This window comes from Rhizobium lentis, assembly GCF_014200175.1.
GTDB lineage: Bacteria > Pseudomonadota > Alphaproteobacteria > Rhizobiales > Rhizobiaceae > Rhizobium > Rhizobium mulingense.
Genome location: NZ_JACHBD010000003.1, coordinates 282560 through 338942 on the forward strand (window position 1 = coordinate 282560; position 56383 = coordinate 338942).

The 56383-nt window shown below is 61.4% G+C and carries 57 protein-coding genes and 1 tRNA gene (1 of these 58 only partly in view); 33 read left to right on the plus strand and 25 right to left on the minus strand.

Translation table 11 applies throughout. The features are described from left to right. Window positions 1-103 precede the first annotated feature (103 nt). Window positions 104-1600 carry a replicative DNA helicase gene (locus GGI60_RS09500; RefSeq protein ID WP_064692681.1) on the plus strand — a complete coding sequence of 499 codons (1497 nt, stop codon included), beginning with the start codon at window positions 104-106 and terminating at the stop codon, window positions 1598-1600. 119 nt (window positions 1601-1719) lie between these two features. Beyond that, window positions 1720-2880 (plus strand): alanine racemase, encoded by a 1161-nt coding sequence (alr, locus tag GGI60_RS09505; protein ID WP_183915083.1) that lies wholly within the window; start codon window positions 1720-1722, stop codon window positions 2878-2880. Window positions 2881-2890: 10 nt separating this feature from the next. Here alr and GGI60_RS09510 read toward each other — a convergent pair whose 3' ends face one another. Continuing rightward, window positions 2891-3526, minus strand: a complete 636-nt coding sequence (locus GGI60_RS09510) for a LysE family translocator (protein WP_183915085.1) — start codon at window positions 3524-3526, stop codon at window positions 2891-2893. Between the two features lie 166 nt (window positions 3527-3692). Here GGI60_RS09510 and radA point away from each other — a divergent pair, with 166 nt between their 5' ends. The 4 genes from radA (at window position 3693) to GGI60_RS09530 (ending at window position 8333) form a co-directional block, all read left to right on the plus strand. Further along, entirely contained in the window at window positions 3693-5093 is a 1401-nt protein-coding gene (gene radA, locus GGI60_RS09515; RefSeq protein WP_183915087.1) for a DNA repair protein RadA, read from the plus strand. Window positions 5094-5183: 90 nt separating this feature from the next. Continuing rightward, window positions 5184-5798 carry a CvpA family protein gene (locus GGI60_RS09520; protein WP_183915089.1) on the plus strand — a complete coding sequence of 205 codons (615 nt, stop codon included), beginning with the start codon at window positions 5184-5186 and terminating at the stop codon, window positions 5796-5798. A gap of 223 nt (window positions 5799-6021) precedes the next feature. Next, a complete protein-coding gene (gene purF, locus GGI60_RS09525; protein WP_183915091.1) occupies window positions 6022-7512 on the plus strand; it encodes an amidophosphoribosyltransferase in 1491 nt (496 codons plus the stop codon). An 80-nt stretch (window positions 7513-7592) separates the two neighbouring features. After that, window positions 7593-8333, plus strand: coding sequence for an SDR family NAD(P)-dependent oxidoreductase (locus tag GGI60_RS09530; protein ID WP_183915093.1), 741 nt, complete (start codon window positions 7593-7595; stop codon window positions 8331-8333). 9 nt (window positions 8334-8342) lie between these two features. Here GGI60_RS09530 and GGI60_RS09535 read toward each other — a convergent pair whose 3' ends face one another. Further along, the gene (locus tag GGI60_RS09535) at window positions 8343-9092 is read right to left on the minus strand and encodes a GH25 family lysozyme (RefSeq protein WP_183915095.1); all 750 of its coding nucleotides are present in this window, start codon (window positions 9090-9092) and stop codon (window positions 8343-8345) included. A 287-nt stretch (window positions 9093-9379) separates the two neighbouring features. Here GGI60_RS09535 and cysS point away from each other — a divergent pair, with 287 nt between their 5' ends. The 7 genes from cysS to rarD all read left to right on the plus strand — a co-directional run bounded on the left by cysS (window position 9380) and on the right by rarD (window position 16140). Next, a complete protein-coding gene (cysS, locus tag GGI60_RS09540; protein ID WP_183915097.1) occupies window positions 9380-10771 on the plus strand; it encodes a cysteine--tRNA ligase in 1392 nt (463 codons plus the stop codon). A gap of 172 nt (window positions 10772-10943) precedes the next feature. Continuing rightward, complete coding sequence (locus GGI60_RS09545; protein ID WP_183915099.1) at window positions 10944-11420, plus strand: GFA family protein; 477 nt, start codon at window positions 10944-10946, stop codon at window positions 11418-11420. Continuing rightward, window positions 11417-11905, plus strand: coding sequence for a GFA family protein (locus GGI60_RS09550; protein WP_183915101.1), 489 nt, complete (start codon window positions 11417-11419; stop codon window positions 11903-11905). Before GGI60_RS09545 ends, GGI60_RS09550 begins: the two co-directional genes overlap by 4 nt. Then, entirely contained in the window at window positions 11902-12378 is a 477-nt protein-coding gene (locus GGI60_RS09555; RefSeq protein WP_183915102.1) for a GFA family protein, read from the plus strand. The genes GGI60_RS09550 and GGI60_RS09555 overlap by 4 nt, the downstream gene beginning before the upstream one ends. Beyond that, window positions 12375-13337, plus strand: a complete 963-nt coding sequence (pip, locus tag GGI60_RS09560) for a prolyl aminopeptidase (protein ID WP_183915104.1) — start codon at window positions 12375-12377, stop codon at window positions 13335-13337. Before GGI60_RS09555 ends, pip begins: the two co-directional genes overlap by 4 nt. 111 nt (window positions 13338-13448) lie before the next feature. Then, complete coding sequence (cimA, locus tag GGI60_RS09565) at window positions 13449-15065, plus strand: citramalate synthase (protein ID WP_183915106.1); 1617 nt, start codon at window positions 13449-13451, stop codon at window positions 15063-15065. Window positions 15066-15225: 160 nt separating this feature from the next. Continuing rightward, on the plus strand, window positions 15226-16140 hold the full coding sequence (rarD, locus tag GGI60_RS09570; RefSeq protein WP_183915108.1) for an EamA family transporter RarD: 915 nt from the start codon (window positions 15226-15228) through the stop codon (window positions 16138-16140). Between the two features lie 19 nt (window positions 16141-16159). Here the strand turns inward: rarD and GGI60_RS09575 are convergent, their stop codons facing one another. Continuing rightward, window positions 16160-16783 (minus strand): TIGR00730 family Rossman fold protein, encoded by a 624-nt coding sequence (locus GGI60_RS09575; protein ID WP_183915110.1) that lies wholly within the window; start codon window positions 16781-16783, stop codon window positions 16160-16162. A 155-nt stretch (window positions 16784-16938) separates the two neighbouring features. Between GGI60_RS09575 and GGI60_RS09580 the strand changes: the two genes are divergently transcribed. The 5 genes from GGI60_RS09580 (at window position 16939) to GGI60_RS09600 (ending at window position 23286) form a co-directional block, all read left to right on the plus strand. Then, window positions 16939-18966: a LysM peptidoglycan-binding domain-containing protein gene (locus GGI60_RS09580; protein ID WP_183915112.1), complete on the plus strand. Its 2028-nt coding sequence runs from the start codon at window positions 16939-16941 to the stop codon at window positions 18964-18966. Between the two features lie 297 nt (window positions 18967-19263). Then, window positions 19264-21141 carry an ABC transporter ATP-binding protein/permease gene (locus GGI60_RS09585; RefSeq protein ID WP_183915115.1) on the plus strand — a complete coding sequence of 626 codons (1878 nt, stop codon included), beginning with the start codon at window positions 19264-19266 and terminating at the stop codon, window positions 21139-21141. Window positions 21142-21278: 137 nt separating this feature from the next. Further along, window positions 21279-21977 (plus strand): phosphatidylserine decarboxylase, encoded by a 699-nt coding sequence (locus tag GGI60_RS09590; protein ID WP_183915117.1) that lies wholly within the window; start codon window positions 21279-21281, stop codon window positions 21975-21977. 13 nt (window positions 21978-21990) lie between these two features. Continuing rightward, window positions 21991-22836: a CDP-diacylglycerol--serine O-phosphatidyltransferase gene (gene pssA, locus GGI60_RS09595; RefSeq protein WP_183915119.1), complete on the plus strand. Its 846-nt coding sequence runs from the start codon at window positions 21991-21993 to the stop codon at window positions 22834-22836. A gap of 303 nt (window positions 22837-23139) precedes the next feature. Beyond that, on the plus strand, window positions 23140-23286 hold the full coding sequence (locus GGI60_RS09600; protein ID WP_183915121.1) for a hypothetical protein: 147 nt from the start codon (window positions 23140-23142) through the stop codon (window positions 23284-23286). Window positions 23287-23474: 188 nt separating this feature from the next. Here GGI60_RS09600 and GGI60_RS09605 read toward each other — a convergent pair whose 3' ends face one another. Both GGI60_RS09605 and GGI60_RS09610 read right to left on the minus strand, forming a co-directional pair. Next, window positions 23475-24239, minus strand: coding sequence for an SOS response-associated peptidase (locus GGI60_RS09605; RefSeq protein ID WP_183915123.1), 765 nt, complete (start codon window positions 24237-24239; stop codon window positions 23475-23477). Window positions 24240-24341: 102 nt separating this feature from the next. After that, complete coding sequence (locus GGI60_RS09610; protein WP_183915124.1) at window positions 24342-24662, minus strand: YnfA family protein; 321 nt, start codon at window positions 24660-24662, stop codon at window positions 24342-24344. Window positions 24663-24846: 184 nt separating this feature from the next. Here GGI60_RS09610 and GGI60_RS09615 point away from each other — a divergent pair, with 184 nt between their 5' ends. The 8 genes from GGI60_RS09615 to GGI60_RS09650 all read left to right on the plus strand — a co-directional run bounded on the left by GGI60_RS09615 (window position 24847) and on the right by GGI60_RS09650 (window position 30026). After that, a complete protein-coding gene (locus tag GGI60_RS09615; RefSeq protein ID WP_183915126.1) occupies window positions 24847-25281 on the plus strand; it encodes an NUDIX hydrolase in 435 nt (144 codons plus the stop codon). Between the two features lie 123 nt (window positions 25282-25404). Then, window positions 25405-25848: a TIGR02301 family protein gene (locus tag GGI60_RS09620; RefSeq protein WP_183915128.1), complete on the plus strand. Its 444-nt coding sequence runs from the start codon at window positions 25405-25407 to the stop codon at window positions 25846-25848. 103 nt (window positions 25849-25951) lie between these two features. Continuing rightward, complete coding sequence (locus GGI60_RS09625) at window positions 25952-26209, plus strand: hypothetical protein (RefSeq protein ID WP_004675135.1); 258 nt, start codon at window positions 25952-25954, stop codon at window positions 26207-26209. Window positions 26210-26227: 18 nt separating this feature from the next. After that, a complete protein-coding gene (locus GGI60_RS09630; protein WP_183915131.1) occupies window positions 26228-26980 on the plus strand; it encodes a hypothetical protein in 753 nt (250 codons plus the stop codon). An 83-nt stretch (window positions 26981-27063) separates the two neighbouring features. After that, window positions 27064-27954 (plus strand): YgfZ/GcvT domain-containing protein, encoded by an 891-nt coding sequence (locus tag GGI60_RS09635; protein WP_183915133.1) that lies wholly within the window; start codon window positions 27064-27066, stop codon window positions 27952-27954. 29 nt (window positions 27955-27983) lie between these two features. Beyond that, window positions 27984-28556, plus strand: coding sequence for an HD family hydrolase (locus GGI60_RS09640; protein WP_183915478.1), 573 nt, complete (start codon window positions 27984-27986; stop codon window positions 28554-28556). Next, the gene (locus tag GGI60_RS09645; RefSeq protein WP_183915135.1) at window positions 28553-29083 is read left to right on the plus strand and encodes a tyrosine phosphatase family protein; all 531 of its coding nucleotides are present in this window, start codon (window positions 28553-28555) and stop codon (window positions 29081-29083) included. Before GGI60_RS09640 ends, GGI60_RS09645 begins: the two co-directional genes overlap by 4 nt. A gap of 58 nt (window positions 29084-29141) precedes the next feature. Continuing rightward, the gene (locus GGI60_RS09650) at window positions 29142-30026 is read left to right on the plus strand and encodes a mechanosensitive ion channel family protein (protein WP_183915137.1); all 885 of its coding nucleotides are present in this window, start codon (window positions 29142-29144) and stop codon (window positions 30024-30026) included. A gap of 28 nt (window positions 30027-30054) precedes the next feature. On the opposite strand, the gene GGI60_RS09655 is transcribed toward GGI60_RS09650, so the two are convergent. Together GGI60_RS09655 and GGI60_RS09660 are read right to left on the minus strand one after the other, a co-directional pair. Further along, entirely contained in the window at window positions 30055-30570 is a 516-nt protein-coding gene (locus GGI60_RS09655; protein ID WP_183915139.1) for a superoxide dismutase family protein, read from the minus strand. A 124-nt stretch (window positions 30571-30694) separates the two neighbouring features. After that, window positions 30695-31036: a hypothetical protein gene (locus tag GGI60_RS09660; protein WP_246720351.1), complete on the minus strand. Its 342-nt coding sequence runs from the start codon at window positions 31034-31036 to the stop codon at window positions 30695-30697. Window positions 31037-31460: 424 nt separating this feature from the next. On the opposite strand from GGI60_RS09660, the gene GGI60_RS09665 reads away from it, so the two are divergent. Further along, a complete protein-coding gene (locus tag GGI60_RS09665) occupies window positions 31461-32105 on the plus strand; it encodes an HD domain-containing protein (RefSeq protein WP_183915143.1) in 645 nt (214 codons plus the stop codon). Between the two features lie 9 nt (window positions 32106-32114). Continuing rightward, a complete protein-coding gene (locus tag GGI60_RS09670) occupies window positions 32115-32972 on the plus strand; it encodes an MOSC domain-containing protein (RefSeq protein WP_183915145.1) in 858 nt (285 codons plus the stop codon). 113 nt (window positions 32973-33085) lie between these two features. On the opposite strand, the gene GGI60_RS09675 is transcribed toward GGI60_RS09670, so the two are convergent. From GGI60_RS09675 to rpoZ, 12 genes are all read right to left on the minus strand, one after another. Further along, window positions 33086-34081 carry an aldo/keto reductase gene (locus GGI60_RS09675; RefSeq protein ID WP_183915147.1) on the minus strand — a complete coding sequence of 332 codons (996 nt, stop codon included), beginning with the start codon at window positions 34079-34081 and terminating at the stop codon, window positions 33086-33088. A gap of 101 nt (window positions 34082-34182) precedes the next feature. After that, window positions 34183-34953 carry a DNA repair protein RecO gene (gene recO / locus GGI60_RS09680; protein WP_183915149.1) on the minus strand — a complete coding sequence of 257 codons (771 nt, stop codon included), beginning with the start codon at window positions 34951-34953 and terminating at the stop codon, window positions 34183-34185. A gap of 119 nt (window positions 34954-35072) precedes the next feature. Next, on the minus strand, window positions 35073-35558 hold the full coding sequence (locus GGI60_RS09685; protein WP_183915151.1) for a hypothetical protein: 486 nt from the start codon (window positions 35556-35558) through the stop codon (window positions 35073-35075). Between the two features lie 239 nt (window positions 35559-35797). Beyond that, window positions 35798-36550 carry a Crp/Fnr family transcriptional regulator gene (locus GGI60_RS09690; protein WP_183915153.1) on the minus strand — a complete coding sequence of 251 codons (753 nt, stop codon included), beginning with the start codon at window positions 36548-36550 and terminating at the stop codon, window positions 35798-35800. Between the two features lie 149 nt (window positions 36551-36699). Then, complete coding sequence (gene era, locus GGI60_RS09695) at window positions 36700-37641, minus strand: GTPase Era (RefSeq protein ID WP_183915155.1); 942 nt, start codon at window positions 37639-37641, stop codon at window positions 36700-36702. A gap of 7 nt (window positions 37642-37648) precedes the next feature. Further along, complete coding sequence (gene rnc, locus GGI60_RS09700; protein WP_183915157.1) at window positions 37649-38368, minus strand: ribonuclease III; 720 nt, start codon at window positions 38366-38368, stop codon at window positions 37649-37651. Then, on the minus strand, window positions 38365-39108 hold the full coding sequence (lepB, locus tag GGI60_RS09705; RefSeq protein WP_183915159.1) for a signal peptidase I: 744 nt from the start codon (window positions 39106-39108) through the stop codon (window positions 38365-38367). The genes rnc and lepB overlap by 4 nt, the downstream gene beginning before the upstream one ends. A 114-nt stretch (window positions 39109-39222) precedes the next feature. After that, on the minus strand, window positions 39223-39627 hold the full coding sequence (gene acpS, locus GGI60_RS09710; protein WP_010028627.1) for a holo-ACP synthase: 405 nt from the start codon (window positions 39625-39627) through the stop codon (window positions 39223-39225). A 38-nt stretch (window positions 39628-39665) separates the two neighbouring features. Beyond that, window positions 39666-40256: a DUF2062 domain-containing protein gene (locus GGI60_RS09715; protein ID WP_183915161.1), complete on the minus strand. Its 591-nt coding sequence runs from the start codon at window positions 40254-40256 to the stop codon at window positions 39666-39668. Between the two features lie 153 nt (window positions 40257-40409). Continuing rightward, a complete protein-coding gene (locus GGI60_RS09720) occupies window positions 40410-40559 on the minus strand; it encodes a DUF3563 family protein (protein WP_004675049.1) in 150 nt (49 codons plus the stop codon). A 197-nt stretch (window positions 40560-40756) separates the two neighbouring features. After that, window positions 40757-42991, minus strand: a complete 2235-nt coding sequence (locus GGI60_RS09725) for a bifunctional (p)ppGpp synthetase/guanosine-3',5'-bis(diphosphate) 3'-pyrophosphohydrolase (protein ID WP_183915163.1) — start codon at window positions 42989-42991, stop codon at window positions 40757-40759. 142 nt (window positions 42992-43133) lie between these two features. Further along, entirely contained in the window at window positions 43134-43538 is a 405-nt protein-coding gene (gene rpoZ, locus GGI60_RS09730; protein ID WP_003558080.1) for a DNA-directed RNA polymerase subunit omega, read from the minus strand. A 300-nt stretch (window positions 43539-43838) separates the two neighbouring features. On the opposite strand from rpoZ, the gene GGI60_RS09735 reads away from it, so the two are divergent. Next, the gene (locus GGI60_RS09735; protein WP_003546927.1) at window positions 43839-44420 is read left to right on the plus strand and encodes an NYN domain-containing protein; all 582 of its coding nucleotides are present in this window, start codon (window positions 43839-43841) and stop codon (window positions 44418-44420) included. Between the two features lie 39 nt (window positions 44421-44459). On the opposite strand, the gene smpB is transcribed toward GGI60_RS09735, so the two are convergent. Together smpB and dapA are read right to left on the minus strand one after the other, a co-directional pair. Next, entirely contained in the window at window positions 44460-44939 is a 480-nt protein-coding gene (smpB, locus tag GGI60_RS09740; protein ID WP_126830577.1) for an SsrA-binding protein SmpB, read from the minus strand. Between the two features lie 96 nt (window positions 44940-45035). Continuing rightward, entirely contained in the window at window positions 45036-45920 is an 885-nt protein-coding gene (gene dapA, locus GGI60_RS09745; RefSeq protein WP_183915165.1) for a 4-hydroxy-tetrahydrodipicolinate synthase, read from the minus strand. A 215-nt stretch (window positions 45921-46135) separates the two neighbouring features. On the opposite strand from dapA, the gene GGI60_RS09750 reads away from it, so the two are divergent. Both GGI60_RS09750 and GGI60_RS09755 read left to right on the plus strand, forming a co-directional pair. Then, window positions 46136-48211, plus strand: a complete 2076-nt coding sequence (locus GGI60_RS09750) for a lytic transglycosylase domain-containing protein (protein ID WP_183915167.1) — start codon at window positions 46136-46138, stop codon at window positions 48209-48211. A 64-nt stretch (window positions 48212-48275) separates the two neighbouring features. Beyond that, window positions 48276-49172, plus strand: coding sequence for an alpha/beta fold hydrolase (locus tag GGI60_RS09755; RefSeq protein WP_183915169.1), 897 nt, complete (start codon window positions 48276-48278; stop codon window positions 49170-49172). 190 nt (window positions 49173-49362) lie between these two features. Here the strand turns inward: GGI60_RS09755 and GGI60_RS09760 are convergent, their stop codons facing one another. The 4 genes from GGI60_RS09760 to GGI60_RS09775 form a co-directional block, all read right to left on the minus strand. Continuing rightward, entirely contained in the window at window positions 49363-50385 is a 1023-nt protein-coding gene (locus tag GGI60_RS09760) for a porin (RefSeq protein WP_183915171.1), read from the minus strand. A 561-nt stretch (window positions 50386-50946) separates the two neighbouring features. Beyond that, window positions 50947-51037, minus strand: a tRNA-Ser gene (locus GGI60_RS09765). Window positions 51038-51383: 346 nt separating this feature from the next. After that, complete coding sequence (locus tag GGI60_RS09770; RefSeq protein WP_183915173.1) at window positions 51384-52601, minus strand: NAD(P)/FAD-dependent oxidoreductase; 1218 nt, start codon at window positions 52599-52601, stop codon at window positions 51384-51386. A gap of 87 nt (window positions 52602-52688) precedes the next feature. Continuing rightward, complete coding sequence (locus GGI60_RS09775) at window positions 52689-53804, minus strand: Gfo/Idh/MocA family protein (RefSeq protein WP_183915175.1); 1116 nt, start codon at window positions 53802-53804, stop codon at window positions 52689-52691. A 207-nt stretch (window positions 53805-54011) separates the two neighbouring features. On the opposite strand from GGI60_RS09775, the gene GGI60_RS09780 reads away from it, so the two are divergent. Further along, a complete protein-coding gene (locus GGI60_RS09780) occupies window positions 54012-54887 on the plus strand; it encodes a MurR/RpiR family transcriptional regulator (protein WP_097606347.1) in 876 nt (291 codons plus the stop codon). Between the two features lie 91 nt (window positions 54888-54978). Next, window positions 54979-56383, plus strand: the 5' portion of a protein-coding gene (iolC, locus tag GGI60_RS09785; RefSeq protein WP_183915177.1) for a bifunctional 5-dehydro-2-deoxygluconokinase/5-dehydro-2-deoxyphosphogluconate aldolase. The gene runs 530 nt beyond the window's last position; the window shows 1405 of its 1935 coding nt (coding positions 1-1405); the start codon lies at window positions 54979-54981; the stop codon falls past the right edge of the window.

Here is a 56383-nt window from a genome sequence, read left to right on the forward strand (position 1 = left end):
GTTCGAGATTAAGGCGATGCGGGCCTCCGCTCCTTTGCAGCCCCTTGATTTTCTCCATCCGGAATTGCAAATCCGGAGTTGGAACAAGACAGAACGGATGATGATGAACGACGCCGCAAGAAAGATTGCAGCCGTTGCTCCCTCGGAGCAGCATTATCGCGAAGCACCCAACAACATCGAAGCCGAGCAGGCGCTTCTGGGTGCCATCCTGATGAACAACGACGCCTATTACCGGGTGTCGGATTTCCTCAAGCCGATCCATCTCTATGAACCGCTGCACCGGAAGATATTCGAGGTCGCCGGCGACATCATCCGCATGGGCAAGATCGCCAACCCGGTGACGATCAAGACCTTCCTCAAGGCCGACGAGAAGGTCGGCGACATGACGGTTTCGCAATATCTTGCAAGCCTGGTCAGCAATGCGGTCACCGTCATCAACGCCGAGGATTACGGAAGGGCGATCTATGATCTGGCGCTGCGCCGGGCGCTGATCACCATCGGCGAGGACGTCGTCAACATCGCCTATGACGCGCCGCTCGACATGCCACCGCAGTCGCAAATCGAGGATACCGAACGCCGGCTGTTCGAGCTCGCCGAAAATGGCCGTTATGATGGCGGCTTCCAGTCGTTCAACGATGCGGTGGCGCTCGCCATTGACATGGCGGCCGTCGCCAAGGAACGCGACGGTGGCCTTTCCGGCATTTCCACCGGCATCCATTCGCTTGATGCCAAGATGGGCGGCCTGCAGCGTTCGGACTTGATCATCCTCGCCGGACGCCCCGGCATGGGCAAGACCTCGCTTGCCACCAACATCGCCTACAATATCGCCGCCGCCTACGAGGGAGAAGTGCAGTCGGACGGCAGCATGAAGGCCAAGAATGGCGGCGTCGTCGGCTTCTACTCGCTCGAAATGTCGTCAGAACAGCTCGCAACCCGTATCATCTCCGAACAGACGGAAGTCTCCTCCTCGAAGATCCGCCGCGGCGACATCAACGATGCCGATTTCGAAAAGCTCGTCGCCTGCTCGATGATGATGCAGAAGGTGCCGCTCTATATCGACCAGACCGGCGGCATCTCGATCGCCCAACTTTCGGCGCGCGCGCGCCGTCTCAAGCGTCAACGCGGCCTCGACGTGCTCGTGGTCGACTACGTGCAGCTGATGACCGGTTCGGGCAAGTCAAGCGACAACCGCGTCCAGGAAATCACCCAGATCACCACCGGCCTGAAGGCGCTCGGCAAGGAGCTCAACGTTCCGATCATTGCGCTGTCGCAGCTGTCGCGTCAGGTTGAAAGCCGCGACGACAAGCGGCCGCAGCTTTCCGACCTTCGTGAATCCGGTTCGATCGAGCAGGACGCCGACGTCGTGCTCTTCGTGTTCCGCGAGGAATATTACGTCAAGAACCAGGAGCCGCGCGATCCCCACGATCCGAAATATCCGGAATGGGAAGCGCTGTTCGACAAGGTGAAGGGCACGGCCGACGTCATCATAGCCAAGCAGCGTCACGGGCCGACGGGCACGGTGAAGCTCGCCTTCCAGGCGGAATTCACGCGTTTTGCCGATCTCGCCGATCCCTCCTTCATACAATATGAAGAGCATTGATCACGATGAAGAGCATTGATCACGGTGCGGCTGTCATCCGGCCTCGGCCTTTCCCTCGACAGGGTTGAGCTTTAGACTGGCCGGAGAATCCTTCTCCGGCCTCTTTTTCGACGGGGATCATGAGCGAATTTCTGGACGCCTCAGACGACGACAATTTTGCCTCGGCGGGTCTGCGGCTGACCGTCGACCTCAGCGCGCTGACGGAAAACTGGCGCGACATGGCGCGCCGCTCGGGCGCCGCGCGCGCCGCAGCCGTTGTCAAGGCCGATGCCTACGGCCTTGGCATCGAGGATGCCGGCGAAGCGCTCTACACGGCAGGCGCACGGGATTTCTTCGTCGCGACCGTCGATGAGGGCGTGACACTTCGCCTCTATGCGCCGGATGCGCGCATCTTCGTGCTGGCAGGCATATGGCCGGGCACGGAACGGCGCTTCTTCGACAATGACCTGGTGCCGGTGATTTCCTCCGACGAGCAGTTCGCCTTCTGGATGGCGGTGCTTGCCGATTATGGCGATTACCCTTGCGCGCTGCATGTCGACACCGGCTTCAACCGGCTGGGGCTGCGTATCGACGATGCGATCGCGCTTGCTGACGACGTCTCACGGCCGGCAAGCTTCGCACCGGTGCTTGTCATGAGCCACCTCGCCTGCGGAGACGATCCCACCCACGTCATGAACCGGCAACAGCTCGAATCATTCCGCAGGGTTACCGCCGCCTATGAAGGAATCGATTCAAGCCTTGCCGCCTCGGCGGGCATCTTTCTCGGCGAGGACTATCACTTCAACCTGACCCGCCCCGGCATCGCGCTCTATGGCGGCGAAGCTGTCTTCGGCATGGCGAACCCGATGCGCCCGGTCGCCACCGCTGAGGCGCGCGTCATCCAGGTGCGCAGCGTCGAAGCCGGTGAGAGCGTCAGCTACGGGCGGGCGCTGCAGTTGCGCCGCGACAGCCGGCTGGCGATCGTCTCGGCCGGTTATGCCGACGGCTATATGCGCAGCCAGTCGAGCGGCGGCGTGCCGCTGCGCCAGGCTGTGCCGCAGGGCGGACATGGCTTCATCGCCGGACACAAGGTTCCGGTCGCCGGCCGGATCACCATGGATCTGACGATCTTCGACGTCACCGATCTGCCTGAAAACGCGGTGCGAGCCGGGGACTATGTCGAGCTGTTCGGAAAGAATATGGCTCTGGACGAGGTGGCACGCGCGGCAGGAACGATCGGATATGAGATTCTGACCAGTATGGGGCTTCGCCACGAACGGCGCTATGTAGCCGAAGAGTAGTGTTTGTCCGTCAGTGGCTGATGAGCGCGAGACGCACGCCGAGCGCTACGAAAAGCGCGCCGAGGCCGCGATCGAGCCACCGCTCGATTTTGCGATTATTTTTAAGGATGTCTGCGAGGCGCCCGCCGAGAAGGACGAGCGGCGGCTCGATGAATGCAGCGACGCCTATGATTAACCCGCCGTGGAGCATCAATTGAGCCCAGGTCGGCCCTGCGCCTTCGACCACGAATTGCGGCAGGAAGGCCAGGAAGAATATCGCGACTTTCGGATTGAGGAGCGACACCAGGACACCCTGCCGGTAGATTTTTCCGACCGGCATTTGTTCGCGCGCTGCCTTCATAAGGCCGTCACCGCCCCCGGCGCGCAAAGCCTGAATGCCTAACCAGACGAGGTAGGCCGCACCAACCCATTTGACGGCGGAAAAGGCGACGGCCGAGGCCGCCAGCACGGCCGAAAGACCCAGTGCCGCCATCAGAACGTGCAAGCAGGCACCCGACCAGACGCCGAACAGCGCCGAAAAACCGGCGCGTTTCCCGCCTCTCATCGTGTGGCCGAGGATAAAGGCGATGTCGGGGCCTGGCGAGAGGTTGAGCAAAACCGCCGCCGACAAAAATGCAAGCCAGTGCGCAAGCGAATAATCGAACATCTTCTACCGTTCCGGATGAGCAGGAACGAAAAGCATAGGCACGGCAAACGCTGATGGGGAAATCATTACTTTTGATCCGTCGCGATAGCCATTATCTCAAGCACGACAATGATTCGATGAAGCACGCGTCGGCTTCATCTGGGCAACTCGACCGAAAGAGCGATTGATGGCGAAGGCCAGGACACAGTTCATCTGCCAGAATTGCGGCGCGGTGCACAACCGCTGGGCCGGCAAATGCGACAGTTGCGGAGAGTGGAATACCATTGTCGAAGAAGATCCGATGGGCGGCATCGGTTCCGGCCCCGGCAAGACGCCGAAGAAGGGCCGTCCTGTAACGCTGACGGCGCTTTCGGGCGAGATCGAGGAAGCGCCCCGAATCCACACCGCCATGTCGGAGCTCGACCGGGCGCTCGGCGGCGGTTTTGTGCGCGGCTCGGCGGTGCTGATCGGCGGCGATCCCGGCATCGGCAAATCGACGCTGCTGATGCAGGCGGCCGCGGCCCTTGCGCGGCGCGGCCACAAGATCATCTACGTCTCCGGCGAGGAGGCGGTGGCGCAGGTTCGCCTGAGGGCGCAGCGTCTTGCGGCAGCCGATACCGACGTGATGCTGGCGGCCGAAACCAATGTCGAGGATATTCTGGCGACGCTCGCCGAAGGCAAACGTCCTGATCTCGTCATTATCGATTCCATCCAGACGCTCTGGAGCGAGCTTGCCGAATCCGCGCCGGGGACGGTGACGCAGGTGCGCACCGGCGTGCAGTCGATGATCCGGTTCGCCAAGCAGACGGGTGCGGCCATGGTGCTCGTCGGGCATGTGACCAAGGACGGGCAGATCGCCGGGCCGCGCGTCGTCGAGCACATGGTCGATGCGGTGCTCTATTTCGAAGGCGATCGCGGCCATCACTACCGAATCCTGCGCACAGTCAAGAACCGCTTCGGCCCGACCGACGAGATCGGCGTGTTCGAAATGTCCGACAGAGGTTTACGCGAAGTCGCCAATCCGTCCGAACTCTTTCTTGGCGAGCGCAACGAAAAATCACCGGGTGCGGCCGTCTTCGCCGGCATGGAAGGCACGCGGCCCGTGCTCGTCGAGGTGCAGGCGCTTGTGGCGCCGACCTCACTCGGCACGCCGCGGCGCGCCGTGGTCGGCTGGGATTCGGCCCGGCTTTCGATGATCCTGGCGGTGCTGGAGGCCCATTGCGGCGTCAGGCTCGGCCAGCACGACGTCTATCTCAACGTCGCCGGCGGCTACCGCATCTCAGAACCGGCGGCCGATCTCGCCGTCGCCTCGGCGCTTGTTTCCTCGTTGGCCGGTATTGCCCTTCCCGCCGATTGCGTCTATTTCGGCGAAGTCAGCCTGTCGGGCGCTATCCGACCGGTTGCGCACACCGCCCAGCGCCTCAAGGAAGCCGAGAAGCTGGGCTTTTCGACAGCGCTGCTTCCTTCCGCCTCCGCCGAGTTGCCGAAGGGTTCAGGCGGGCGATGGAACGAGGTCGAAAGCCTGCCGGATCTGGTCGCGCGCATCGCCGGATCGAAGGGAGCGCTGCGTGTGGAAGACGAGGTTTGATCCTTTCATTGCCGGGAACGGTGATGATATAGGAAGCACACGATAAGGCACGACACGGCCGCCAAGCGGCAGTCCTGGAGTTGAATTTACATGCCCATTACGATTTTTGACGGTATTGTCATCGGCGTCGTGCTCTTCTCCGCCGTACTGGCGATGGTCCGCGGCTTCTCCCGCGAGATCCTTTCGATCGCAAGCTGGGGCGGCTCGGCCGCCGCCGCCTACTACCTTTATCCGTACCTGCTGCCTTATGCCAAGAAATACACCGATGACGACCGCATCGCGATCGCCGGTTCGGCCGCGGTCGTCTTCCTGATCGCACTCATCGTCATCTCCTTCATCACCATGAAGATCGCCGATTTCATCATCGACAGCCGCATTGGCGCGCTCGACCGCACGCTCGGCTTCCTGTTCGGCGCGGCGCGCGGCCTGCTGCTGATGGTCGTCGCCGTCGCTTTCTGGAACTGGCTCGTCGATGTCGACCACCGCCCGGCCTGGGTCAATGACGCCAAGTCGAAACCCTTCCTGGACTCGATGGTCGTGAAGCTGAAGGCCGTCCTGCCGGAGCAATTTGCCCAGATGATCGAGGCAAGCTTCCGTGATAAGATGCAGTCGCCGGCACAGGGCGGCGAAGGCACCACACCGGCTACCGATCAGGCTCCGGCGGAAGACGCGCCTGCAGGCGGCACACAGCAGCGGACGAATTGATACAGTGTTCAAGACCTTGACCCGCCGTTCGGCAATTGCCATTTGAGCGGGACGTGAAATAAGGGTCCGGCCGGGCATTCAGCTCCGCCGGACCTCAGCCGTTTCAGAGCCGGCGAGCGGGCTTTGAAAGCGGATGTCGTTCAGCATGACGTTATCGGATCAGTTTCCGATATATGATACTGGAAATGCCGATCCATTCTTGTGAGAGCAGAGGCCCGCAGAAATGAACCAGTCCCATTCCTTCCCGACCGACGATCCGCTCGACGGAGATACACTGCATGAGGAATGCGGCGTTTTCGGAATTCTGGGACATCCCGATGCCGCCGCACTCACGGCTCTCGGCCTGCATGCCCTGCAGCATCGCGGACAAGAAGCGGCCGGCATCGTCTCCTTCGACGGCAAGCGCTTCTACCAGGAGCGCCATATGGGTCTCGTCGGCGATCACTATACCAATCCGATGACGCTCGCCCGCCTGCCCGGCAGCATATCGATCGGCCATACCCGTTACTCCACAACAGGCGAAGTGGCGATGCGCAACGTGCAGCCGCTCTTTGCCGAACTGGAAGAAGGCGGTATCGCCGTTGCCCATAACGGCAATTTCACCAATGGCCTGACGCTGCGCCGCCAGATCATCGCCACCGGCGCCATCTGTCAGTCGACCTCCGATACGGAAGTCGTGCTGCATCTCATCGCCCGCTCCCGTCACGCGTCCACCTCCGACCGTTTCATCGATGCGATCCGCCAGATGGAAGGCGGCTATTCCATGCTCGCCATGACGCGCACCAAGCTGATCGCCGCGCGCGATCCGACCGGCATCCGCCCGCTTGTCATGGGCGAACTTGACGGCAAGCCAATCTTCTGCTCGGAAACCTGCGCGCTCGATATTATCGGCGCGAAGTTCATCCGCGATGTCGAAAACGGCGAAGTCATCATCTGTGAAATCCAGCCCGACGGCTCGATCAGCATCGATGCCCGCAAGCCCGGCAAGCCGCAGCCGGAGCGCCTCTGCCTGTTCGAATATGTCTATTTCGCCCGGCCGGATTCGGTCGTCGGCGGCCGCAACGTCTATACGACACGCAAGAACATGGGCATGAACCTTGCCAAGGAAGCGCCGGTCGAGGCCGAGGTGGTCGTTCCGGTGCCGGACGGCGGCACACCTGCGGCGCTCGGTTATGCGCAGGAAAGCGGCATTCCCTTCGAGTACGGCATCATCCGCAACCATTATGTCGGCCGCACCTTCATCGAGCCGACGCAGCAGATTCGCGCCTTCGGCGTGAAGCTGAAGCATTCCGCCAACCGGGCGATGATCGAAGGCAAGCGTGTCGTGCTGGTCGATGACTCCATCGTGCGCGGCACAACGTCGCTGAAGATCGTGCAGATGATCCGCGAAGCCGGCGCGCGCGAAGTTCATCTCCGCGTCGCAAGCCCGATGATCTTCTTCCCGGATTTCTACGGCATCGACACGCCCGATGCCGACAAGCTGCTCGCCAACCAATATGCCGATGTCGAAGCCATGGCCAAGTATATCGGCGCGGATTCGCTCGCCTTCCTGTCGATCGACGGACTTTATCGCGCCGTCGGCGGCGAGGACCGCAATCCGGCCCGCCCGCAATTCACCGACCACTACTTCACCGGTGACTACCCGACCCGTCTGCTCGACAAGAACGGCGAGTCCATGGGCAACAAGCTTTCGATGCTTGCCAGCAACGGCTGAGCCGCTTGCCACTTTGACTTTCGCTTCCGAGGGGCCTCATTGCGCCCCTCACCTTCGCAAGCCAATCCGGAACCGGACAGATGAACATCAATCTTGAGGGCAAGATCGCACTCGTCACCGGTGCGTCGCGCGGCATCGGCTATTTCACTGCGCTGGAACTTGCCAAAGCCGGCGCCCATGTCATTGCCTGCGCCCGCACGGTCGGCGGGCTCGAGGATCTCGACGATGCGATCAAGGCGGTCGGCGGTAGCGCGACCCTGGTGCCCTTCGATCTCGCCGATATGAACGCGATCGATGCGCTCGGCGGCTCGATCTTCGAGCGCTGGGGCAGGCTCGACATCCTCGTCGCCAATGCCGGCGTGCTCGGCGTCATCTCGCCGATCGGCCACATCGAGGCGAAGGTGTTCGAAAAGGTGATGACCATCAACGTGACGGCGACATGGCGGCTGATCCGCTCGGTCGATCCGCTGCTCGCCCGCTCGGATGCCGGCCGCGCCGTCATCCTGTCGTCGGGGGCCGCGCACAAATGCCGCCCCTTCTGGAGCGCCTACTCCGCATCAAAAGCTGCTGTGGAGGCGCTCACCCGCACCTGGGCCGGCGAGACACAGTCGACGCCGCTGCGCATCACCAGCGTCGATCCGGGCGCGACCCGCACCGCCATGCGGGCGCAGGCCGTGCCGGGCGAAGATCCGCAGACGCTGCCGCACCCTTCCGAGGTCGCCAAGGCGATCCTGCCGCTTCTGGGCCCCGGCGTGACCGAAACGGGCAAGCTGTTCATCGTGCGGGAAAACAAGCTCGCCGATTATCGGCTGCCGGAATAGATCGACGCCTCAGTTCGATGCAACGGCCGGAAACAGGTGAGCGAAGCCGGTTTCCGACGGGCAGAGCGCATTCAGATCCACCGCCCCCTGAATGCCGTTTACCGTGCCGTTGTCGGCAAATTGCCAGATCGACCAGCGGCCACAGCCTTCCTGCGTCGGCTCCTTGAATATGCTTCGCAGCCAGAGGTAATGCTCGGGGAAGCGGGCCTCATTGCCTTTCAAATAGTGATCGAAGAATTCCTGGGTGACGTAAAAGATCGGCCTTTCCGGAAAGGTGGCTTTCAGCTCGGTGAAGAAGGCATTCACCTCCGTCGCCATTTCCTCGAGCGTCGGGACCTTGTTGCAATTGCCGACAAACTCCAGATCGACCGCGATCGGCAATGTTCCCGGCGTCTTCGGCACGGTCGCCAGGACATTCTGCGCCTGATCCTTGCCCGGGCGGCAGAAAGTGAAGAAATGATAGGCGCCCCTGACCACTCCGGCATCGCCGGCACGCTGCCAGTTCTCCGCGAACCTCGAATCCCGGTGGTCGCCGCCTTCGGTCGCCTTCATGATCGCAAAGCGTATGTTCGGCTGCTCCGCCACCGTCTTCCAATCGATGTCGCCCTGGTGATGGCTGACATCGATGCCCTGGATCGGATACCGCGATAGGGATGGATTGTTGAAGCGAAGCATGCCGAAATCGTACGCTAAATATGCAGCGGATGCGACCACCAGAATTGCGGCCGCTCCGACACTCCACCGAACCACGCTCCCCACTCATTCCTCCCCTATTTTCAGCAGCCTCTCGACCGGCTACAAGCGATATGTGCCGGGAAAATGGCGGACGCGCCGAGCCGCCGGATCGTTCCTCGCCCCTCTTGACCAAACGTCATTCCCGCGCCATAAAACGCGGCATGAAAACGGTTATCTGCATTATCTGCGGAAAGATTATTCGCTAGCGCACGCGCTGGCCCGGCCGTTTTCGTCTCCCCAATAGTCAAGATGCGAAACGCCCTGGCCTGCGGGTCGCAATATTTTTCTGATCGTGCATTTGGGAGAGTGAAATGGGCCGCACGCCGGAACTGAAGCTGTACAACACGCTGACACGGGAAAAGTCGGTCTTTGCGCCGATCGACCCGGACAATGTCCGCATGTATGTCTGCGGCCCGACGGTCTATGATTTCGCCCATATCGGCAATGCCCGGCCGGCTATCGTCTTCGACGTGCTGTTCCGGCTGCTGCGCCATGTCTATGGCGAAGATCACGTCACCTATGCCCGCAACATCACCGATGTCGACGACAAGATCAATGCGCGAGCGTTGCGCGATCATCCTGGCTTGCCGCTCAACGAAGCAATCCGAGCGGTGACCGAAACGACCGAGACGCAATATCACTCCGATGTCGCCGAACTCGGCTGCCTGGTGCCGAATGTCGAGCCACGCGCCACCGACAATATCGCGGAGATGATCGAGATCATCGTGAGGCTGATTGGCAACGGGCATGCCTATGCAGCGGCAGGCGAAGTGCTGTTCGACACGAGGTCCATGGCGGATTACGGCCAGCTGTCGAAACGTCCGCTCGACGAGCAGCAGGCCGGCGCCCGCGTCGCGGTCGAGGCGCACAAGAAGAACCCCGGTGATTTCGTGCTGTGGAAACTGTCGAGCCATAACGAGCCCGGCTGGGAGAGCCCCTGGGGCCGCGGCCGGCCCGGCTGGCACATCGAGTGCTCGGCGATGAGCAAGCGCTATCTCGGCGATGTCTTCGACATCCATGGCGGCGGGCTGGATCTGATCTTCCCGCATCATGAAAACGAGATCGCCCAGTCGCGCTGCGCCCACGGCACCGAGGTGATGGCGAATGTCTGGATGCATAACGGCTTCGTGCAGGTCGAAGGCCGCAAGATGTCGAAATCCGAGGGCAATTTCGTCACCATCCACGATCTGCTGCACACGGAGGTCTTCGGCGGCCGTCAATGGCCGGGCGAGGTGCTGCGGCTTGCCATGCTGATGACGCATTACCGCGAGCCGATCGATTTCTCGATCAAGCGGCTGGAAGAGGCCGAACGGCTGCTCGCCAAATGGCCGGCGGCGGAAGCCGGCGACGCCAAGCCGGACGAGGCTGTGCTGAACGCGCTGGCGGACGACCTCAATACCGTCGCAGCGGTGCAGGCCCTGCATGCGCTGGCGCAGGCCGCCCATACCGATGCTGCCGCCGGCGCCCGGTTTGCCGCAACGGCTGCCCTCCTCGGGGTGCTGCCGAAGAAGACCGAAATTGACGAAGCCGTCGCCGCCGCGGTCGATGCGCTGGTCGCCATGCGTCTCGAAATGCTGAAGGCGAAGAATTTTGCCGAGGGCGACAAGATCCGCGACGAGCTGACGGCGAAGGGCATTCAGCTGAAGGACGGCAAGGACCCGGTGACGGGCGAGCGGGTGACGACGTGGGAGGTGAAGCGGTGAGAGTGGTGCCTGGTCGTAAGACCCCTCCCCAATCCCTCCCCACAAGGGGGAGGGGCTACGCCGGCACACCAGACGGAAACGAAGACGACGCCACGAGAGAGCCCTCCCCCTTGAAGGGAGGGTTGGGAGGGGTTTTCTTTTTCTCCTCGATGTCGCTGCGGGAGAACCTGCCATGACCATCTATACCGGCGGCTGCCAGTGCGGAGCGATCCGCTTCCGTGTCAGCGGCGAACTCAAGGATTCGTCGATCTGTCATTGCCGCATGTGCCAGAAAGCGTTCGGGGCTTATTATGCGCCGCTCGTCTCGGTGCGCGGCGCTGAGTTCGAGTGGACACGGGGGAAGCGGAAAAAGTTCCGCTCTTCCAATGTCGTCGAGCGCGGCTTCTGTGGGGACTGCGGCACGCCGCTGACCTATGAAGCGCCAGACGGAATGGCGATTGCGGCGGGCGCCTTCGACGATCCGTCGTCCGTGCCGCCGACCATTCAATGGGGCGTGGAAGGCAAGATCGGCTTCGTCGATCACCTGCACGAACTGCCGGGAGAGCGGACCGAGGCTGATCTGACGGCAGGCTCCTTCCTGCACGAACTCGTTTCCTATCAACATCCCGACCATGACACGCAGGTCTGGCCACCGGAGGATCGCGCTTGAGCGAAACTAAGAAGCAGACCGGCGGATGCCAATGTGGCGCGGTTCGTTATCGCGCCCGTGGCGAACTCGGCTATCCCCATATCTGCCACTGCCGCATGTGCCAGAAGGCGGCCGGCAACTATTTCCTGCCGCTTGCGGCAGCCATGCGGGAGGATTTCGAGCTGACGCGCGGCGCGCCGAAATGGTTCCGGTCCTCGGATCTGGTGCGGCGCGGCTTCTGCGGCGACTGCGGCACGCCGCTGTTTTACGACATCCCGGGCGCTGACTTCATCAACATCACGCTCGGCTCGCTTGATGAGCCCGATGCGGTCAAGCCGGTGATGCAATCGAGCACCGGCCGCAAGATGTCCTGGTTTCACGCGATCGACAATCTGCCGGTGGAGCCGCAGCCTGAAACGCCCGACCGCGAGAACGCGATCGCTGCAAGCAATCATCAGCACCCGGATCACGACACGGAAAGCTGGCCACTCGGAGAACGCCCATGACGGACAGGATAAGAACAGGCGGATGCCAGTGCGGCGCCGTGCGCTTCCGCATCTCAGGCAAGCTGGGGCGACCCTCGATCTGCCATTGCCGCATGTGCCAGAAGCAGTTCGGCGGCTTCTTTTCCGCGCTGGTCACGGCACCCGAAGAAGGAATGGAGTGGACGCGCGGCGAGCCGAGCTACTTTCAGTCCTCCGTTAATATCGCCCGCGGCTTCTGCAGCAATTGCGGCACGCCGATGACCTATCGTCATCCTGGTGGCCTGGAGCTTGCGATCGGCACGTTCGACGACCGCGGTGATCTCGCGCCGCAGATCCAGGTCAATTACGACGCCCGCCTGCCCTGGGTCGAGACGATCTTCGAGGCGCCGGTGCTGAAAGACCCGGATTTCTATGCCCGACAGGAGGCGATCATCTCCTTTCAGCATCCCGATCACGACACCCAGGTCTGGCCCGGAAAAGGCGTGAAGATATGACCGAAATCCTGCGCACTCTCTATCCCGAAATCGAAGCCTATGAATCCGGCCATCTCGATGTCGGCGACGGCCATGTCATCTATTGGGAGCGGTCGGGAACACCCGGCGCCAAGCCCGCCGTCTTCCTGCATGGCGGCCCGGGCGGGGGCTTCTCGCCGGCCCACCGCCGGCTGTTCGATCCGGCTCTCTACGACGTCACGCTGTTCGACCAGCGCGGCTGCGGCCGGTCGACGCCGCATGCCGAGCTGAATGCCAACACGACCTGGGACCTCGTCGCCGATATCGAGCGGCTGCGAGAGATGGCCGGCGTCGAGACCTGGCAGGTATTCGGCGGCTCCTGGGGATCGACGCTGGCGCTCGCCTATGCCGAAAAGCATCCGGAGCACGTCTCCGAGCTCATCCTGCGCGGCATCTATACGCTGACCAAAGCCGAACTCGACTGGTACTATCAGTTCGGCGTCTCGGAGATGTTCCCGGAAAAATGGGAGCGCTTCATCGCTCCGATCCCGCCGGAAGAGCGGCATGAGATGATGCATGCCTACCATCGCCGCCTGACGCATGCGGACAGAAACGTGCGCCTTTCGGCCGCGCAGGCCTGGAGCATCTGGGAAGGCGAAACGATCACGCTGCTGCCGGAACCTTCGACAAGCGGCAAATTCGAGGAGCCGGAATTCGCCTATGCCTTCGCCCGCATCGAGAACCACTTCTTCGTCAATGCCGGCTGGATGAACGAGGGACAGCTGATCCGCGACGCCGACAGGCTCAAAGATATTCCCGGCGTCATCGTGCATGGCCGCTACGACATGCCCTGCCCGGCCAAATATGCCTGGCTGCTGCACAAGGCCTGGCCGAAGGCGGAGTTCCACCTGATCGAAGGTGCCGGCCATGCCTATTCGGAACCCGGAATTCTCGATCGGCTGATCCGGGCGACTGACAAGTTCGCCGGGAAGTTGGATTGATGCGACACGCCGTGGCAATCCCCCTCTGCCCTGCCGGGCATCTTTCTCCTTATGGGCAGGGCCGAGGGGAAAGCCCGGCATAAAAACAGTCAATGCCTGGGAGGCATTTTGGTGACCAAGGAAAAAATCTACCTCTTCGACACGACGCTCCGGGACGGGCAGCAGACGCCCGGCATCGATTTTTCCGTCGAGGACAAGATTGCGATCGCCGCCATGCTGGATGAGTTCGGCCTCGATTATATCGAGGGCGGTTATCCCGGCGCCAATCCGACCGACACCGCCTTTTTCGGCGAGAAGCGCACCAGCCAGGCGACCTTCGTCGCCTTCGGCATGACGAAGCGGGCGGGCGTTTCGGTCTCCAACGATCCGGGCCTTGCCGGGCTGCTGCAGGCAAAATCCGACGCCATCTGTTTCGTCGCCAAGAGCTGGGATTACCATGTCGCGGTGGCGCTCGGGTGCACCAACGAGGAAAATCTCGAATGCATCGCCGAAAGCGTCAAGGCAGCGGTCGGCGCCGGCAAGGAGGCGATCGTCGATTGCGAGCACTTCTTCGATGGCTTCAAGGCCAACCCGGCTTATGCGATCGCCTGCGCCAAGACCGCCTTTGATAGCGGCGCCCGCTGGGTCGTGCTCTGCGACACCAATGGCGGCACGCAGCCGCCGGAGATCCGCGCCATCGTCGAGGCGGTGATCGCTTCAGGCGTGCCCGGCCGCTGTCTCGGCATCCATGCCCATAACGACACCGGCCAGGCTGTCGCCAATTCATTGGCTGCGGTCGAAGCCGGCGTCCGGCAGATCCAGGGCACGCTGAATGGCATCGGCGAACGCTGCGGCAATGCCAATTTGGTGACGCTGATCCCGACGCTGGCGCTGAAGAGCGCTTATAACACACGGTTCGAAACGGCGATCGACGAGGAGCGGCTGCTCAACCTCACCCGACTCTCGCATGCCTTCGACGAGCTGCTCAACCGCTCGCCCGACCACCAGATGCCCTATGTCGGCGCTTCCGCCTTCGCCACCAAGGCCGGTATCCACGCATCGGCGCTGCTGAAGGACCCGAAGACCTATGAACATGTGCCGCCGGAAAGCGTCGGCAATTTCCGAAAGGTCATGGTCTCCGACCAGGGCGGCAAGGCGAACTTCATCAATGCGCTGAAGCGGCGCGGCATCACCGTTGCCAAGGACGATCCGAAGCTCGACCTCTTGATCTCGATCGTCAAGGAACGTGAATCCATCGGCTATGCCTATGAGGGCGCCGATGCGAGCTTCGAGCTCCTGGCGCATCGCACACTCGGCACCATCCCGGAATTCTTCACCATCGAAGGCTTCCGGGTGATGATCGAGCGCCGCTTCGACAGTCTCGGCCGCGTGAAAATCGTCTCGGAAGCGGTGGTCAAGATCACTATCGACGGCCAGACGCTGATGTCGGTTGCCGATGCCGAAGGCCCGGTCAACGCGCTCGACCTGGCGCTGCGCAAGGATTTCGGCAAATACCAGCACGAGATCGACGATCTGGTGCTCGCCGATTTCAAGGTGCGCATCCTCAATGGCGGCACGGAGGCGATCACCCGCGTGCTGATCGAATCCACCGATAGCGACGGCGTGCGCTGGTGGACGGTCGGCGTCTCCGAGAACATTATCGACGCCTCGTTCCAGGCGCTGATGGATTCCGTGATCTACAAGCTGATGAAGAACCGGCAACTGGCGGGCAAGATCGCGGCGGAATGAACCTGTTCCGCCGGTTCTGCAAGGCGGCGGATGCCGTCATCTTCCGCGCATGCGTTTCCGCTTCAAATCCTCTCACTCTTCATTCAACGAAATGAATTGGCCTATTCACGGCGCTTAAGCTAGGCCGGATCAGAAGAAGAACAAAGATGGAAACACGCCGATGTCGACCGATATATCCGTTCCGCTGGCCAAGAACGAAGACAGTCCGCGCGGTTTTGCCTTCGCGCTGACGGCCTATCTGCTCTGGGGCTTCCTGCCGTTCTACATGAAGGCGCTGGCGCATATCCCGCCGGCCGAAGTCATCGCCCACCGCATCGTCTGGTCGCTGCCGCTGGCCGGCATAGTGTTGATTTTGCTCGGGCGCACCGGAGATATCAGCGCAGCACTGCGTTCACCGCGCATGCTCGCCATGGGGGCGCTGACTGCGTCGCTGATCACCGTCAACTGGGGCACCTATGTCTGGGCGATTGGGGCCGGCCACTCGCTCGATGCAGCACTTGGCTATTTCATCAATCCGCTGTTCAGCATCTTTCTCGGCGCAGTGCTCCTCAAGGAGAAGCTGCAGCCGCTGCAGATCGCGGCGATCGCGCTTGCCGCAATTGCCGTCGCCATTCTCGCCTTCGACAGCGGCGGTATTCCGTGGGTGGCGCTGACTTTGGCCGTCAGCTGGGGTTTCTATGCCCTGCTCCGCAAGACACTGCCGCTCGGACCCAATCAGGGTTTCTTCCTGGAGGTTCTGATCCTCAGCGGGCCGGCCCTCATCTACATCCTCTATCTCGAATTCAGCAGCGGCCTCGGCCATTTCTACCGCACCGGCCTTGCCGATACGACCATGCTGCTCGGCTGCGGCGTCGTCACTGCCGTGCCGCTGATGGTCTATGCCAACGGCGCAAAGCTGCTGAAACTTTCGACGATCGGCATCATGCAGTATATCGCGCCGACGATGATCTTCCTGATCGCCGTCTTCGCCTTTCGCGAGCCGCTGAGCACGGCGCGCATGATCGCCTTTCCGCTGATCTGGGCCGGGCTGTTCTTCTATAGCTGGTCGATGCTGAAGGGAAGCCGCGGGCGCTGAGGCGCCGGCCTGTGCCCCCTTACATCTTCGAAATTACCGCGTCCTCGCCGTCGCGATCGGCGGCAAGCTGGGCTGCCTGGGCCATGATCGCCGGAATGATGCCGGACACGTCATCGACGATGAGCGGCTGCACCCGGTGGGCGGTGTGCAGGAAACCTTCTTCGGTCATATGGCGCAGCAGTTCCATCATCGGATCCCAGAAACCGTTGATGTTGGCAAAGACCATCGGCTTCTCGTGACGGCCGAGCTGCGCCCAGGTCATGATCTCGACGATCTCCTCCAGCGTGCCGATGCCGCCGGGCAGCGCGACGAAGGCATCGGAGCGCTCGAACATCGTATGTTTGCGCGCATGCATGTCAGGGGTTACAATGAGTTCGTTGAGCTGACCGAGCGAATGGCGAGTCGCTTCCATATCGATCAGGAACTCCGGGATGATGCCCGTGACCTGACCGCCGCCTGAAAGCACCCCGCTTGCAACCGCGCCCATGATGCCTTTGGTACCCCCGCCATAGACGAGGCGCAGGCCGTATTCGGCGATCTCTCTTCCGAGAGCGCGCCCGGCCGCCATGTGGGAAGGATCGCGTCCGGGCCTTGAGCCACAGTAAACGCAGATGGATCGAATCGATACAGATTGTTCGGTCATGGAGGCGAAACAACTATTTCATTTCAATGCAGTCAAGAAAATTGACTGAAAAGCACCGAGCCTAGCTTGCCTAATTGCTTTGAATGCTTGTGAAAAGCAACGGGAATCGCTAGCAATTTTGGATACTACGGCAAATTGCCGTCTTGGGAGACATAATGATGAAGAACCGTGCCGGCTTGCTGGCCCTTGCAGTGCTCGTATCCGCAATCCTACTGATGGTGCTCTTTGTCATGCCGCGCATCAGCGGCGATGCAAGCAAGGTCGGCGACGCCATCAATCAGGCTAGCACGGACCTCAAGAACACGGTTAATGAAGCGGCAAAGACATCACGCTCCCCGGCTGCGGTAGCTGATCAGCTGGGCCGCCTTACGGCCGATGCCGGCGTGGCGCTCGGCGAGCTCAAGGCGCTGTTTGCCGACGGCAAAGGCCCGGCCGTCGAAGTCTTCACCGCCGCCAAGACCAAGACGATCAATGCGCTCACCGCACTTGCCGGCTTCACCATTCCCGAGGGCGTCGATCCCGCAACGCAAGCCGCTGCCACGAAGGCCAAGGAAGGTGGCGCCAAGGCGCTCGCCATCGTGCAGTCGCTGCCTGAAAACATCACCGATGCGCTTGCCGCAATCGCCAGGGCCGAGGCTGCGCTGACCGGCGCGCCCCAGCCCGCCGCTGCGGCGGCGAATGCCGGGCCGAAACTTCCCGCCTTCGACGTCCTGCGCGTCGAGCCTGACGGTTCGACCGTCATCGCCGGTTCCGCCGAGCCGAACGGCAAGCTCGAAGTGCTCGACGGTGAAAAGGTGGTGACGACTGCCGATGTCGGTCCGAGCGGCGATTTCGCCGCCGTCCTCGACAATCCGCTTCCGGCGGGCGACCACCAGCTCGTGCTGAAGGTGACAGACAAGGATGGTAATACCACGCTTTCCGAAGAGGTCGCGACCGTTTCGGTGCCAAAGGACGGCAATGGCGCCAATCTGCTCGCCATGGTCTCCAAGCCCGGCACCGCAAGCCGCATCATCACGGCGCCGACGGGCGGAACCGAAGTCGCCGACGCCTCCAATCCGGCGCTGCCTGCGGACAAGCCGGCAGCGGGCGATGCTCCTGCCGGAACCGCTGCCCCGACCGGTGAGCTGGCGTTGCAGACGCCGGGCTTGGCCGATGCCTCCGCAGGCGGCGCGGACACAGCCGCGGCCGTTTCCGGCGCGGCACAAGCCGACAAGGCCACGGCGCCTGATGTGATGGTCAACGCCGTCGAGATCGAGGGCAACAAGATCTTCATCGCCGGCACGGCGCGCGCCAACGCCAAGGTCCTCGGTTATGCCGACGACAACCTCGTCGGCCAGGACACGGCCGGTGCCGACGGACATTTCATTATCGACGGCGTGATGGCCCTCTCGGTCGGCGACCATAAGATCCGCGTCGACGTCGTCGATCCCACGGGCAAGGTGATTGTTCGCGCCGCGGTGAACTTCAATCGCCCGGCGGGCGATCAGGTGAGGGTTGCCGCTCAAGTCGGCCCCGCCGATCGAAATGGCGCTTCCTCGATGGTGCCGCTCGACGAAGGCGAACTCGGCAAGCTCAAGGCCGAAGCGGGCAAGGCGTTCGGCCTACTGAAGGGACTGTTTGCCGATGGCAAGCTGCCTAGCGCCGAACAGCTTGCGGCGGCGCGCTCGGCGACGGAATTCGCGCTGCGCTCGCTCGTCGACTTCCGCCCGGCCGCCGATGCCTCCGACCCCCTCAAGCAAGCCTCCGGCGCTGCCTCTGAGACCGCTTCCAATGCGTTGAAAATCCTGCAGGGGCTGCCTCAGGACGCGAAGTCGGTCGGCGCCGCGCTCGACCGGCTCGGCGCGCTGATCGCCGAACTCACCGCAGCACCAGCGCCGGCCGCACCCGCATCCACGGCACCGGCTGCCAACGAGGCTGCCGGCAACCAGCCGAAGACGATCGAACAGGCGCCGCTGACAGCCGACAACGCCGCGGTCATCATTCGCCGCGGCGACACGCTGTGGCAGATCTCGCGCCGGACCTATGGCCTCGGCGTGCGCTACACGACGATCTACATCGCCAACGAGGACAAGATCATCGATCCCGACCGCATCCGCCCTGGCCAGATTTTCGGCCTGCCAAAGGATGCCTTGCCGAATGCCGAGGAACTGCACCGCAAACGTCTTTCCAACCGGCATCTCTAAACAGGCAGAACAACATGATCGGGCCGGGCGGGATAACCGCCCGGCCTAATGCATGTCCCCCGGAAGTGTGCAGCGGTTCCGGGACAACGACATGCATAAAAACAAAGGGCTCAAGCGCGTCGCATGAATCAAATTGATGCGACGCGCTTTAGCTTTTCCTGAACCCCGCATTTGTTGTATTCATCCGCCCGGCACCCTATCTGGCGGTGATTGGGAAGCGCTCGAGCACGTCCCGTTCGCACTTTGCCGGCATTGACAGACACGACCGCGGCAATCCCGACCGGGCTGGAGACACGCATGGCAAACGGCAAGACTGTCTCGGAATCCCACCTGCTGCGCACGCTTCTCAACCTCTGGCCCTATATGTGGCCGGCCGGCCGGCCCGACCTTAGGATGCGCGTCGTCTGGGCCTCGGTCTATCTGGTGATCTCCAAATTCGTCCTGCTGCTCGTCCCCTATTTCTTCAAATGGTCGACCGATGCACTAAACGGCAGGATGGATCTGGCCGGCACGGTGCCGCCGCTGCTTGCCGGCGCCATCGCGCTTGTCATCGCCTATAACGTCACCCGGCTGATCCAGCTTGGCCTCAACCAGCTGCGCGACGCGCTGTTTGCCAGCGTCGGGCAGCATGCGGTGCGCCAGCTCGCCTACAGGACCTTCGTGCACATGCACGAGCTGTCTCTACGCTTCCATTTGGAACGCAAGACCGGCGGTCTCTCGCGCATCATCGAGCGCGGCACCAAGGGCATCGAGACGATCGTGCGCTTCACGATCCTCAATTCGGTCCCGACCGTCATCGAATTCCTGCTGACGGCCGCGATCTTCTGGTGGGGTTACGGATTTTCCTATCTCGCCGTCACCGCCTTTACGGTCTGGGCCTATATCTGGTTCACGATCCGTGCATCCGATTGGCGCATTGCCATCCGCCGGTCGATGAACGACAGCGATACCGACGCCAACACCAAGGCGATCGACTCTCTCCTCAACTTCGAGACCGTCAAATATTTCGGCAACGAGGAGATGGAAGCCAAGCGCTTCGATAAATCGATGGAACGCTACGAGAAGGCGGCGACCGATGTCTGGACCTCGCTCGGCTGGCTGAACTTCGGCCAGGGCGTCATTTTCGGCATCGGCACGACGATCATGCTGGTGCTGTCGGCGCTGGCCGTCCAGCGCGGCGAGCAGACGGTCGGCGATTTCGTCTTCGTCAATTCGATGCTGCTGCAGCTTTCCGCGCCGCTCAACTTCATCGGCTTCGTCTACCGCGAAATCCGCCAGGGGCTGACCGATATCGAGCAGATGTTCGATCTCCTGGAGGTGAAGGCCGAGGTCAACGACGCGCCCGATGCGACAGAACTTAGGATCGGCCAGGGCGCCATTTCCTTCAAGGATGTGCACTTCGCCTACGACCCGGCCCGTCCGATCCTCAAGGGGATTTCCTTCGAAGTGCCGGCCGGCAAGACGGTCGCCGTCGTCGGTCCGTCGGGTGCGGGCAAATCGACGCTGTCGCGGCTGCTCTATCGTTTCTACGATATCCAGAGCGGCACGATCACGGTCGACGGTCAGGATATCCGCACGGTGACGCAGAAGAGCCTGCGCTCTCTTATCGGCATGGTGCCTCAGGATACCGTGCTCTTCAACGACACCGTTGCCTACAACATCCGCTACGGCCGCACGTCGGCCAGCGACGGCGAGGTCTTTGCCGCGGCCGAGGTGGCGCAGATCGCCCATTTCATCGAGACGCTGCCCGAGGGATTCGAAACCAAGGTCGGCGAGCGCGGGCTCAAGCTTTCGGGCGGCGAGAAGCAGCGGGTGGCGATCGCCCGCACCATCCTGAAAGCGCCGCCGATCCTGATCCTCGACGAAGCGACATCAGCGCTCGACACGACGACGGAGCGGGAAATCCAGACGGCGCTCGACGTGGTTTCGAAGAACCGGACGACGCTGGTCATCGCCCACCGGCTGTCCACCGTCATCAGCGCCGACGAGATCATCGTGCTGAAAAGCGGCGAGATCGCCGAGCGCGGAACGCATGCCGCCTTGCTTGATAAGAACGGTCTCTATGCCTCGATGTGGAACCGCCAGCGCGAGGCCACACAGGCCGAGGAGCACTTGAAACAGGTGCGCGAAAGCGACGATATGGGCGTGATCACGCGGCTTGCGCCGGCAAACTGATTTGGGAACCAGACGCCGGTCCTGGCTTTTGTTGTTCAGAACCCCGGCCGGCGAACCGGGGCCGAGGCCGCAGCATTGCCCCGGAGGCGGTTTTTCGCTAACCAGCAAAAAACGACAACGCAAGGAGACCGGCAGCCATGAGCCTGTTCAACACGGTTCGCAACACGATCGTCCCCGTGCACAAGGAGGGTTATCCCTTCGTGGCCGCCTTCTTCGTCGCCTCGCTGATCCTCGGATGGATCTTCAAGCCGCTCTTCTGGATCGGCATGATCTTCACACTGTGGTGCGCCTATTTCTTCCGCGATCCCGAGCGCGTGACCCCGCAGGACGACGATCTGGTGATTTCTCCCGCCGACGGCAGGGTCTCCGCCATCCAGATGGTGACCCCGCCGGCCGAGCTCGACCTCGGCTCCGAGCCGATGCTGCGCATCTCGGTGTTCATGAACGTCTTCAACTGCCATGTGAACCGCGCGCCGGTGCGCGGGCGCATCGTGAGCATCAACTACCGCTCCGGCAGCTTCGTTAACGCCGAGCTCGACAAGGCCAGCGAAGACAATGAGCGCAACGGCCTGGTGATCGAAACCCGCCACGGCCAGATCGGCGTCGTCCAGATCGCCGGCCTGGTGGCGCGGCGTATCCTCTGCTGGGTAAACCCCAACGAGCCAGTGGATGCCGGCGAGCGCTTCGGGCTGATCCGTTTCGGTTCCAGGCTGGACGTCTTCCTGCCCGCCGGTGCGGCGCCACGTGTCTCGCTCGGCCAGACGGCGATCGCCGGAGAAACCGTCATTGCCGAATTCGCCTCGGCCAAGGGTCCCGTCATCAGCCGCCGCAGCTAGATTGGAACACGATATGGAAACGCCTTTTCCGCCTTTCGAGCCCAATGGTCCGGATGATTCCGCCCGTGGCCCGCGTCTGCGCGAAATCCCGCTCCGTCTCGTCTTTCCGAACCTCATCACCATTCTGGCGATCTGCGCCGGGCTGACCGGCATCCGGTTGGCTTTCGAGAATCGCTACGAGCTCGCCGTCTCCATGGTGCTCGTCGCCGCTTTCCTCGACGGGATCGACGGACGAGTGGCGCGTCTGATGAAGGCGACCTCGAAGTTCGGCGCACAGATGGATTCGCTTGCCGACATCGTCAATTTCGGCGTCGCACCCGCCCTCGTCGTCTATGTCTTCGCGCTCGACCAGGCCCGCTCGCTCGGCTGGATCGCGGCGCTGATCTATGCGATCGCCGCCGGACTGCGCCTTGCCCGTTTCAACGTCATGGCCGAACGCGAGAACAAGGCGAGCTGGCAGTCGGAATATTTCGTCGGCGTGCCGGCGCCGGCCGGCGCCATGCTCGTGCTGCTGCCGGTCTATCTCGGCTTCCTTGGGATCGCGACCGACCGCTCCTTCGCCTTCGTCTCGTCGATCTACACCGTGTTCATCGCCTTCCTATTGATCAGCCGGCTGCCGGTCTGGTCGGGCAAATCGGAGGGCAACCGGCTGCGGCGCGATCTCGTGCTGCCGATGATGCTCGGCGTCGTACTCTATGTGGCTCTGCTGATGAGCTACACCTGGGAGGTGATGGTGTTTACCGTTGCCGCCTACCTCGTATCGCTTCCCTTCGGCGCGCGGAAATGGCGGCGGAAATATGGGACGCTGACGATCGAGGAGCCCGGCATCGGCGACGACGATATCGGTCGTCACATCTGACCTTCCAGCATTTCCTGGTCTCTCTCCCCCGGAAATGCGTCTCCCCTCGTTCTCGCACATTCCCGGAAAAAGTGCGCTTCTTCCGGGGAAAGCCATGAGCTTTCCCCGTGGAAAACGGCGGCGCATTTCTTTTGGAACCGCTTCCTTCAGTAAGTATTAACCAACGTAGGCTTCAGTTAAGCCTCGCGAATTATGGTGGGCGTTTACAATTCCTGATAACCGACGCCGCCGATTTGTCGCAATTTTCTGGCGAAACTGCAAAAATAAAATAATCAGGGAAGAACCACGTAAAGGAGAGTATCCGTGACTTCGAAGAAGAGCAGTACCGGCGAACAGCAGACGGCCAAGCCGGACCTCGCCGCCAACTATCGCCCCGTCGGCCTGAAGGCCGTCGCCGCGGCATCGCTGATGGCAAAGAACAAGCCGGATGGTGTCAAGAAATCCGCTTGAAGCGCCTAGCTTCGAACTGCCCGTCACCTGCGCTTCACCTTCCAGTTTCTGGCATGCTGTTGCCCCAAGACTGCTGCATGCTCTCACGCATGTCGTCGCGGCAAAACCGCTAGACAGTTTTGCGCGACATGCACCTGAAATCGCTGTGACCCAAATAGGCCGCCGCGCCACAAGCGTCCGACAGCGTTTCAGAAGAAGCTGAGCTGGCCGTTGTCCTGCCTTTGCTTCTCGGGTGACTTGAGCGGCCGTTCGATTACGACCGGCTCCTGCAGATCAGGCCCCATATTGGCAACCTTGTTGACCTTGTCGGAGACCGGTACGGCCTCGAAGAAATCGTCCTGAACGGGCTGCGTCAGATCGGCCACCTCACGCGGTTCCTGCGTCCTACAATCGAGCCAACGCGAGAAGTCCTCCGGCTTGATGACGACAGGCATGCGATCATGGATCGCCGAGATGCCCGCATTGGCCGACGTCGTCAGGATCGCGCCGGTATCGACCTCCGAGCCATCGGCCGAGGACCAGGTTTCCATCAGTCCGGCAAAGGCGACGATCCCGCCGTTGCGCGGCCTGATCCAATAGGCCTGCGGCTTGCCGCCGCTTTCCTTCGGCGGACGATGCCATTCATAAAAACCCGAGGCCGGAATGAGCACGCGACGGTGACGCATCGCCGCCCGAAACGAGGCTTTGCCGATCGCGGTCTCGGCGCGCGCATTGATAAGCAACGGAAATTCCTTCGGGTCCTTGACCCAGGCCGGGGTAAAACCCCAGCGCACCAGCACCGCGCGCCGGTCGGCAAGGTTGCTGCCTCGCTCCCTGCCCTCACCTGCTGTGACGACGAGGATCGGCTGCGTCGGGGCTATGTTGTAGCGCGCCGGAAAATCGTCGAGATCTACACCGGAGAGGAAATTGCGCAGGTCTGCGCTGGAACTTGTCAGGGCGAAACGTCCACACATCGGCCTGTCTTTGCACCCGGTCCGAGTCCGGTCAAGGTACACTGAGCGTGCCGCGCAAGACTGTACAGGGGTTTAAGGACAAGAACATGCCGCGACCATGCTTCAGCCCCTCGGCCCAAAAAGAATGACGCTCGCCCCGGCAAGGCAGATCAATCCGCCGCCGATATCATAACGATCGGGCACGCGGCCCTCGACCAGCCACAGCCAGAAGAGCGACGCGAGAATGTAAATGCCGCCATAGGCTGCGAACGCTCGGCCGGCGGCTTCGCTCGGCACCAGCGTCAGAAGCCAGGCGAAAAGCGCGAGTGAGATCATGCCCGGCGCCAGCCACCAGACGGGCTTTTCAAGCTTCAGCCACGCCCAGAAAGCGAAGCAGCCGGCAATCTCGAAAACGGCGGCAAAGGCGTAGATGATATAGGTCACGCAAAGCCCTTTCGAAAATCTGGAATCTTTGTTGCATACATGTCGCCATCTCGGGAACCGCTGCGCCGCCTTTCGGGCCTTGTCTTCCGAGCCGACCCGCATCAAAATTGCGGAAGCCGGGCAGCGGCGGCATGCAACAATCGCTCCATGCGATAGAATCGATCGTCACAGCGAGAGCAGTCTTATGATTTCCACCGCCAAAGCCGCCTCCTCCGCCATTCTCGAACGCGACGGGCGATTCCTGCTGGTGTTGCGACGCAACCCGCCTTCCGCCGACATGTATGCCTTTCCAGGTGGGCGCGCTGAGCCGGGCGAAACGCCGGAGCAGACGGCGCTGCGGGAATTCCGCGAAGAAACCGGCATCTCGGCACATAATCCGCGGCTGTTTTCGACCTATGACCTGAAGACGCATGGGCCGGACGGCAGCATCAAGAGCCATTTCTTCCTGTCGGTCTTTCGCGTCGAGGCCGACCGGGACGCGGTGGCGGAAGCCGCCGACGATGCAGCGGCGCTGGGCTGGTACACGGTGAATGAGATTCGGCGACTGCCCGTGCCGCAGAGCGTGCTCGAATGCGCAGAGCGGCTGGCACGGGATGATTGTCGGCCAACCGGCCGATAATCATCCTGTGCTGAATTAAGTTTAGAGCATGATGTCATCCAAAAACGGCTGACACTTTTCGGCACCATGCTCTGGCGGGCGGCGAATAGAAGTGGAAACTTTCGAGCGCGCCTTGTTGCCGTCATGCTCAACGTATCAACTGGGAGCATGATTCCCGTTCGACGCGTTGTCCTGTCTCTGCTCGTGCTCGCCGGCCCCACCATGGCTCAGGGCAAGAACTCGCCGCCTCCACAGGAGGCGGAGATTGCGCCGCCGGCCGCGATCGTACCCTATGACGACAAGCTGGCGCGGCTCGCTGAAGTGCTGGGTTCGGTGCATTATCTGAGAACCCTCTGCAAGGCGGCGGGCGGTGATGAGTGGCGAAAGGGCATGCAGCAGCTGCTCGATTCGGAGGCCGGCAACGAACCGCCACGCAAGGAAAGGCTCACGGCAGCCTTCAATCGCGGCTATCGCGCCTTCGCCTCGGTCTATACGGATTGCACCCCGGCAGCCATCGTGGCAGAAGAGCGCTACCGTAACGAAGGTGCAACACTTGCCACAGAAATTACCTCGCGCTTTGGAAATTGACGTTTAATTAACCTGTTTTCGCATGCGGACGTGTCGTTTTGGGAAAAGGCTGTTAGTGTTGTTAACGGTGCAGTAAGAGATGAGAAGTTCTGAGGAAAAGACAATGGAAGCAAGCCTCAACGAGATCGACGACATGATCGTCCACGAAAAGATGCAGGCGGCTCTGGAGTACCAGAACGAGGCTTGGGCCGACGGCATGGCCGACGGGATCGAGCCTGAGATCATTGCTGATGCCGCCATCGCGCATGCACTGCGCGAGACCATTAGATTGCATGGGGAAAGCAGCGCCGAAGCTCTGCTCGATTCGCTGCGCGACCGTATGCTTGCCGGCGAATTCTCCGCCAACCGCACCCTGCAATAATTATTATCAGAGAGTTCGATGCGCATCGGTAAAGAGAAAGTTTCGCGAATTCCGCTCGCGCCGGTGATGCTTGCATTCAGCCTTACCGCCGGCAGTCTCGCCCTTGCGCCCTCGGCCTATGCGCTTTCCGAACTGCACAAGATCCCCGGCCAGCCGAACGATCAGCCGGCACAGGGAAACGCCCAGGGGCAGAGCCAGCCGCAGGGCACCACCACCCCCGGCGTTCCCATGGCCGATCCGCTGGTCAACAGCCAGACCAGCCAGGGTGTCGACAAGACGCCGGGCACGCAGGACAATTCCAAGCCCGTCGAGGTGATCTACGACATCAGCAAGGCGCCCGAGCCGGTGCGCAAGATGCGCCAGCAGATCGTCGAGGCGGCCGCCTCCGGTGATCTCGAACGGCTGCGGCCACTGATGGGCGCCGGCGCAGAACAGACGCAGGTAACCGTCGGCGAGCCCACGGACGATCCGATCGGCACACTGAAGGATCTCTCCGGCGATCCCGATGGGGACGAAATCCTCGCCATCATGCTCGACATCGTCTCGACCGGCTTCGTGCATGTCGGCCAGGGCACAGCCGAAGACATGTATGTCTGGCCCTATTTCGCCGAGAAAGACTTGAAGTCGCTGACGCCGCCGGAGCGCGTCGAATTGCTGCGCATTGTCACCGCCGGCGATCTCTCCGACATGCAGGAATTCGGGGGATATAATTTCTACCGCCTCGGCATTACGCCCGACGGCAAATGGAAATTCTTCACGGCAGGCGACTGACAGGCCACGCAAGCCGCATGGCGCTTGCGATCCACCTTATGAAGTCATACCTCTGAGCGATGACCAACGCGACAGGTTCCGCCATGCCATTCGTATTCCTGAAAGACCGCTCATTGCTCTCCGTCGGCGGCGCGGACGTTCAATCCTTCCTGCAGAACCTGATCACCACCGATATCACCTCGCTTGCGCCCGACGAAGCGCGGCCTGGGGCGCTGCTGACGCCGCAGGGCAAAATCCTGTTCGACTTCATGATCTGGCAGGACGGCGACGGCTATACGATCGAAACGGATGCTGACCAGCGCGACGGGCTCATGAAGCGGCTGACAATGTACAGGCTGCGGGCCGCCGTCACGCTTGCGCCCATCGCCGAAGAAGGCATCAGCGTTTGCTGGGGCGAAGATGCCGATGGCAGCGGGGACGCCGAAGGTGTCCGGGACAGCCGGGACGTCCGCGACAGCCGGAGCGTCCGGGACAGCCGCTTCGCCAAGGCCGGCATCACGCTGACCCGCCGGCCGGGACGGCACGGTGACGGCGCTGAGGCGCTCTATGACGCGTTGCGCATCGCCCACGGCATTGCGATATCGGGATCGGACTTCGCGCTGCAGGATGCCTTTCCGCATGACGTGCTGATGGATCTGAACGGCGGCCTCTCCTTCAAAAAGGGCTGCTATGTCGGACAGGAAGTGGTTTCGCGCATGCAGCACCGCGGCACCGCGCGCCGTCGCGTCGTCACGCTATCCGCCGCAACGGCTCTGCCGGACACGGGCACCGCAATCACTGCTGCCGGCAAGCCAGTCGGCACACTCGGCTCCGTCGAGGGCGGCAGCGGACTTGCGATCGTGCGCATCGACCGCGCCGGCGCCGCGATGGCGGAAGGCACGCCCCTGCTGGCCGGCGAAACACCGGTTTCTCTCGCTCTGCCTCCATGGTCAGGCCTTGTCTTCCCCACCAGCGCCGACGAGGCCAGCGCGTGACGGCCAAAGCTCCGCGTGCCTGGCAACGCATGCTGTCCGGGCGCAGACTCGACCTCCTCGACCCCTCGCCGCTCGATGTCGAACTCGCCGACATCGCCCACGGCTTGGCGCGTGTCGCCCGCTGGAACGGCCAGACGTCGGGCGATTATGCTTTTTCGGTGGCGCAGCACAGTCTCGTCGTCGAGGATATTTTCCGCCGCTTCAACAATGCCCGGCCGGAGGAGTGCCTGATGGCGCTGCTGCATGACGCGCCGGAATATGTGATCGGAGACATGATCTCGCCGTTCAAATCGGTGGTCGGCGGCGGCTACAAGACTGTGGAATTGCGGCTGGAGGCGGCCATACACCTGCGCTTCGGCCTGCCGCCGCATCCCGCGCGCGAGCTCAAGGACCGGATCAAGAAGGCCGACGCGATTGCCGCCTATTTCGAGGCGACGGTGCTTGCCGGTTTCACGCCGGCCGAAGCGCAAAAATTCTTCGGCCAGCCGCGCGGCGTCAGCAGGGAAATGTTGATGATCGAACCGCTTCCGGCAGTGGAAGCGCAGCAGTTGTTCTGCGAGCGCTTCGCGGCGATCGATGCCGAGCGGGAGATGGGATCGTGAGCTTCATCGTGGTCTCACCGCTGTCACGCATTGCCGAACTGGCGGTGCGCCACAAGGCGCGGGACATGATCAGTCTAATTGCCAAAGAACAGGCCTTTCACCGACCGGGCGTGATCGCGCCCGAGCGTCACCTGACGCTTGCAATGAACGACATCGCGTTCAAGAGCACCGGCGGTCTCGTGGCGCCCGATGAAACGCATGTGCGGGGGATTATCGAGTTTGCCGCATCGTGGCGGCAGGAGACGCCGCTGCTCATCCATTGCTGGATGGGTGTGTCGCGATCCCCGGCGGCCGCTCTTATCGCCGCATTGTCGCTCGCACCGGATCAGAGCGAGGAAGAGCTGGCCCTGCGGCTGCGCGCCGCCTCGCCCTTTGCGACGCCGAATACCCGGCTGATCGAGATCGGCGACGCCCTGCTTGGCCGCGGCGGCCGGCTGGTGGCCGCCGTCCGGGCCATCGGTCGTGGCGCCGATGCCGACGGCAATGCGCCCTTTTTGCTTGCAATCCGGGAGGCCGCTGGCGGTTGACGCTACTGCGGCCTGCTCCATCTTGCCTTGGACCACGCAGAATACGCAGGGCCAAATCATGGAACAGCAAGCAGCCGACGTCCTTCTTGCCACCCGCACGGCGCTCAGCCAGGCAAGCGCGCTCGCAGTCCAGTATTCCTTTTCCATCCTCGGAGCGGTGATCCTGCTCGTCGTTGGCTGGACGTTGGCGGGCTTCGTCAGCCGCTGGGCATATGAAGGGCTGTCGCACATCCATGGCATCGACGAGACATTGGCGCGCTTCTTCACCAATGTCATCCGCTACGCACTGCTGATCCTGGTGTTCATCACCGTGCTCGGCCAAGTCGGCGTCCAGACCGCCTCGATCATCGCCGCCCTCGGCGCAGCAGGCTTGGCGATCGGGCTGGCGCTGCAAGGGACACTGCAGAATATTGCGGCCGGCATCATGCTGTTGATCCTCAGACCGTTCCGCGTCGGCGAATATATCGAGACCAGCAGCGTGGCCGGCACGGTGCGCGAGATCGGGCTGTTTGCGACAGAACTGAGGACCGGCGACGGGCTCTATCGGCTGGCGCCGAATTCGACGCTCTGGAACACACCGATTACCAACTTCAGCCGCGAACCTACGCGGCAGAACGACCTGAAGGTCAGCATTTCTCGTGAGGATGATCTTGATTTGACGATGGAGACGTTGATGGGCATTGCCAAAGGGAATTCCAGGGTGCTGCCGTCACCGGCACCCAGCGTTTTCATCGACAGCCTCGGTGACAGCACGATATCCGTAACGCTGCGCTACTGGGCAAAGACCGGCGACTGGTGGCAGGTCAGCCGTGACATGGTGAAGCGGGTAAAACTTGCCTTCGACGAAAAGGGCGATCCGGCCGCGTTGCGGGACGACTCAAATTCCCCGCCGGGAAAGAGGTCTAACGGCACCGCGACGGCCGAAAAGCCGACGCGACAGTGAGACACTGTTGTCCGGGGCGGTCGTCGGCCTATTGAATGACGCCGCAGGCAAGTCTTTCCCCGGCGTCACCGGAAGGCTGGCTGCGATAATCGTCGGAATTGACGTGCACCATCAACGCGCGGCCTCGGATGCCGTCCTTCTTGCCGTCAAGGGTTACCATGCCGTCGAATATCTGGGCTCTCAACACGCCGTCCTGTCCCACATATTGATTGGGCATATCGCCGGCATGGGGTCCCTTGGCCGCAAGAATCCCGTGCTCGGCCGAGCCAGGGTTGAAATGGCCGCCTGCTGATTCGTGATGGGTTGCCGCATCGCAGCGGCCGGTCTCGTGTACATGAAAGGCCACCCATTTATTGGCCGGCAGCCCCGATATCTCCACTTCGATCAAGACGCCGCCATTGGCGGCGGCGGTCAGCTGGGCGCGGCCGGTTTCCTTGCCGTCCTTGCCGACGAAATTGGCAACCGCCGTCTGCTTGTCCTGAGCGCCAGCCGGCACGGCAATCGCAAGCAGGCTCACGGCGGCGATGATGCGCATCGCTTTCATGGAGATCTCCTTCCCTCCGGTTGTCCTTCTGAACGTGTCAGACCAGAAGGTGTTCCTCTACGGACCATCCAACAAAAAAGCCGGCCAACGGGCCGGCTTGCAGATCACCTGGCTCTAGACGCCGTCAGGCGACGGCGTCAAAATCGAACTGGCCGTAGGTGTTGCGGTAAAGATCGTCGGATTGATCGCCGGTCGTCGGCGCAGTCTGCTGCAATGGATAGGGAACGGCGATGCTGCTCGTCGTGGCGGTGTCGCGCGTGTCCATCATCAACGCAATCAGGCTGCCGGAAAATTTCGGCTGCGTGTCGCTGGCCGTGTCGTCTTCCAGCAGTTGCTTGATGATACCGGGCTTCTCATCGGCGGCACGTTCGCTGCGGCTGAGTACGCCGTCACCATTTGAATCGAGCCGCGAAAGCGTCGCAAGATATGCGTATGAAGTATCTGAAACGGATGTGGTGCGGGTCATACAAACCTCCATTCACCGACTTTTGCCGGTGGTGTTTGTACGCAATACGAGAATGGGAAATCACTGTTGACTCGCTGGTTAAACTGATTTGCGCATTGCGTCAACAAGTTGTTAACTCCTCGTTAACGATGATTGACAGGTATTAACGGATCCCCCGCAAGCGGAGGTTTTGTGCGCAGCAATCGAGCAGCCTTCCCGGTATTTCAGGGATTTTTCACATACAAAACAATTATTTTTCCCAGCGAGGGTGCGACAGACTTCTCCTGAGGTCAGCGCCGAACTCCTCATGATTGCGACTCGCTTGGCAAGCCGCTACAAAACCGGCTCCGTGTTCTGCAACTGTTCGTAGGCGCGCCGCTTCCCGGAAGCCGCATTCACTTTCGGCCGGAGCGCTATGGACGATTTCCCCAATAACAGGTGCGCAATGTTCAAGGCCGAAGCCTTCTCCCCTCATGTGACGCTCGCAGCGTCGCTGATTGCGCATGCGGCCGAAGGCGACGACGGCTCGCACGATCTCGCCCATATCCTGCGCGTCTTCAGAAACGCAATGCGCATCCACGCGGGCGAAGGCGGAGATGGACGCATCCTCGCCGCTGCGGTGCTGCTGCACGACTGCGTCGCGGTTGAGAAGAATTCCCCCTTGCGGGCCAAAGCATCGGCGCTGGCGGCGGAAAAAGCCTCAGTGATCCTGGCCGAACTCGGCTGGAGCGCGGCGGATATCGGCGCCGTGGCGCATGCCGTCACCGCTCACAGTTTCTCAGCCGGGGTGACGCCACGGACGATCGAGGCGAAGATCCTGCAGGATGCCGACCGGCTGGACGCGATCGGCATGGTCGGCGTCGCACGCTGTTTCTATATCGGCGGGCGAATGGGATCCGGGCTCTATGATCCGTTCGACCCGGCGGCAACGAACCGTCCTCTCGACGACAAGCGTTATGCCATTGACCATTTCCAGACGAAGCTGTTCAAACTGGCGGAAGGGTTCCAGACGGAGACCGGCCGCCGGCTGGCAGCTGCGCGTGACCAAAGTCTGCGTGATTTTCTCTCGGCATTCATGGAAGAAATTTAGGAGAACGGCATGCGTGTCAGCGACCTCTTCATCTACCCGCTCAAGAGCGCTCGCGCCATTGCGCTGCCGGCCGCCGATATTGACGCCTATGGGCTTCCCGGTGACCGGCGGGCGATGATCACCGACCCGCAGGGCCACTTCATCACTCAGCGCGAACTGCCGGACCTCGCGCGCATCGAAATACGGCCGAAGGCCGACGCCTTCCGGCTGCTGATGCAGGGCAAGCCTGAGATATCGGTGCCGCCACCCCGGCCTGAAATCCGCATGGATGTTAGGGTGTGGAAATCGACCGTCAGCGCCGCCGTCGCCGATGCAGCGAGCAATCACCAGCTGTCCGAATGGCTCGGCCGGGAAGTGCGACTGGTGTTTTTTGACGGACAGGCACAGCGGACGGCAAATGCCGAATGGGCCGGCGACGGCACGCCGGTAAGCTTTACCGACGGTTACCAGATCCTGGTGACGACGACCGGTTCGCTGCAGGCGCTGAACGCCGAACTTGCCGCCCATGGCGAAGGCAGCGTCGGCATGGAGCGCTTCCGACCGAACGTCGTCATCGACACCGACGCAGCCTGGCCGGAGGATCGCTGGGCGGCGATCGAGATCGCCGGCATCCGCTTCGATCTCGTCAAACCCTGCTCGCGCTGCATAATGACGACGCAGGACCAGCTGACAGGGTCACGCGAGGTGGCAAATCCGATGCCGGCCATGGGCCGCATCCGCATGTCGGCCGACCGCCGCGTACCCGGCCCGCTGTTCGGCTGGAACGTCACGCCGCGCGGCAGCGGCAGGATCACGATCGGCGACACTGTCAAGGTCATCGAGGAAAGGCCGGAGGGTTGGGCCTTGAAGGTTCGTGGGCGAGGATAGGTCGAATATGGGAAGGCTAGTTGAACGGCGCCTTTCTTCCGAAACGCAGCAACGTTCTCCCTCATTCCTGTGCCTGTCACAGGAATGAGGGTGGCGTGGGTTGCGCCCGCCTCTTATCCGCGAGCGAGTGCAGCATCGATCTCCGCCATGACACCGGCCGGCAGCGGTCCCTTCTCCAGCGCGCCGGCATTTTCCTCCACCTGGGCGACGGTGCGGAAGCCCGGAATGGGAAAGGTGCGCGGCGACCTTGCCCAGAGCCAGGCGAGCGCGCCCTGCGTCAGTGTGCGGCCGCCTGATTTGAGAAGGTCGCGGACGGCATCAAGCCTTGCGGCAAATTTCGGGGCCATGCGCCCGTCCTTGAAGTAAACCATCCATTCGAGCGCTGCGCCGCGGACATCCTTGGCGCCGACGGCCTTGTCGGCAGTGAACTTGCCGGTCAACAGTCCCATGGCCAGGGGACCGCGATTGATCGAGATCAGGCCTTTCTGCTCGACCACCGCGATCATCTCCGGCACCGGCTCGAAGACATTCATCGTATGCTGGATCGAGACAAAGCCCTTGCGCCCGGCGTGGCGGGCGGCGCGATCGGGATGATCGGTGCTCCAGCCGAAGGCATCGATCTTGCCTTCGGCACGCAGCGCCTCCAGCGTATCGAAGACGACATCGGATTGTTCCAGCGGAAAATCGTTGATGTGGAATTGCAGCAGATCGAGGCGGTCGCGCTTGAGACGGCGCAGCGATGTCTCGACGGAGCGGCGAATGAAACCCTCATCGGCAAAGGCGCCGATTGCCTGCTTCGTTTCCGGATCGGTGGCAAAGCCGAATTTGGTGGCGACGATGATGTCGTCACGATTGCCGATCGCCCGGCCGAGCACTTCCTCGGAATGGCCGGCGCCGTAATTCGAGGCGGTGTCGAAGAAGCGGATGCCGAGCTCGACGGCGCGATGAATTGCTTCCACCGATTCGTCGTCATCGACCTCACCCCAGCCGAGCGGCGTGTCGCCGGCGAAGAAAGGGCCGCCGATCGCCCAGCAGCCCATGCCGAGGCGCGGAATTTCGCGGCTATTCCAAAGCGTGATCGTCGTCGGTGATGCGGTCTTGGTCAGCATGAGTTACCTCCGTGGTTGGCAGCCCTTCAAGACATAGGAAGAGCTCCCAGGCGGGTAAACCGCCAAATCCGGAGGATGTTTTGCAACAGTAAAAAACGAGGTCAGGCGGGGACGTCGTTTGGATCGGAAAGCGTTCGCAAGGCTGGATTGAGCGCCTTGAGTGCGGCCTGGACGAAGCCATCACGCGCTGCCGCAGCCTCCATGCCGCGTGGCTCGTAGACATGACGATGTAGGAAGAATCCCGTCAGATGGAACGCGGCTGCCAGGCTGTCGAAGTCCGCCGCGTGATTGCCTTCGGCGCCGAGAAAGGGTGGCAGGACCAGCATCTTGTCCGCCCACGGCGCACCGGCGCTGCGGCTGACGGCGCGGCCGGATTTCGGCGAGACATAGGCGAGATCGGAACGGGCGCCGGTCGCCGCGCATTCGGCAAGATCGAGACCGAAGCCGAGATCGTTGAGTACCGCGAGTTCGAAACGCACGAAGAGTTCGCCGGCATCGGCCGGATTGTGCAGATGATCGAGAATGACCTCCAGCGCGTCGAAAAGGTGCGGATGCGGGTCGCGCTCCGGCAGCAGCCGCAGCAGCGCACCCATCGCCTGCACGCCGTAGACGGCGGTCGCCGTTTCCATGAGACGCGCGGCGCGCAGCGTCACCGGCTCGACGCGGAACTCACCGAGATGCTCGTCCAACCGTGCGCGCCACATGACCTCCACGGCATTACCCGGCTGCAGCACCGGCTGCATGGCGCGAGAGCGGCCGGAACGCACCAGGCCGAGATGGCGGCCGCGATCACGCGTCATCACCTCGGCGATGACGCTCGTCTCACCATGGCGCTTGACACCCAGAATGATCGCGTGGTCCTGCCACTGCATCCAAAGAAATCCCTGCGGCTGACGATTCCATCCTACCGTATAATTCGCGCCATCGGAATCGAATAGAGAATTATACAGTAATTCAAAGCGTTACAGCGTGTTCTCGGCGTCCGGCCGGGTCAAGCCGCGGCCGGAAGGAGCCTCTGCAGGAATTCGCGCATCGCCTTCTCGTCGAATGGCTTCACCAGAAGCGGTATATGCTGCAGGTCGGGCGGGAAATCGCGTATATCGGAATAGCCGCTGACGAAGCCGAAGGGGATGCCGACATCGAGAAGATGGCGGGCAAATCCGAAACTCGTGCCCTCTCCGAGATTAATGTCGAGAAGGGCGAAATCATAGCTTTCCGCAGCAATCGCCGCCCTCGCCTGTTCCAGGCTGCCGACGATATCGATGCCGTCGACGCCAGCCAGGCGCAGAATATCCTCTGCCTCCATGGCGATGATCAGACTGTCCTCAAGAACCAGAACACGGTTTGCGCTCATGATTCCACGCCCCTCGTCGGGCGCCTGTCGCAGCGCCCCGGCCGTTCCGCCAACATCATTGCCCTCCGGTGCCCCGCATGGCACACTATCGGTGAATTCCGCCACCACTTCTGAATAAACCATTTTTCTGTCCGGCCAATAAGAATCAAATCGGAGGAAAGACGAGGGCCGACCTTATTTTGCCAGATGCTGATGCGCATTTAAAAAAGACATAGACAGGCCGGCTGTGCGTTTCCGCACGCCCATGCCGCATCTGTCCGATAGCCTGGAGCGCACCGCAACCTTCAGCTCACACCTCGCGCTTCACGTCTTTTTTTCGTATGTCCGTATCGCAAGACCGGCCCACTTTTGCACGCCATGCTTCAGATGAAGGGGCGCTTGCCCTCTCCAAGCCCATCCCAGCCGGCGATCGCCATCAGTTCCTCACCATTCAGCACCTCGCAGCCGCGCTCCTGCCAACGGAGCAATCCCCGTTCGCTGAGCTTCTTCAAGGTTTTGTTGGTGTGAACGATGGAAAGACCAAGGGTGTCGGCGATGTGCTGCTGCGTGATGGGGATGAAATTGCGGCCGTTGAAGAGATCGAGCTTCCTGCCGCGCTCAAACAGGAACGCGAGCAGATAGGCCGCTCTTTCCAGTGCTGTGCGGCGGCCGATGCTGAGGAGATGTTCATCCAATATCCGCTCCTCGCGCGCGGCGATCCAGGTGATGTCGAAGGCGAGCGACGGGTGCTTGTTATAAAGCGTCATCAGCCTGTTGCGCTCGAAGACGCAGAGGGAAACCGGCGAAAGCGCTTCGATGGAATGCTGCATTTCGCCGGCGATCGTTCCCTGCAGGCCGATCAGGTCGCCCGGCATGATATAATTCAGGATCTGTCGGCGTCCGTCTTCCAGCATCTTGTAGCGGAAGCCCCACCCGGAAAGCACCGTAAAGAGATGAGCGCTGTGGGCGCCCTCGACGAGGATGGTCGAGCCGGCGTCGACGGCAAGCTCACCCCTCTTGAAATGTGAAACGAATTCCAGCTCGTCGCGGCTGAATTCCCTGAAATGCGGCAGGGGCCGCAAAGGACACTGCTGGCAAGGCGTTTTGAAAGAATTGATCGATCTCGACGTCGCCATGTTTGCCCTTGCCGTCGCAAAACCGGCGCGCCATCGTCGGCGCGCCGTTCATCAAGGAATGCGCAAGCCGCAGATTTGTTCCGCCAGCGAGGCGGATTTTTTATGTATAAACAAGGGACTGGCCGGGGCCGATCAAATCCTTGCCATGCCTATCTCGGGAAATCGAGACCCATTTCGCGGAACCGCTCCGGATCATCACCCCAATTCTCGCGAACCTTGACGAACAGGAAGAGATGGACCGGCTGTTCCAGGATTTCCGACAATTCCTTGCGGGAAGCCGTTGAGATCGCCTTGATGGTTTCCCCACCCTTGCCGAGCGCGATCTTCTTCTGGCTGTCGCGCTCGACGTAGATCACCTGCTCGATGCGCACCGAGCCGTCCTTGCGCTCTTCCCACTTCTCCGTTTCGACATGCGAGGAATAGGGAAGCTCCTGGTGCAGGCGCAGAAACAGCTTCTCGCGCGTGATCTCGGCGGCGAGCTGTCGCATGGGAAGATCGGAGATCTGGTCTTCCGGATAGTACCACGGCCCTTCAGGAAGGGTCTCGGCCAGATAGTCCATGACGTCGTCGCAGCCGGAACCGTTTTCGGCCGAGATCATGAAGGTGCGTTCGAAAGCGATCTTCTCGTTGGCGCTCGCGGCCAGCGCCAGCAGATCCTCGCGGTTGACGCGGTCGATCTTGTTGAGCACCAGGATCTTCGGCTGCTGGACTTCCTTGAGGCCTTCGAGAATGGCTTCGGCGTCACCGCGCAGGCCGCGCTCGCTGTCGATCAGCAGCATGATCAGATCGGCATCCTTGGCGCCACCCCAGGCCGAGGTCACCATGGCGCGGTCGAGCCGGCGGCGCGGCTTGAAAATGCCCGGCGTATCCATGAAGACGATCTGGGCATTGTCGTGAATGGCAATGCCGCGCACGATCGCGCGGGTGGTCTGCACCTTGTGGCTGACGATCGAGACCTTGGCGCCGACGAGGCGATTGACCAGCGTCGACTTGCCGGCATTGGTCGGGCCGATCAGCGCGACGAAGCCCGAATGCGTCGGACCATGGGTTTCTGCAGCAGCTTCGGCCGCGATATCTTCTTCTTGTGTCATTGTCCCGTCAGTTTCCGGCAGGCGATTGCTGCCAAATGCCTTCGCGCTCGAGCATCTTGGTCGCCGCCACCTGTTCGGCGGCACGCTTCGACCGCTCTACGCCGGTTTCCGGCTTTATGCCAGCAACTTCCACCGTGACCTTGAAGCGCGGATCATGATCCGGTCCGCTGCGTTCATCAACCCGATAGATCGGGGTGACGCCGAATTTCGCATGCGACCATTCCTGCAGCTCGGTCTTGGCGTCGCGCTTGGCGCCATCGGCCCTGACCGCCCTGCCCTGCCAATAACGCAGGATGAAGCGGCGCGCGACTTCGAGGCCGCCGTCGAGATAGATCGCGGCGATCAGGCTTTCGACCACATCGGCGCGCACGTTCATCATGCGCTTGCCGGTCAATTTCTTCACATCGGCGCCGGTGCGGATATAGAGGTGAAGGTCGAGTTCGTCGGCGACCGCAGCGCAGGTTTCGGCGCTGACGAGCTGGTTGAGACGAACCGAGAGCTCGCCTTCCCCCGCCGTGCCGAAGGTGCGGAACAGGAGCTCGGCGATGCAGAGTCCGAGGACCCTGTCGCCGAGGAACTCCAGCCGCTCATAATTGCCGCCCTTTTCCGTCCGGGCGCTGGCATGGGTCAGCGCGCGATCCAGGCGTGCCTTCTCGGCGAAGTCATGACCGATCAGGCTTTCAAGCTTTGCGCGGTCCGCCGCAGAAAGCGTCTGCGCCTTGCTCATTCAACAACCTTGAAAAGGCGGTCCCAGCGCATATTGGTCGGCCACTTCCAGATTTCGCGGAAAGACGTGTCGTTGCCGAGCGAGAAGAAGATGACGCTGGCGCGGCCGACGAGGTTTTCAGCCGGCACGAAGCCGACATCGAAGCGGCTGTCGAGCGAATTGTCGCGGTTGTCGCCCATCATGAAATAATGGCCTTCCGGCACTATGAATTCGCGGGTGTTGTCGCCGCGTGACACCGGAGACTGGTCGAGCGTGTCGTAGGTCTTGCCATTGTCCAGCGTTTCGCGGAAGACCGGTACGTCCTCACCCGGATCGAGCTTGTAATCCGAGGTGAAGCTGCCGTCCGCAACCTTCGGAACCGGCTTGCCGTTGACGTAGAGCACGCCGTCGGTGACCTGGATGTGGTCGCCGGGAAGACCGATGCAGCGCTTGATGTAATCGATATCGGGATTGGGCGGGAAGCGGAAAACGACGATGTCACCACGCTTCGGATCGGAACCGAACAGGCGACCGTTGAAGATATCGGGAGAGAAGGGCAGCGAATATTTCGAATAGCCGTAAGCGAACTTATTGACGAAGATGTAGTCGCCGACGAGCAGCGTCGGCATCATCGAACCTGACGGAATGGTAAAGGGCTGGAACAGCACCGTTCGAATCACCATCGCCAAAATCAGCGCCTGGATGATGACTTTGATATTTTCCCAGAGGGCGTTCGGCTTGGCTTCGACTTTATCGGACACGCAGTCTTATTCCTTCAAGACGCCGCGACGGCGCAATTCTTTATGTCGTTCTCTCTAGCGGCTTCAGCCGGATGCGGCAATGGCGACAACATCAAAAGCGACGAGAGGTCGCGATCAGAGGCTCTCAGGCAACGCCTCGATGATAACAAAGGCCTGCGCCAAGGGATAATCATCGGTTATTGTCAAATGAATGGCGGCCCTGTGGCCGGCGGGCAGCATCGATTCGAGGATTGCGGCGGCACCGCCTGACAGAACCATGGTCGGCTTGCCGCTCGGCAGGTTGACGACGCCCATGTCCTTCCAGAAGACACCCTGGGCGAGGCCCGTGCCGAGCGCCTTGGAACAGGCTTCCTTGGCGGCGAAACGCTTGGCATAGGATTCGGCGCGGTTTGCCCGGCGGTCGGAGCGTGCGCGCTCGATCTCGGTGAAACAGCGATGGGTGAAGCGCTCACCGAAGCGCTCGATCGATTTTTCGACACGGCGAATGTCGATCAGATCGCTGCCAATCCCGATGATCATGCCGGACCCTTCCGTCGCTTAAGCATTCTGCACGGGTTTCATACGCTCGGCATGTCGCTGACCGGCCCCGCCAGACGCAGGCGCGCCCGCTCCATCAGGCGCGTGCGGCGGCGCGTCTGAAACCCCTTTACGGTGTAGAACGTCAACGCATAGAGCGCAACGGAGGTCACGGCGGCCGGGGGAATGGCGCCGATCAGCATTGGCTCCAGCACCGGCTTCCATAATTCGGTGAAGTTCAGCTTGTGAAAGAGGGCGGCGAGATCCACCGCCTGACCCGCCAGATGATCCTCGCGGCTTAACAGCAGATGGCCGATCTCCCAGGTGATGCCCCAGATGAAGGGATAGGTCAGCGGATTTCCGAAGGCAGCGCAACCGAGGGCGGCCGCCACCATATTGCCAGATAGGAAATAGCTGATGACGAAAGCCATGACGAAATGCACGCCGATGAAAGGCGTCCACGAGACGAAGACGCCCGCGGCGACCCCGGCCGCAACCGCATGCGGCGAAGCGCTCAGGCGCAGAATGCGCATTGTCAGATAACGGATCGGGCGAAGGAAACCTTTTCGGGGCCACAGAAGCTCCCGCATCTTTTCCTTGAAGCCCGCAGGCTTGCGACGGCGAAACAACATGGCGGCTATTTAGTGCAGCGCACAGGACCGTGACAAGAGCGGCAAATGATACCACCCGAAAAACAGCCGCTCAATTTTCTCTGCGGAGCAGCGGCTTCCTACCGGGGCGTTCGTAACGCAACGTCCCCCACTGATCCAAGTATAAATCTGCTATTAGCGGCTGCGGAACAGACCGCGGTCGACCTGGCGCTGACGAAACTCGAGATCGATACGATCGAACGAGCCGTTCAAATAGGCCATTTCACGTTCCTGTGTGGTCGGAGCGCGAAGAGCGCGAGCGATTTTCCTGATAGGGTCAAACATTTCCTTGTCTCATCTTCTGTTTACGTTTTCGATGACCAGAAGATAGTCCTGGCAGAGGTGAATTACCACCGCCCGCAACATGGGGACAGCCATGCACTGAGCGCATACACTGCCACTCCGATGCGCTATTCTGGTCTTGAAACGGTCATAAAATGTGCAAATTCTCGGTCAGCTGCCGTGACAGGCTTAACAAAAGCCTATTCGTAGAGCCGCCGGACCGTGGCGATGCAGTCGAGTTCCTTCATCTGGGCGAGCAGCTGGTTGAGCTGACGCAGATCCCAGACCTCGACCTCGAGCATCATTTCGGTGAAATCGGCTGCCACCCGTACGGTGTTCAGCAGGCGGATATTGACATCAAGACTTGCAACCGTCTGGGCGACCTTGGCGAGCGTGCCGGGCTCGTTCAATCCGTTCACCATGATGCGCGCCATGAAGCGCGACTTGTTGGCTTCGTCGAGGTCCCAGCGGACATCGATCCAACGGTCGGGCTGATCATCGAAGCGCTGCAGGCTCGGCGACTGGATCGGATAGATGGTGATACCTTTGCTCTGATCCATGATGCCGACGATGCGGTCGCCGGGCACGGCGCCTGTCGAGGCGAACTTGACGTCGACATTGCCGGACAGGCCGCGGATCGGGCCGATATCGACATCGGCGTCTAGTTCGGAATGTCCGCCCTCAGCCCCGGCCCTCGCCTTGCCGGGGATCTTGAAGATCATGCCGGCCGCACTGCGGACATTGAACCAGCCGTCGTCGCCGGAAGGCTTGACGGTGACGCGTTCGTCCTGGTGGTCGGGATAGACGGCGCGCAGTACGTCGAGCGAGGACATCTCGCCGCGGCCGACAGCGGCGATCGCATCCTCGACGTCCTTCTGGCCGAGACGGTGCAACGCCGGCTTCATCGCCTCGCGCGAGAAGATCTTGCCGGCCCTGTTGAAGGTGCGCTCGAGAATGCGGTGGCCGAGGCCGGCATATTGCTTGCGGATCGCCATGCGAGTGGCGCGGCGAATGGCGGCGCGCGCCTTGCCGGTGACGACAATCTCCTCCCAGGCGGCCGGCGGAACCTGCACGCCAGAGCGGATGATTTCGACTTCGTCGCCATTGGCCAGCCGCGTCACCAGCGGCATGATGCGGCCGTTGATCTTGGCGCCGACCGTGGTGTCGCCGATATTGGTGTGAACGGCGTAGGCGAAGTCGATCGGCGTGGCGCCGCGCGGCAGGGCAATCAGCTTGCCCTTCGGCGTGAAGCAGAAGACCTGGTCCTGGAAAAGCTCGAGCTTGGTGTGCTCGAGGAATTCTTCCGGACTGTCGCCCTCCGCGAGCGCCTCGATCGTGTGGCGCAGCCAGGAATAGGCGTTGGATTCGCGCGAAAGGATGTCGCCATCGGCATTGGTGGCGCCGTCCTTGTAGAGCGTATGGGCGGCGATGCCGAATTCGGCGATCTCGTGCATGCGCTTGGTGCGGATCTGCAGCTCGATGCGCTGGCTGGAGGGACCGACGATGGTGGTGTGCAGCGAGCGGTAATCGTTCTGCTTCGGCGTCGAGATGTAGTCCTTGAAGCGGCCGGGCACGACACGCCAGCGCGTATGGACGATGCCGAGCGCGCGATAGCAGGACGGGATGTCCTCGACGATCAGGCGGAAACCGTAGACATCCGAAAGCTGCTCGAAAGACAGCGACTTCGACTGCATCTTGCGGAAGACTGAATAAGGTTTCTTCTGCCGGCCCTTGACATAGGCGCTCGTCAGGCCGCTGGCGACCAGCAGGTCGCGCAACTCGGCCTCGATCTTCTTGACGATGCCCTCGTTGCGCTTGGAGAGCTCTTCCAGCCTTTTCGTGACGGTCTCGTAGGCCTCCGGGTTCATGTGCCGGAAGGAAAGCTCCTCGAGTTCCTCGCGCATGTCCTGCATGCCCATGCGACCGGCGAGCGGCGCATAGATTTCCATCGTCTCCTCGGAGATGCGGGCACGCTTGTCGGCCGACATGTGATCGAGGGTGCGCATATTGTGCAGACGGTCGGCGAGCTTGACGAGCAGCACGCGCACATCGTCGGAAATGGCGAGCAGCAGCTTGCGCAGGTTCTCCGCCTGCTTTGCCTTCTTGGTGACGAGATCGAGCTTCTTGATCTTCGTCAGGCCCTCGACCAGCCGGCCGATATCCTCACCGAAGAGTTCGTCGATCTCGGCGCGCGTCGCCGTCGTATCCTCGATCGTGTCGTGCAGAAGAGCAACCGCGATCGTCGATTCGTCGAGATGCATGTCGGTGAGGATGGCGGCGACCTCGAGCGGATGGGAAATATAGGGATCGCCGCTCGCGCGCTTTTGCTGGCCATGTTTCTGCATGGCGTAGACATAGGCTTTGTTCAGCAGTGCTTCATTGGCATCGGGCTTGTATTGCTGAACCCGCTCCACGAGTTCGTACTGCCGCATCATTCCAAAGCCACTCCGGTAAAAATAAAAGCGCGCCAATCAACGATTGGCGCACACATGGGCAATAATATGCCTAAGCCATAAAGGCGCAAGATTGACGATTGGTAATCGTCGCTCTTTTCCGGATCGGATCCGGACGGCGCGCTTAATAATCGTCGCTCTTTTCCGGCGGCACCAGGCCCTCGATGCCGGCAAGCAGCTCTTCTTCCGACATCTGGTCGAAGGTGATCGTCTCCGGCACGTCGTCCTGCTCCTCGCTGTCGGCTGCGGCAACACCGCCGGCAGCGATCATGCTGGCCGGATCGGGCTCGGGCTCGTCGACTTCGACATGCTTCTGCAGCGAATGGATCAGATCTTCCTTGAGGTCATCGGGCGAAAGCGTCTCGTCGGCAATTTCGCGCAGGGCGACGACAGGATTCTTGTCATTGTCGCGATCGATGGTGATCGAGGCACCCTGGGAAATCAGCCGGGCGCGGTGGCTGGCGAGCAGAACCAGCTCGAAGCGGTTCTCTACCTTGTCAATGCAATCTTCAACTGTGACACGGGCCATTGCCTGTCCTTTACGGTCGTCATTTCGGGATTAGCACGCCCGATACAATTAAAACCGGGCAAATACAAGTTTTTCATTCCGGCTCCCCTCGTCTTTATCCGTGGCTGAGCTAAATTTCCATGGAGAATGTCACAATTCCACCGAAGGTTGCTTGGAATATGACGAATCGTGCCCTAAATCTCTCTTATATGAACACTTGGTAAAGTAAGGATCAAATCAAAAATCACAACAAGCCATTGTATTTATTGAAATTTGATACCCTGCGAATTTCGATTTCTCTCATTAGGAATTGGTAAGGCGATGTTTGACCCACGCGAAAAAATTGCACTCTTTATTGACGGCGCCAACCTCTACGCTGCATCCAAGAGCCTCGGTTTCGACATAGACTACCGCAAGCTGTTGAAAGCGTTCCAGAAACGCGGCTATCTCCTGCGCGCCTACTATTATACCGCCTTGATCGAGGATCAGGAATATTCATCGATCCGTCCCCTGATCGACTGGCTCGATTACAACGGCTACAAGGTCGTCACCAAACCCGCCAAGGAGTTTACCGATTCCATGGGCCGGCGGAAGATCAAGGGCAACATGGACATCGAGCTTGCGATCGACGCCATGGAGCAATCCGAAACCGTCGACCATCTCGTCATCTTCTCCGGCGACGGCGACTTCACCAACCTGGTCGAGGCGCTGCAGCGCAGAGGCCGCAAGGTCTCGGTGATCTCGACGATGGCGACCCAGCCGCCGATGATCGCTGACGACCTGCGCCGCCAAGCCGATCATTTCATCGACCTCTTGTCTCTGAAGGCTGAGATTGGTCGCGATCCGTCGGAGCGGGCGCCGCGTCCGGCCGAGGTCGCCCCGGCCAGCGATTTCGAGGACTGATTGAAAGCGCCGCGAGCCGACCAGCTGCGGCATCATGGCTCAGCCATTATCCTTCAACAAGCGGCTCTTCTGCCGGTTCCAATCGCGCTCCTTCTCGGATTCACGCTTGTCATGTAGCTTCTTGCCCTTGGCGAGCGCCAGTTCCATCTTCGCCCGTCCCCGATCGTTGAAATAGATCTTCAGCGGGATCAGCGTCATGCCTTCGCGGTTGACTGCTGAGCGCAGGCGATGGATTTCGCGGCCCGACAGCAGAAGCTTGCGGCGCCGGCGCGGCTCGTGGTTGAAGCGGTTCGCCTGCAGATATTCCGGCAGGTAGGAATTGATCAGCCAGATCTCGCCGTCCTCGTCCGATGCGTAGGATTCGGCGATATTGGCCTTGCCTTCGCGCAGAGACTTGACCTCCGTACCCTTCAGCACGAGACCTGCCTCATAGGTGTCGATGATCTCATAGTTGAAGCGGGCCTTGCGGTTTTCGGCCACGACCTTGTTCACCACGCGCTGGCTGCCTTTGGGGGCCATGACGATATTTCCTTCGAGGCGCGCGAATAGCCGCGCCCTCATTGCTTGCCCTTTATGTAAAGGAACGATCCGGCCTTGTGAAGACGGCCGGTCTCCTCAGTTGAGCAGCCCGGCATGGCGCATGGCGGCGTCGATCGCTGCTTCGGTTGCCGGCTCCAGCGTCGACAGCAGCGGCGAGCGGACGTTGCGGCTCATGCGGCCGAGCTTGGAGAGGCCGTATTTGGCGCCGCAAAGACCGGGTTCAAGGAAGATCGCCTTGTGCAGCGGCATCAGCCGGTCCTGATATTCGAGCGCGCGGGCGTATTCGCCGGCCAACGTTGCCGCCTGAAAATCGGCGCAGAGGCGCGGGGCGACATTGGCCGTTACCGAGATGCAGCCGACGCCGCCATGGGCGTTGAAGCCGAGCGCTGTGGCGTCTTCGCCGGACAATTGCCTGAAGTCCTTGCCGCAGGTGATACGCTGCTCGGAGACACGCTCGATCTTGCCCGTCGCATCCTTGACGCCGACGATATTCCTGTGCGTCTTGACGAGCGCACCCATCGTTTCTGGCGTCATGTCGACCACCGAACGGCCGGGGATATTGTAGATATAGATCGGCAGAGCGACCGCCTCGGCGATCGCGGAAAAATGCGCGATCAGCCCCCTCTGCGTCGGCTTGTTGTAATAGGGCGTGACGACAAGCACGGCATCGGCGCCGACCTTTTCGGCATGCTGGGCAAGCTCGATCGCCTCACGCGTGTTGTTCGAACCGGCGCCGGCCATGACGGGGAGGCGTTTTGCGGCCACTTCGATGCACAGTTCCACGACCCGCTTGTGTTCGGCATGCGACAGCGTCGGCGATTCGCCTGTCGTGCCGACCGGAACGAGACCGCCGCTGCCTTCCTTGATCTGCCAGTCGACATGGGCGGCGAAGCTGTCTTCGTCGATCGATCCGGCATCGGTGAAGGGGGTGACGAGGGCGGGAATGGACCCATTGAACATGCAAAGCTCCTCACGACCAAATCCTTGCTTCGGCCGCATTCCATGACTAAGAGTTGCGCACCATAGAGCGCCGAAATCATCGCGACAAGCGCGGAGAGTTCGGTTTAGGGCAAAATCCGATAGCAGATGTGAATGAATTTTACCTGGTACGGTAAGGTTTCGTTAAGATGCCTCCAGCCAAATGGGTAGGGCGTGTTTTCGTTGCGAGATCCCGGATGAAGAAAGCTGTCCTGATTCTGACCGCCTTCGGCTTCGTTGCCGCCGCGTGGGGCAGCGTTGCGTCGCCGCTTGCCGGCGAAAACCTTCCGGCGGCTGACGTCAAGCCGATCGGCTTCGTTCCCGAGACATCGATACCGGAGGCGCTGACCACCGGCGCCATCCCACGCAATCCGGCTGTCGCGCCGATCGGCAGTGATCTGAAAACCGGCCTCGACGCGCTTACCGCCAAGAATCCGCAACTGGCTCTGTCGATCCGCGACAGCATGCGGCAGGAGACACTCGACCGCCATATCCTCACCTGGGCGATCGCGATGTCCGGTTTGAAGGGCGTTCCCTCCTATGAGATCGCCAGCGCAGCGCAGGAGCTCAAGGGATGGCCCGGCCTTTCGCGGCTGCGCGCCTATTCCGAACGGGCGCTCTACGATGAAAACCCCGCCCCATCCGCCGTGCTCGCCGCCTTCGGCGACACCGCGCCCGAGACGATGCAGGGCACCGTCATTCTCGGGCGGGCGTTGGTTGCCTCAGGCAAGCAGGCGCAGGCGGCCAAATATATCCGCAAGCTCTGGCGCACGGAGGCGCTCGACAAGGCGGCTGAAGACAAGATCCTCGTCGAATTTTCCGCCCTGCTGATGCCGGCCGACCACAAGGCGCGGATGGACTATCTGATGTATCGCGGCCGGGTGGCGCAGGCCAAGCGGTTCGGCGACATGGGTGAGGCGCAATCGCTCTACAAGGCCTGGGCCGCCGTCGACGCCAAAGCCGCCAACGCCGGCGCGCTCATCAATAGCGTCGAGGCGAAATGGCGAGGCGATGCCGGCCTGCTGTTTGCGAAGATCGAATATCTGCGCAAGCAGGACAAATATGCCGAGGCGGCAGCCCTGCTGGAGAAGATGCCGCGCGAAGCTGGCGAACTCGTCAATTCCGGCGAATGGTGGAACGAGCAGCGGATCGTCAGCCGCGGCCTCGTCGACCAGGGACAGTTCAAACCGGCCTATCGTATCGTCGCAAACTCCGCGGCAACCAGCCCGACTGATATCGTCGAGGCCGAGTTCCACGCTGGATGGTATGCGCTTCGCGGCCTGCAGGACCCGACAACGGCGGAAAGACATTTCCGCAAGATTCTGGCGACGTCGAACGGACCGATCTCGGTGTCGCGTGCCTGGTATTGGCTCGGGCGGGCAGCCGAGGCCGGCGGCCCCGGCAATTCAGGCGAATTTTACGGCAAGGCCGCGAATTTTCCCGGCACCTTCTATGGGCAGCTCGCGGCCGAAAAGTTGGGACGGAAGACGCTCAATGTCACCTATCCGGCGCCGAGCACGGCCGACCGCCAGCACCTTCAGGCGCGCGAAGCCGTGCAGGCGATCACCCGTCTCGAGGCGGCAGGTCACGGCTGGCGCGCCGACATTCTCTATCTCGCGCTTGCCGACCAGCTGCAGAGCCCGGGGGAACTGGCTATCCTCGCAGCACAGGCCGAGCAATCTGGCAATCACCATCTGTCGCTGCAGATCGGCAAAATCGCCTATGGCCGCGGCATTGACGTCGCAGCGCTTGCCTTTCCCGTCGGGGTGATCCCGGCGAATGCCAATATATCAGGCTCCGGCAAGGCGCTCGCCTATGCCATCGCCCGGCAGGAAAGTGCCTTCAACCCGGCCGCCGTTTCGGCAGCAAATGCGCGCGGTCTGCTGCAGCTTCTGCCCGGCACGGCCCAGGCGGTGGCCAAGCGCCACAACATCACGTTTTCGAAGGACAAGCTGACGGCCGATGCCGGCTATAATGCGACGCTCGGCGCGCATTATCTCGGCGAGCAGATCGAGGCCTTCGGCGGCTCCTATATTCTCACCTTCGTCGCCTATAATGCCGGGCCGAAGCGGGTGCCGGAATGGATCGGCCGCTACGGCGACCCGCGCGGCAGGCCGATCGACGAGATCGTCGACTGGATCGAGCGCATCCCCTTCCCCGAGACGCGCAACTACGTGCAGCGGGTTATGGAGAATTACGAAGTTTACAAAGCTCGCCTCGGCCAGCCGACGGATATCGAGCGCGATCTGATCGGCGGACGCAGCGCCTCCTGAAGCCGTTTGGCGCGGCTTGAAAAGCAGGCTACATCTTCGGGTTCAGATAGCCTTGAAGGATGCGATGGCGGACATGGATGCAGGCGGTTTCCAGGAACGATATTATTCTTCTGCCGATGGGCTGACGCTTTATGCCCGCGACTACCGGCCGGACGGGGCGGCAGCCACCGGACGGCTGCCGGTGATCTGCCTGCCCGGCCTCACCCGCAATAGCCGGGATTTTCACCCGCTTGCGCTGCGTCTTTGCCGCGACGAGACGGGTCCACGTCGGGTGATCGCGCTCGATTCGCGGGGGCGCGGAAATTCCGCATGGGATGAGGACAAAACTAATTACACTCTCGCCGTTGAGACCCGCGACATTATTGCCGCCTGCGCGGCATTCGGCATCGAGCGGGCGGTTTTCATCGGCACATCGCGTGGCGGACTGATCCTGCATCTGATCGCGGCTACACGGCCGGATCTTCTCGAAGCCGTCATCCTGAACGACATCGGCCCGGCAATCGAGACCGGAGGGCTGGCACTCATTCGCGACTACTTGAACAGCGGGAGGAAGCCAGCCGATTGGAAAGAGGCGGCCGATATACTGCAGCAGAATCACGGCGCCTCGTTTACCGAGCTTGCAGGGGAAGACTGGCGCGAGATGGCGCTTGCGCTTTACCGCGACACCGACGGAAGACCGGTCGCCGACTTCGATCCGGCAATCGCCGAGGCGCTGCGATCGGTCGATTTCAGCCAGCCGCTGCCCGACCTCTGGGAGCAATTCGAAAGCCTGAGCCGTTTGCCGCTGATGCTGATCCGCGGCGAAAATACCGCTCTGCTCTCAAAGGAGACGGTCGCGGAAATGGTCCGGCGGCATCCGAGCCTGATCCTGCATGCTGCTCAGGGACAAGGACATGCGCCCCTCCTCCATCTAGGCAATATCCCTGCAGCAATTGGAGATTTCCTCGCCAGCTGCCGATAGCTGACCGTTCAGCTGCAGCCGCGCGTCTTTTGAGACACGCGAAGGAGCCACAACCTTGCAAGCCGGCGTGCTTTCCGAAACCGGCTCCGATTTTCGGGCCGATGCGCCAGCTGCCTCCACGCAATTCGTGCAGATACAAAAAGCCCGGCTCGAGAGCCGGGCTTTCCTGATTGACCGAAGTCAGATCAGATTAGAACGAACGCTGCAGGCGGAAGTAGCCAGACGTCGAGTCGTCGCCGTTGTCCGGATCGAGGTACTGAACCGAAGCCTTGGCGTAGAAGTTGTCGACGATCTGGTAATCAACCGTCAGACCAACCTTCCAAGCGTCGTCATTGCTGAAGTCGTCGCCGGAAGCGTAGTAGTCACCGTAGTACTGGACGCCAGGAGTGATCTTGAGCTTGTCGGTTGCCTTGATTGCGTATTCGGCAGCGACAGCCCATTCAGCTGCGGAGTAGTAGGAGTTCGGGCCGGAGGAGTATACGGCAGCGAGGCCGAGCGTACCGGGACCGATTTCAACCGTACCCATTGCACGGACAGCGCCGTCTTCATTGTCGAAGTCCCAGCCGCCGGTGACCTGGTAGCTGAACGCGCCAGCGGTGCCACCAATGCCGAAGGCAACGCCAACGTTGTTCGGGCCTTCGCCGGACTTATAGAAGCCGTCTTCCAGTTCGTCGACGCTGATACCAGCGTAGAAGGTGCCGCTTTCATACTGATAGCGGAGGGAGTTGTGCAGCGTTACGATCGAACCGATGTCATCGGTTTCGCCGGAGAGGCCGTCGTCCCACCAGCTGTAGAAGAGACCGGCGCGGAAGCCCGCGACGTCGAGGTAAGCGGAGTCGAGGATGGCATCCTGATCCGAAGCGTTGTCAGCATTGAACTGCATGACGATAACGCCGGTCAGCGGACCGTACTCGGTGTCGCTCTTGGCCGTGAACTGAACCTGGCCGCGTGTACGGGCATCCCAATCCGAATCGTTGCTGAGCGAGCCGTTGAGCGGCTGATCACCAACGTCAACCTGGAAACGGATGTAGCCTTCGATCTTGAGGCAGGTTTCGGTGCCCGGGATGTAGAAGTAGCCGGTGCCGTAAGCGTCGCAGACGCGAACATATTCAACCGGTTCCGGCTCGGCAGCAACGATAGCGTCAGCAGCCTGAGCACCGGAAACTACTGCCAGAGCAGCAGCGGAGCCGAGAAGAAGGCTCTTGATGTTCATAAATGACCTCCAATTCAAAGTTTCGATCGGGTTTGGGATCTTTCGCTGAGCAGCGTTCCCTGCCCCATTCCCGTGTTTCAAGAAGTGGACGATCCGTCGCCCTTGCTTCCGAGGGTGAAAATACAAGACGGCGGCCGTCACGCAATCACCAACTTGCTTCAACAGGGGGTTTGAGGGAGCCTTCCCCACATTCTGTTGCTGAAAGGACACAAGTCTGGCAACCGGCCTCGATTTCCTTTATTCTTTGTTAAGAAAAGCCTGATTTTGCGGCAGCTTAGGCGAGATCGACAAGGCGCTGGACATGCGTCTTCCGACACATTTGTGACGTTCTTCTGACGAAATCTGATCGTTGCGGGAGACATCCGGATCGCCAGAAGCGTAACCGCCCGGTCACCGATTCGCTTTCGCAGGTGGCCGAGGACAGGAGCGCGGGACGTAATTCCTGCCGGCGATTCTCTCTCTTCGAAGGAAAGAGATTTCTCCACCGCGACTGAAGCATCGCCGACCAAGCGACCGTGATTCCCGCCGGAGGTAAGACATGACATGCTGCGAAAATCGAAATGGCGGAGAAGATGGGATTCGAACCCACGATACGCTTTTGACGTATACTCCCTTAGCAGGGGAGCGCCTTCGACCACTCGGCCACCTCTCCGGTGCGGCCTAACTATGGTGACCGGTCTGTGAATGCAAGGGTTTTTTGAGTTTTCATCAGAAGAAATGCAGCGGCCGGCATTTCGACCAGGTTGGGCAATGGGGGCATTGCTGCCTGCCCGTGATCTGCATAATTCGATCACGCGTCTCTTCAATACGAGACCACGCTCTGCCCCCCAGGCGCTCGGGGAAAGCGAGACGAAACGGTTCCGATTCGCAGCCCCTCGGATCGCAAAATGACGCGCGACCAAAGGTTAACCTAACCATTGCAATCAGGCCCTTTCAGCAGAGGGCCGCGCCCTCTGTGTCAGGCAAAGGGCTCTTTCCTTGCGGCATCGCCTCTCGGCTCAGGCGAGCAGGCTCTTGAGATCGGCGGAGGGGTCGGCGAGAATCGATCGGTCGGGGTTAATTCCGGATTCCAGCAGTTTCTTGCCGGTCACATAGGCTTTGGCATCGTTGATCGCGTCGACTGCGATCAGCCGGCTTTCCTTGAAGTACCAGACGGAATGGGCGCCTTCGCGGGCGCCGGGGCGCAGCAACGTATCGTCATAACCGAGATTGAAGCCGGCGATCTGCAGCTTGACGTCGTACTGGTCGGACCAGAACCACGGCTTGGGATCATAAGGCTCGTTGCCGCCGGCGATGACGGCGGCCGCCGCTTCGGCCTGGTCGACAGCGTTCTGCACCGATTCGAGCCGGATGCGCCCGCCCTGCCAGGGAAGGGCCGCGCAATCGCCGGCCGCAAAAATCGCCGAATCGGAGGTGCGGGCGAATTCGTCGACGATGATGCCGTTGGCGACTTCGAGGCCGGCTTCCTTGGCAAGCTGATCGTTCGGCACGACGCCGATGCCGACGACGACAAAATCGACGTCGATAGTCGATCCGTCGGAAAGCGCCGCACCAGCGACGCGGCCGTCCTTGCCGATCAGGTGCTTGAGCCCGGTTTTCTCACGGATCACCACGTCGTGGCCCTCGTGGATCGCGCGCATGATGTCGGCCGTCTCCTTCGCCGCAACGCGCTGCAGGATGCGGTCGGCCATCTCAATGACGGTGACTTCGAGGCCGAGATGGCGGGCAACGGCCGCCGCCTCCAGGCCGATATAACCGCCGCCGATGATCAGGACGCGACGGCCGGGCCGCATCTCGTCGGCGAGCATGTCGGCGTCGCGCTTGTCGCGGGCGACATAGACGCCTTCGAGATCGCCGCCGATTGCGGCCGGCAGCCGGCGCGGCGTCGAGCCGGTGGCCAGCGCCAGCGTGCCGTAGTCGAGAACGGAGCCGTCCTGCAGCAGAACCTGCTTGCTGTCCGGCTTGATCTCCTCGACCCAAGTGGAAAGGCGAAGGTCGACGTCATTGTCGCCATACCAGTGCTGATCGCGAAACAGCAGGCGGTCGAAGCTCATTTCGCCGAGCAGATATTTCTTCGAAAGCGGCGGGCGCTGATAGGGCGCTACATCCTCGGCACCGATGAGAGTGATCGGGCGCGTATCCTTCAATGCTCGCAGCTTGGCCGCCAATGCGAAACCGGCTTGCCCCGCGCCGATAATCACCAATCTATCCGTCACGATTTCACTCCCGAAACTGCGCCCGACAATCACGTCAAGGCCTATCCCCTGCCCGGAGCGCCGTCAACGGAAAGCGGCTTCTTACCTTCAGCCGATTTCGATCCAACGACGCTCGTGGAAGGACTGTGCCATGGCATGCACCGACTTCTCTATCCTGAGACCGTCTTTAAATGTCACGATCGACGACGGTTCACCCGATATTGCCCGGATCAGCTCGCGGCATTCGATGATCTTGAGATCATTAAAGCCGAGGCCGTGGCCGGGCGCCGGAATGAACCGATCATACGGCCGATGGGAAGGTGCCGCCAGTATCTTGCGAAAACCCTGTTCGGAGCCACGCCCGTCGGCCTGGTAGAGTTCGAATTCATTCATACGCTCCTGATCGTAGACGATCGAGCCTTTCGAGCCGTAAATCTGCAGGGCGATGCGGCCCTTGCGGCCCCACGCGGCGCGATTCGCCATCAGCACAGCGGAGATGCCGCCGCCAAGCCGCATCAGCACGTTGGCAGCGTCGTGATTTTCGACGGCACGGCGGCCACCCCCGTTGAGCGGACGGTCGGCATAGGGCTTAACCATATCTGTAATGACGGCCTCGACGTGGCCGAATAGAAACCAGAGCAACGACAGCGGGTGCACGGCGAAATCGTCGAGCGCACCATAGCCGGCGGCAAGCTCGCTCTTCCAATAGAAAAAGACGTCAGCATCGGCCATGAAATCCTCGTCCATTTCGACGCGGATATGGTTGACCGTGCCGATGGCGCCCTCACCCAAAAGCGTCTTGATATGTCGCATGACCGGATTCTGGATGTAATTATAGCCGAGGGCGGCCACCTTGCCCGATCGTTCAGCCGTTTCCAGCATGCGCTCGGCATCGGCATAGGCCGGCGCCATCGGCTTTTCGCACCAGACATGCTTGCCGGCTTCGAGGGCTGCAATCGCCATCTCGGCGTGGAACTGATTGGGTGTGGTGACGGAAACGACGTCGACCTCCGGGTCGGCGATCAGCGCCCGCCAGTCGGCGGTTGCCTTCTCGAAGCCGAATTCGGAGGCGCGCGCCTCAGCAAGCCCGGCATTGGCTTCAGCCAGATGCACGAGTCGCGGACGCTCGACATCGCCGAACACGGTCTTCACCGCATTCCACGCCAGCGCATGGCACTTGCCCATATAACCCGTGCCGATCAAGCCGATGCCAAGTGGCTTCATTTCCGTCTCCTCCAGGACTGCGCGCGGATTTTTGGAATATTTGGATCATTTTGGCAAGAGACCGTTCACCGGCATTTCCGTATCATCCCCTGCCAAACCTGTTTAAAAGCCTTGAATTACAGGCGATTAAAAACAATTAGGCGTGCCGTTTGAAATCGTTTATGCTCAATAATATGGAATATTTGTTTCATCCCGTGAGCCGCAAGCATGGATAATGACCCCCAGAGGCACGCACGTGTGCCGCGCGATTTCGAAAGCCTGCGCAGCACCATCATCGAGCGCAAGGCGAGCATGCCGAAGCGGCTGGCGCAGGTCGCTGCCTTCGCGCTGGGCAATCCCGACGAAATCGCCTTCGGCACGACGGCGAGCATCGCCGCTGCCTCCGACGTCCAGCCCTCGACCCTGGTGCGCCTGGCACACCATCTGGGTTATGAAGGCTTTTCCGATCTCCAGAGCATCTTCCGCGAAAGGCTGCGCGACCGGACACTGAGTTACGAAGAACGGCTCGTCACTCTGGAGCAGGCGAGCGGCGACGACGAGGACGCGAACCTGCTCTCCGGCTTCATTGCCGCGGCAAGCCAGTCGGTCAACCGGCTGGCGGCGACCGTGCAGAGCGATACGTTCACGAAAGCGGTGGATATCCTGGCCGCCGCCGAAACGATCTATCTGATCGCCAAACGACGCTCCTATCCGCTGACGGCGCATATGACCTACGCTTTTTCCAAGCTCAACATCCGCCACCAGATCGTCGCCTCGCCGAACGGCGTCGATCCTGAGATGGTGCAGTTCGCAACGCCGAAGGATGCGGCGATCGCGGCAAGCTTTTCGCCTTATGCGGCCGACAGCCTCAGCCAGAGCCAGGAGCTTGCCGACCGCGGCGTCCCCATTATCGCGATCACCGACTCGGCCTTCTCGCCGCTTGCCGCCTGCGCCACCCATTGGTTCGAGGTGGCGGAGGCCGATTTCGCCGGCTTCCGCTCCCTGTCGGCCTCGATGGCGCTCACCATGGCGCTGCCGGTCGCCATCGCCGAGCGGCGGCGCAAGCGACAGCACGCAAAAGCGGGAAAAGCGAAAATGGAATAAACATTCCGAATTGACAAAATATCGGAACCAATGTTTCATTATTGTAATTCGCAGGCACTGGAAGCCGCGCAAAATCTAGCGGGAGGACATCATGGTACAATCGAATCCGGGTTTACAGCCGGAGCCGGCGCTTGATGTAATCACCATCGGCCGCTCCTCGGTCGATCTTTATGGTCAGCAGATCGGCTCGCGGCTGGAGGATATCGCCTCCTTTGCCAAATCCGTCGGCGGCTGCCCGTCCAATATCGCCATCGGCACGGCGCGGCTCGGCCTCAAATCCGGCCTCATCACCCGCGTCGGCGACGAGCAGATGGGACGCTTCATCCGCGAGCAGGCGGCGCGCGAAGGGGTCGCGACGGACGGCATCGTTACCGACAAGGAACGGCTGACGGCGCTCGTGCTGCTTGCGGTCGAGGCTGAGGGCGTATCGCCGATGATCTTCTATCGTTCCGACTGCGCCGACATGGCGCTTGAGGAAGGCGATATCGACGAAAATTTCATCAAGTCGTCACGCGCCGTTCTCGTATCCGGCACGCATTTCTCGCGGCCGAATACCGAGGCCGCGCAGCGCAAGGCGATCCGCATCGCCAAGGAGAACGGCCGCAAAGTAATCTTCGACATCGACTACCGGCCGAACCTCTGGGGCCTTGCCGGCCATGCCGAAGGCTTCGAGCGCTACGTGAAGTCCGACCGCGTCTCCTCGAAGATGAAGGAGACGCTGCCCGATTGCGATCTCATCGTCGGCACTGAAGAGGAAATCCTGATCGCTTCCGGCGCCGACGACGTGCTCGGCGCGCTGAAGGAAATCCGCCGCCTGACGCCGGCGACGATCGTGCTGAAGCGCGGCGCCATGGGCTGCATCGTCTATGAGGGGCCGATCGCCGACGACCTCGAAGCCGGCATTGTCGGCCAGGGTTTCCCGATCGAGGTGTTCAACGTGCTAGGCGCCGGTGATGCCTTCATGTCCGGTTTCCTCCGTGGCTTCCTGCGCGACGAACCGCTGAAGACCTGCGCCACCTGGGCCAATGCCTGTGGGGCTTTCGCCGTCTCCCGGCTGCTCTGCTCGCCGGAATATCCGACCTGGGCGGAGCTCGACTTCTTCCTGAAAACCGGCAGCAAACATCGGGCGCTGCGCAAGGACGAGGCGATCAACCATATTCATTGGGCATCCACCCGGCGTGGCGACATCCCGCTGCTGATGGCGCTGGCGATCGATCACCGCTCGCAACTCGTCAGCGTCGCCGATGAAGTCGGCGTCGGCCACGAGAAAATCGTCGCCTTCAAGCGGCTGGCAGTCGAAGCGGCGGCGCGCGTTTCGAACGGCCGCGACGGTTACGGCATGCTGATCGACGAACGCTTCGGCCGCGATGCCTTTTTCGATGCGGCGACGAAGAATTTCTCCTGGATCGGCCGGCCGGTGGAATTGCCGGGTTCCAAGCCGCTGCGCTTCGAATTCAGCCAGGATATCGGTTCGCAGCTTGTCGAATGGCCGCTCG

What these genes read in the sequence shown, in the direction of transcription:
- GGI60_RS09650 (WP_183915137.1), top strand. Translation starts at nt 29,142, where the DNA reads ATGGAACAGCAAGCAGCCGACGTCCTTCTTGCCACCCGCACGGCGCTC.
- GGI60_RS09615 (WP_183915126.1), top strand. Translation starts at nt 24,847, where the DNA reads ATGATTTCCACCGCCAAAGCCGCCTCCTCCGCCATTCTCGAACGCGAC.
- GGI60_RS09530 (WP_183915093.1), top strand. Translation starts at nt 7,593, where the DNA reads ATGAACATCAATCTTGAGGGCAAGATCGCACTCGTCACCGGTGCGTCG.
- GGI60_RS09780 (WP_097606347.1), top strand. Translation starts at nt 54,012, where the DNA reads ATGGATAATGACCCCCAGAGGCACGCACGTGTGCCGCGCGATTTCGAA.
- GGI60_RS09605 (WP_183915123.1), bottom strand. Translation starts at nt 24,239, where the DNA reads ATGTGTGGACGTTTCGCCCTGACAAGTTCCAGCGCAGACCTGCGCAAT.
- rnc (WP_183915157.1), bottom strand. Translation starts at nt 38,368, where the DNA reads ATGAGCAAGGCGCAGACGCTTTCTGCGGCGGACCGCGCAAAGCTTGAA.
- alr (WP_183915083.1), top strand. Translation starts at nt 1,720, where the DNA reads ATGAGCGAATTTCTGGACGCCTCAGACGACGACAATTTTGCCTCGGCG.
- GGI60_RS09585 (WP_183915115.1), top strand. Translation starts at nt 19,264, where the DNA reads ATGGCAAACGGCAAGACTGTCTCGGAATCCCACCTGCTGCGCACGCTT.
- radA (WP_183915087.1), top strand. Translation starts at nt 3,693, where the DNA reads ATGGCGAAGGCCAGGACACAGTTCATCTGCCAGAATTGCGGCGCGGTG.
- era (WP_183915155.1), bottom strand. Translation starts at nt 37,641, where the DNA reads ATGACACAAGAAGAAGATATCGCGGCCGAAGCTGCTGCAGAAACCCAT.
- GGI60_RS09735 (WP_003546927.1), top strand. Translation starts at nt 43,839, where the DNA reads ATGTTTGACCCACGCGAAAAAATTGCACTCTTTATTGACGGCGCCAAC.
- GGI60_RS09660 (WP_246720351.1), bottom strand. Translation starts at nt 31,036, where the DNA reads ATGACCCGCACCACATCCGTTTCAGATACTTCATACGCATATCTTGCG.
- GGI60_RS09545 (WP_183915099.1), top strand. Translation starts at nt 10,944, where the DNA reads ATGACCATCTATACCGGCGGCTGCCAGTGCGGAGCGATCCGCTTCCGT.
- GGI60_RS09640 (WP_183915478.1), top strand. Translation starts at nt 27,984, where the DNA reads ATGCTGTCCGGGCGCAGACTCGACCTCCTCGACCCCTCGCCGCTCGAT.
- cysS (WP_183915097.1), top strand. Translation starts at nt 9,380, where the DNA reads ATGGGCCGCACGCCGGAACTGAAGCTGTACAACACGCTGACACGGGAA.
- GGI60_RS09635 (WP_183915133.1), top strand. Translation starts at nt 27,064, where the DNA reads ATGCCATTCGTATTCCTGAAAGACCGCTCATTGCTCTCCGTCGGCGGC.
- GGI60_RS09760 (WP_183915171.1), bottom strand. Translation starts at nt 50,385, where the DNA reads ATGAACATCAAGAGCCTTCTTCTCGGCTCCGCTGCTGCTCTGGCAGTA.
- recO (WP_183915149.1), bottom strand. Translation starts at nt 34,953, where the DNA reads ATGCAGTGGCAGGACCACGCGATCATTCTGGGTGTCAAGCGCCATGGT.
- GGI60_RS09500 (WP_064692681.1), top strand. Translation starts at nt 104, where the DNA reads ATGAACGACGCCGCAAGAAAGATTGCAGCCGTTGCTCCCTCGGAGCAG.
- pip (WP_183915104.1), top strand. Translation starts at nt 12,375, where the DNA reads ATGACCGAAATCCTGCGCACTCTCTATCCCGAAATCGAAGCCTATGAA.
- GGI60_RS09690 (WP_183915153.1), bottom strand. Translation starts at nt 36,550, where the DNA reads ATGGCGACGTCGAGATCGATCAATTCTTTCAAAACGCCTTGCCAGCAG.
- GGI60_RS09555 (WP_183915102.1), top strand. Translation starts at nt 11,902, where the DNA reads ATGACGGACAGGATAAGAACAGGCGGATGCCAGTGCGGCGCCGTGCGC.
- GGI60_RS09720 (WP_004675049.1), bottom strand. Translation starts at nt 40,559, where the DNA reads ATGTTTGACCCTATCAGGAAAATCGCTCGCGCTCTTCGCGCTCCGACC.
- GGI60_RS09625 (WP_004675135.1), top strand. Translation starts at nt 25,952, where the DNA reads ATGGAAGCAAGCCTCAACGAGATCGACGACATGATCGTCCACGAAAAG.
- GGI60_RS09755 (WP_183915169.1), top strand. Translation starts at nt 48,276, where the DNA reads ATGGCGGACATGGATGCAGGCGGTTTCCAGGAACGATATTATTCTTCT.
- acpS (WP_010028627.1), bottom strand. Translation starts at nt 39,627, where the DNA reads ATGATCATCGGGATTGGCAGCGATCTGATCGACATTCGCCGTGTCGAA.
- GGI60_RS09575 (WP_183915110.1), bottom strand. Translation starts at nt 16,783, where the DNA reads ATGACCGAACAATCTGTATCGATTCGATCCATCTGCGTTTACTGTGGC.
- GGI60_RS09675 (WP_183915147.1), bottom strand. Translation starts at nt 34,081, where the DNA reads ATGCTGACCAAGACCGCATCACCGACGACGATCACGCTTTGGAATAGC.
- smpB (WP_126830577.1), bottom strand. Translation starts at nt 44,939, where the DNA reads ATGGCCCCCAAAGGCAGCCAGCGCGTGGTGAACAAGGTCGTGGCCGAA.
- GGI60_RS09715 (WP_183915161.1), bottom strand. Translation starts at nt 40,256, where the DNA reads ATGTTGTTTCGCCGTCGCAAGCCTGCGGGCTTCAAGGAAAAGATGCGG.
- GGI60_RS09520 (WP_183915089.1), top strand. Translation starts at nt 5,184, where the DNA reads ATGCCCATTACGATTTTTGACGGTATTGTCATCGGCGTCGTGCTCTTC.
- GGI60_RS09750 (WP_183915167.1), top strand. Translation starts at nt 46,136, where the DNA reads ATGAAGAAAGCTGTCCTGATTCTGACCGCCTTCGGCTTCGTTGCCGCC.
- GGI60_RS09630 (WP_183915131.1), top strand. Translation starts at nt 26,228, where the DNA reads ATGCGCATCGGTAAAGAGAAAGTTTCGCGAATTCCGCTCGCGCCGGTG.
- GGI60_RS09775 (WP_183915175.1), bottom strand. Translation starts at nt 53,804, where the DNA reads ATGAAGCCACTTGGCATCGGCTTGATCGGCACGGGTTATATGGGCAAG.
- GGI60_RS09685 (WP_183915151.1), bottom strand. Translation starts at nt 35,558, where the DNA reads ATGGTTTATTCAGAAGTGGTGGCGGAATTCACCGATAGTGTGCCATGC.
- rarD (WP_183915108.1), top strand. Translation starts at nt 15,226, where the DNA reads ATGTCGACCGATATATCCGTTCCGCTGGCCAAGAACGAAGACAGTCCG.
- GGI60_RS09580 (WP_183915112.1), top strand. Translation starts at nt 16,939, where the DNA reads ATGATGAAGAACCGTGCCGGCTTGCTGGCCCTTGCAGTGCTCGTATCC.
- GGI60_RS09590 (WP_183915117.1), top strand. Translation starts at nt 21,279, where the DNA reads ATGAGCCTGTTCAACACGGTTCGCAACACGATCGTCCCCGTGCACAAG.
- GGI60_RS09510 (WP_183915085.1), bottom strand. Translation starts at nt 3,526, where the DNA reads ATGTTCGATTATTCGCTTGCGCACTGGCTTGCATTTTTGTCGGCGGCG.
- purF (WP_183915091.1), top strand. Translation starts at nt 6,022, where the DNA reads ATGAACCAGTCCCATTCCTTCCCGACCGACGATCCGCTCGACGGAGAT.
- dapA (WP_183915165.1), bottom strand. Translation starts at nt 45,920, where the DNA reads ATGTTCAATGGGTCCATTCCCGCCCTCGTCACCCCCTTCACCGATGCC.
- GGI60_RS09620 (WP_183915128.1), top strand. Translation starts at nt 25,405, where the DNA reads ATGCTCAACGTATCAACTGGGAGCATGATTCCCGTTCGACGCGTTGTC.
- GGI60_RS09670 (WP_183915145.1), top strand. Translation starts at nt 32,115, where the DNA reads ATGCGTGTCAGCGACCTCTTCATCTACCCGCTCAAGAGCGCTCGCGCC.
- pssA (WP_183915119.1), top strand. Translation starts at nt 21,991, where the DNA reads ATGGAAACGCCTTTTCCGCCTTTCGAGCCCAATGGTCCGGATGATTCC.
- GGI60_RS09655 (WP_183915139.1), bottom strand. Translation starts at nt 30,570, where the DNA reads ATGAAAGCGATGCGCATCATCGCCGCCGTGAGCCTGCTTGCGATTGCC.
- GGI60_RS09725 (WP_183915163.1), bottom strand. Translation starts at nt 42,991, where the DNA reads ATGATGCGGCAGTACGAACTCGTGGAGCGGGTTCAGCAATACAAGCCC.
- rpoZ (WP_003558080.1), bottom strand. Translation starts at nt 43,538, where the DNA reads ATGGCCCGTGTCACAGTTGAAGATTGCATTGACAAGGTAGAGAACCGC.
- GGI60_RS09665 (WP_183915143.1), top strand. Translation starts at nt 31,461, where the DNA reads ATGTTCAAGGCCGAAGCCTTCTCCCCTCATGTGACGCTCGCAGCGTCG.